The organism is Sphingomonas sp. CCH21-G11 (assembly GCF_001555965.1).
Classification (GTDB): domain Bacteria; phylum Pseudomonadota; class Alphaproteobacteria; order Sphingomonadales; family Sphingomonadaceae; genus Sphingomonas.
The window spans coordinates 57542-114857 of the sequence record NZ_LSHX01000024.1 but is presented as its reverse complement, the minus strand read 5'-3'; the positions used below and the strand labels follow the sequence as shown (position 1 = coordinate 114857).

Below are 57316 nucleotides of genomic sequence, written 5' to 3'. Positions count from 1 at the left end.
AATAGCGTCGCGCCCAGCCGCGAACGACCAATAGCGCCACGACGATCAGCGAAGCGATGCCGACCGCGATCAGGATCTGGAGCCAGTGGGATTCGAGCCAGGTGACACTGTCGACCACGAGGCGCTCGGCGCTGGTGCGTAGCCGTTCGGGATTGATGGGGGTGGAAGTCGTCGCGGCGGTGGCCGCGTTCGTCTGGGTCATGCGTTATCGGTCTTTCAGGCAGCCTTGGCGGAAAGCTGCGGATCGTCGGCCCTCAACAGCGCGATCAGGCCACGTTCCGCCCGCTCCAGATAGCGCGTTTGGCGCGGCAGGCGAAGCAGCGGCTCGGGCAGCGGCGCAACGCCGCGACACGCGTCGATCAGCCGGGGGTGGACATAGGATTTGCGCGCCACCGCCGGTGTGTTGCCCAGCGCAGCGACGACCGGCTCCAGCAGTGCCTTGAGCGGCAGCCGTCCGCCAGCCTGAACCAGCGCGTGAAAAGCGATGACGCTCGCCCCCCAGGTGCGGAAATGCTTGGCGCTGAACGCTTCGCCCATCGCCGCACGGATATAGTCGTTGACGTCGCTCGACGTAACCGGGCGCGCCTCGCCCGCCGCGTCGATCCAGCGGAACAGATGCTGGCCGGGCAGGTCCTGAACCCGCTTGACGAACCGGCTGAGCGATCGGTCGGTCAGCGTCACCACGCACAGCCGCCCCGACTTTGCCCGATATTGAAGCCGTAGCGTATGGCCTTTGAGTGCGGCGTGGCGCTTGCGCAGTGTCGTCGCGCCGTAACTCTTGTTGGTGCGCGCATAGCCTTCGTTGCCGATGCGCACCCGGCCCAGATCGAGCAGCCGGACGACCGCGGCGATGGCGCGTTCGCGGCTCAGCGCCCGGCCGTTCAAATCCGCTTCGACCCGCGCGCGCAGGCGGGGCAGCCGCTCGCCGAAACTTGCGCAGCGGTCGAACTTGGCGGCCTCCTGCGCCGCGCGGAAATCGGGGTGATAGCGATACTGCTTGCGGCCCTTTTCATCGAAGCCGGTGGCCTGGATATGACCGCGCGGATCGGGGCAGAACCATGCGCGCTGATAGGCGGGCGGCAGTGCGACCGCGTTCAGCCGGTCGATTTCATCACGGTCGGTGATGCGCGCGCCCCGCGCGTCCCAATAGCCCCATTTGCCGCGGACCAGGCGCCGAGTGATGCCCGGCGCGCCGTCGTCGACGAAAACGAGCCGATCGATCGCTACGGAGATGTCAGGTTCGTTGGCCACCGGTCGGAATAATGTCCCACCACGTCGTTCGTTCCGGAACACTGCGGCGCGGTGGCGGGTTCGCATTGCAGACACTGACCGACCTTTCAGTGCACAGGAGAATGAACGATGACCGACTTGTCCCATGTCCATGTCTTGATGCTCGCCACCAATGGCTTCGAGCAATCCGAACTGTTCGACCCGCGCCAGGCGCTGCTCGATGCCGGTGCCCGCGTCACGCTGGCCTCGATCGATACCGACCCGATCAAGGGGGTCGTGAACGATGACACGCCCGCGCGCGAAATCACCCCCGACCTGACCTTCGATCAGGTCGACATCGACGATTACGACGCACTCGTCCTGCCCGGCGGCGTCGCCAACCCCGACCGGCTGCGGATGGAAGATCGCGCGGTCGAAATCGTCGAGGCATTCTTCCAGGATGAAAAGCCGGTGGCCGCGATCTGCCATGCGCCCTGGCTGCTGGTCGAGGCCGATGTGGTCGAGGGGCGTCGCGTGACGAGCTGGCCGTCGCTGCGTACCGATCTCGCCAATGCCGGCGCAAATGTCGTCGACGCGGAAGTGGTGGTGGACGGCCAGCTGATCACCAGCCGGAAGCCCGACGACATTCCCGCGTTCAATCGCGCCATCATCGAGATGCTGGCCAAGGTGAGCGCGGAGCCGGCCTGACCGCGCGCAATCCGCCGGCGGCGGCGCTCAGGGCACGGTTGCGCTGCCCTGTCGCTGCTGCCGGCGCCATCTCACGCGGTTGATCGCGCGCTGCGCGGGCAGCTCGACGCAGCGATAAAGCAGGATCGACCCGGCGAGCAGCAGGACGAGGTAGAGGCCGATCTGCACGGGCGGGACATGGCTCGCATCGCGGACCAGCGCGAGCTTGAACGCGATCCAGATCAGGGCGTGGCCGAGATAGGTCGCGTAGCTGATCTCACCGAGAAAATGCAGTACCCGGCCCTCCAGGGGATGACCCGCACCACCGGCGCTCAGCGCGAGCGCCAGCAAGAGCGCGGCGAAGCCGAGCGGCACGCCGAGCGGCTCGGGCAGCGCGATCACCGCGGCGAAACCCAGCATGATCGCCGGCCAGAGCACATGTCGCGACGCGGCGTGCCAGCGGTGCCAAAGCGCGCCGACGAGGGTGCCGATCACGAACTCGACGAGGCAGCGCACCAGTCCGGTGTGTGCGATGTCCTGGCCCAGGGTCGGATGCCCCAGCGCCGCGAAAAAGCGCCACAGGCATATGCCGAGCAGGACGATCACGCCGAACAGCAGCCAGCTTGGCCACCGTCGCCAGTCCACCAAAAGGCAGAGCGGTACGAACAGCAGATAGGCGGCCGCCTCGGTGCTGATCGACCAGGAAGGCACATTCCAGCCAAGATCGGCGGTGAAGCCCCAATTATGCACCAGCACGACATGCAGCGGCAGTTCGGCGACGACGAATTCGCCGGGCAATGCGCGACCCGTCAGCGCGAGCAACGCCGCCAGCATCACCGCAAAGCCGAGCATGAACAGGTGCAGTGGCCAGATCCGCGCGACGCGGCGCTGAACGAACTCCCCGGCGACACGCCAGCCGCGTGCATGGAAGCGCTCGTGCCAGCTCAGCCAGATCACGAAGCCGGAGAGCAGGAAGAAGAAATCGACCGCCAGATAGCCCTTGGCCAGCCACGCGACGATCGTGGGTGGCAGGCCGGCGATCGACAGGCGCAGGTGATAGAGCACCACCAGCCAGGCGGCGATACCGCGCGCACTGGTCAGCGCGCGCAGGTCGACGCGCCCGGTCATGTCGCGGCGGCGGTGCGGCGCTGGATCATCGGACGAAATCCCGCCGCGCGCCGGATGCGGCCCAGATAGGTGTCGAGGCCTATCTGCGCGCCGACCAGCATCAGCATGAAGGGCTGGAACGCGATGCCGACGAACGACGCGCCGAGCAGGTAGATGAGCTGGCCGTGCTGGAGCGCGGTGGCGAGCGGGGCGATCCAGGCCTGTCCGGCCGGGGCATCGCGATAGCGCCGGCGCAGCACCTCCATGCGCCACAGCCCGCCCAGCTGGATCGTCAGCCACAGCGCCAGGCCGATGTAGCCCTGTTCGCCCAGCATCTCGAAATAGGCGCTGTGATAGGCGCGCGCCGCGTCGACCTCCAGATCGCGGGCGACCGCGACGTTGTTGCCCTCGCCCTCGACGCGCACCTTGTCATAGCGGATCCGGTTCTGGCGATAGGCCTCGAACCCGCCGCCCAGCGGGTGTTCGCGCGCATAGTCGATCGTCCACTGCCACACCGCGATGCGGGTCGAGGCGCTGGCGTCGGCCTGATAGGTGCCGATCGTCGAGACGCGCTGGGTGAAGGCGGCGGGGAGGAAGGGCACCGCGATCAGCCCCAGGACCATGACGCCCGCCAAATAGGCGGCGCGGCGACGTACATCGCGCAGCATCAGCGCGGCGAGCAGCGCGATGCACAGCACGCCGGTCCGGGTCGAGGTGCCGATCGGGATCAGCAGGCAGGCAAAGGTCAGCGCAAAGCTGAACCAGCGGGTGCGCCGGTCGGCGGGGATGATCGTGCCGAAGCGACCAAGCCACAGCACCAGTGGCACGATCGCGATCGCGACGGTCGAGATCGTCGATCCCTCGTACAACCCGGCATTGTTGGCGACCATCAGGTTGAGCGCGCCATAGCCCCCGCCCGACGCCAAGGTCTTGATGCCGCCGACGATGACGATCGACGACGCCGACAGGACCATGAACAGCAGCAGCGCCTCGATCCGCAACCGGGTGCGCAAGGTCAGCGGCAGGAAGATGGCGAAGGCCAGCGCCTTCCACACCCAGTCCCATTTGTCGGCCGCCTCGATCGGGAAATCGGCGTTGCGCGTCGTGTACCAGCAATAGGCGAGCAGCATCGCCATCACCAGCTGGCGCGGGGCGACACGCGTGTCGCGTTTGTCGTCGAACGCCGCCCATGCCGCGACCGCCAGCCCCGCCGCGATCAGCGAGATCGGGATCGAATTGAGCAACAGATAGGTCAGCCGCTGCGGCGCGACGATGTCGATATAGACATAGGCGAGCACGAACAGGAACGGTCGCCGGAACCCCGCGCCGAAGATCAACGCCAGGAACAGCAGGAAGAAATAGTCACGCATCGCGGACTTCCGCGCCGGTTTCCGGACCGGCTTCCGGGCGCGCGCGCCGGCGCCACCCGCCCGGTGCCGCGCGGGCACCGCGTCCGCCCGCGTCCTCGCGATCCAGGTCCGGCCGGCGCAGCAGCAGCCACGCCGCCAGCAACATCAGGCCGTGGCTGACCGCGAGCGAGAAATTGTCGATCATGGCCCCGTTTAGGCCGGGTCGAGTTATCGCGGCGTTAAACACTGGCATGGCAGGGAACCGGCCATGCGCATCCTGCACGTGCTCGACCACAGCCTGCCGCTGCACAGCGGCTATACCTTCCGCACCCGCGCGATCCTGAAGGCATCGCAGGGCCGCGGCTGGGATGTGGCGGGCGTTACCGGGCCGCGCCAGGGCGACATGCGGGTCAGCGAGGAAACGATCGACGGCCTGCGCTTCTTCCGCACGCCGGCGCCCAATCCCGCGCCGACGCCGCTCGGCGAATGGCGGGAGATCGACGGCTTTGCGCGCCGGATCGTCGATGTCGCGCGCGCGTGGCGAGCGGACGTGCTGCATGCGCATTCGCCGGTGCTGAACGCGCTCGCCGCGTTGCGCGCGGCACGGACGCTGCGCGTGCCGCTCGTCTACGAAATCCGGGCGTTCTGGGAGGACGCAGCCGTCGGCAACGGCACCGGGCGTGAGGGCTCGGCGCGGTATCGCCTGACCCGCTGGGCCGAAGGCTGGGCGGTGCGTCGGGCCGACGCCGTGGCCGTCATCTGCGAGGGGCTGAAGCGCGACCTCGTCGCGCGCGGCGTGGACGATCGCAAGATCATCGTTTCGCCTAACGGGGTCGACCTGCATCTGTTCGGCGCGCCGCCGCCGCCCGATGCCGCGCTGATGGCCGAGCTGGGTCTGGAGGGCGCGGAGACGATCGGCTTCATCGGCAGCTTCTATCCCTATGAGGGGCTCGACGATCTGATCGCGGCGATGCCCGCACTGGTCGCCCGCCGCCCCGGCGCGCGGCTGATCCTGGTCGGCGGCGGCCCGCAGGAGGCCGAGCTGCGCGCCCAGGCGGCGGCGTCGCCCGCGGCCGCGCACATTCATTTCATCGGTCGCGTGCCGCATGATCAGGTCGACCGCTATTACAGCGTCATCGATATCCTGGCCTATCCGCGCAAGCGGATGCGGCTGACCGACCTGGTGACCCCGCTCAAGCCGCTCGAAGCGATGGCGCAGTGCCGCCTGGTGGCGGCGTCCGATGTCGGCGGTCATCGCGAACTGATTCGCGACGGCGACACCGGGACGCTGTTCGCGCCGGACGATCCGATGGCCATCGCAACGGCGCTTGCCGATTTGCTGGCGGATCGGCCGTGCTGGGATGCGCGTCGCGTCCGCGCGCGCGCGTTCGTCGAGGGCGAGCGTAACTGGTCGTCAAATATTTCGCGTTATCAACCGGTCTATCAAGGGCTCGTCGAAGCCGCCGAAACGGGTGTGTCATGGTCGCGTTTACCGTTCCAGCCAGGTTGAATCAGTCCTTTGTCCCGATAATGGCCGTTGGCGCCGCGACGATCGCGGCGGCATGCGTCGCCAGCGTGCCGGCCGCGCGCGTGGAGGCGATGGTGGGTATGTCGGGACTGTCCGCGCTCGTCCCCGCCGCGGCGCCGCCGCTCGGGCTGATGGCGCGCATGGCATTGATGTTCGCAGCTGCATGGATCGCTGCCGGGCTCGTCTGGGCGCTTGTGCGCGGCTGGGCGTTGCTGCGTCCCCGGCACCGGGGACTGGCGGGACTGCTTGCCACGCCGCCCAAGCTGCTCGGTCGAGTCGATCCGCCCGCGCGCGAGCCGGTGTTGGCGACGCGCGACCTGGGGACGCCATTTCTGGAGGTGCGCGCGCCGGTGATCGCCACCCGGAAAATGCCGCTCGAACCGTTGCCCGACGACGCCAACCCGTTCGGCGACGATGAAATGCCGCTTCCCAGCGACCTCGAAACGCCGCTGATCGCCTATGCGAAGGGAACGCGACCGGCCAAACGGTCAGCGGATCGCGTCCGGATCGCGACTTTTGAACTGCCGCCTGCACCCGCTCCGGTCGCGCCCGAATATCGGGACGAGCCGCCGATCACGACGCCGGAAACCGAAGCGACCATTCACGCGCTACTCGCCCGGCTGGAACAGGGCGTGGCCCGGCGCGGCCGGCCGCCCTATCGCCCCGCGACCGCTCCGGCATCGTCGCGGCCGCGCGATCGCGGCAATCTTGAGGCAACGCTGGCGTCCTTGCGCCGGATGGCCGCCCAGCACTGATTGTCAGCGATCCTCGACGGTCAGCGCCTCGAGGTCGAAAATCACCTTCTCCGCGTCGCGCTTTGCCCCGGCGACGTGCAGGTCGGCGACCAGATGCTCGCGAATCGGCAGTTCGGCTTCCGCCAGCCCGGCCAGCCAGCCGTCGAGCCGCGCTGACGCAGCGGCGGTGAAGCCAAGCTCATGGCGCGCGCCGGTGAAGGTGGCGCTCGCCCAGCGCGTCCAGTCGTGGCGGGTGGGCTCGATCTGCACCCCGTTGCGTTCCGCGTTGGCCAGGATCGCGCGGGCCAGCGCCGTGCCGATATCCGGTCCCCGGCTCATTGCGGTGCCCCTTCGTCCTGCGCGGCCAGAAAGGCCTCGATCCGCCGGATCATCGCCGGTCCGGGCTCGCGCCCGCGCCGCATGTCGAGCACCAGCCTCGGGTCGCGGGCGACCAGCCGGCCAAATCGGGTCGGGGGTGTCGCGGTGCGGGTCAGATACCGCTCGATCCTGTGCAACATCTTGCGAAGCCTTTCCTCGTCGATTCGCTCAATGTTCTTGTCCTGTTCTGCCATTTCCAACTTGTCTAGGAAATTTCCTACGAGTATGGTGCCAATATGAACGCAGCCGATCCGCGTATGGCCCTCACCCGCCTCGCCGCCGAACGGGGTGAAAGCCTCGCCGCGCTGTCGCGGCTGATCGGACGTAATGCCGCCTATCTCCAGCAGTTCGTGCAGCGGGGCAGCCCGCGCCGGCTGGCGGAGGAGGATCGTCGCACGCTTTCGCGCTATCTGGGTGTCGCCGACGCCGTGCTCGGCGGGCGTGCCGCGCCCGAACTGGCGGCGGTGCCGCGCCTCGATGTCGCGGCATCGGCGGGTCCCGGCGAGGTCGTGGATGGCGAGGGCGCGACCGGGTCCATGCGCTTCGATGCTGCGTTCCTGCGGATGCTGGGCGTCCGGGCGGGGGCGGCGTCGGTCATCCGGGTGCATGGCGATTCGATGCTGCCGACGCTCGCCGACGGGGACGAGATTCTCGTCGATCGCGGGGATGTCCGGCTGATGCGGACGGCGCGGCTGATGGTCGTCCGGCTGGACGAGGGGCTGGCGGTCAAGCGGGTCCGGCGCACGCGATCGGGCGTCGAGATCGCCAGCGACAATCCCGCTTATCCGCCACGCGAACTCGATCCCGCGCTGGTCGATCCGGTCGGCCGGGTGGTCTGGCTGAGCCGCCGTCTTTGATGCCCCGCGGGCGTCCCGCGCGTCTCCGCCCGGGACGCCGGCGTGCCGTCGCGGGACGAAATGACCGGCCCATTTCGCGCCCTTTACCATCGTGATCCGCCATGCGCGCGGCGATCGACATTGTGGCACGAAGCGTGTAGCGGCGCGCGACGATGCGTGCTTACCCCTATCTCACCGATGCGAGCGAGGTCGCGCTCGCCAATGAACTCATTGCGCTCTACGGCGACGGTGCGTTCGAGGAAGCCACCCTGCGCGCGGATCGCAGCCGTGACATCGGCAATCACCTGCATTTCTGCCGCTGGCGCCAGATCGGTCGGCTGATCGATCTGATGGCGGACGAACGGGTCATCGGCCCGGTTCATTGATCGATCCGTCGCGGTGCGCACGGTGCCCCACGGTTAGCGATTGTCCCCGGCCGCCGCTTGCGGCTAGGACGCGTCATGTCGTGGCGCGCGTGGCCCAACATTCTGTGCCTGATCGTCGCCGGCGTCACCACCATCGTTCCGGTGGGATCCGTGCGCGCGCAGACATCCGCGCCGCCCGCCGATGCCGAGCCAGAGGGGCTGGACCCGACTTCGCCGATGGCGCCGCTGCCGGAACTCGGCGTCGATTGGCCCGATCTGACGCCGGGCGCGGAAGACGCCCAGGCTGACGCTTCGGCGGGCCAGTTCCGCGACATCCGCTATGATTACAAGCTCGCGGGGCTCGACGGGATCGCCGATCCGCTGTTCCTGCAGCGTTTCGAGGAAAGCTCGACGCTGCGTGCGGGACAAGACGCCCCCGCCAATGGCGCACAGCTCGACCGTCGCGCGCGCGAGGATGCCGAGCTGGTCGTCGAGCTGCTGCGCGCGAAGGGCTTCTACGCGGCACGCGTCGACACGGGCGTCGAACGCGCCGGCGACCGGCTCACCGTCACACTGACCGCCATGCCCGGGCCGGTGTTCCGGGTGAGCGAGGTCGACCTGGCCGGGATTGACCAGGCGGGGCCGCGCGCAGCCGAGCTGCGCCGCGCCTTTTCGGTTAATCCCGAAGATCCGCTCGATGCCGACAAGGTGGCGGCGGCAGAGGCGCGATTGCGCGCCGAGGCGGGGGAGCAGGGTTTTCCCTTTGCACGGATCGGCGACCCGGTCCTGACCGTCGATCACGCGACCAACACCGCGCGCGTCGAGCTTGACGTCGCCACGGGCAATGCGCGCCGCTTCGGCCGCATCCTCACGCCGCCCAACCGCGTCTTCGATGCCGATCATATCGCCGACATCGCACGCTTCGATACAGGCGACCTTTATGACGTGCGCGCGGTCGACGACCTGCAGCGCGCGATCGTCCAGACCGGGCTCGTGTCGTCGGTGCGGGTCACGCCGGTGCCGGGCGAACAACCCGACGTGGTCGACCTGTCGGTCGTGCTGGAGCGCGCGCCGCCGCGCACCATCGCGGGCGAGCTCGGCTATGGCACCGGCGAAGGCGCGCGCTCCGAAATCAGCTGGACCCACCGCAACCTGTTCCCCCCCGAAGGCGCGCTGTCGCTGCGCGCGGTGGCGGGCACGCAGGAACAGCTGGGCTCGGTCGTGTTCCGCCGCAACAATTTCCACGGGCGCGACCGCGTCCTGACCGCACAGCTCGTCGCCGCGCATCTCGAGCGCGATGCGTTCGAGGCGGACACCCTGCTCCTGTCGGCCTCGCTGGAACGACAGACCAACATCTTCTTCCAGAAGACCTGGGCCTGGTCGATCGGTGCCGAGCTGGCGGCATCGGACGAGCGCGACGTCATCCTCGCCACCGGCGAGCCGCGCCGCCGCGTCTTCTTCATCGCCGCCGCACCGACGACGCTGACCTATGACGGCTCGGACGACCTGCTCAACCCGACCCGCGGCTTTCGCATCGGTACGCGCGTCTCGCCCGAATTTTCACTGAGCGGAAAGGCGTTCGGCTATGCCCGCGTCCAGTTCGACGTGAGCGGCTATTACCCGGTGAGCGACGCGGTGGTGCTGGCCGGCCGGGTGCGACTGGGAACGATCGGGGGCGCGCCGCGCGACGCGATCGCACCGTCCCGGCGTTTCTATGCCGGCGGCGGTGCATCGGTGCGCGGCTACGGCTTTCAGGATATCGGTCCGCGCGACCTCAACAATGATCCGATCGGCGGCCGCAGCCTGACCGAATTCGCGCTCGAGGGCCGGATCAAGGCGTTCGGCAATTTCGGGATCGTGCCGTTTCTCGACGGTGGCAACATCTACACCTCGGCACTTCCCGGCTTCTCGCGCTTCCAATATGGTGCGGGGGTCGGCGCGCGATATTATTCGAGCTTCGGCCCGATCCGCGTCGACGTCGGCACGCCGATCAACCCGCAACCCGGCGATCCGCGGGTCGCGGTCTATGTCTCGCTGGGACAGGCATTTTGAGCGCGGGAACCGATGACGTCGGGGCCGGCGACGACATGGCGGCCCGGTCGGCGATCCGACCACGCCGTCGCGGGTGGCGGCTGATCGCGGGCCTGTTGCTTGCGATCGTGGCGATCGGCACGGCGGCGCTCCTGTTGCTCGACACCGCGCCGGGACATCGGCTGATCGCCGACCGCATCGCCGCCCTGCGTCCGGGCAACGGCATCACCTACCGGATCGGCCGGATCGACGGTTCGATCTATGGGCGCGCGCGCCTGATCGACGTGCGGATCTATGATCCCAAGGGGCTGGTGCTGCGCGTATCTCGGGCGGATCTCGACTGGAACCCCTTTGCCTGGACGCGCAACCGGCTCGAAATCCGTTCGCTCGTGGCGCCGCAGGCGCTGCTCGTCCGCCTGCCGGAACCGCGCGCGACGGGGCGACAGGGGCCGATCCTGCCCGGGTTCGACATCGGCATCGGGGTGCTGCGGATCGACCGATTGGTCTTCGGCCTACGGATCGGCGGGGTTCAGCGGACCGGCCGGCTGGCCGGGCGGGCGGACATCCGTTCGGGTCGCGCGCTGGTGCGCCTGGACCTTGACGTCGCGGGGAGCGATGTCGTGCGGCTGATGCTCGATGCCGAGCCGGACCGCGACCGGTTCGATCTCGACCTCGCCGCGCGCGGCGGCGCGCGCGGCGTGCTCGCGGGGCTGACCGGCATCTCGCGCCCGCTGATGCTGCGTATCGCCGGCGACGGACGCTGGCGGGGGTGGCAGGGGCGCGCGATCGCCCGCGCCGGCGACCTTTCGCTCGCCGACCTGCGCCTGACCAACCGCGCCGGCGACTATCGCCTGGTCGGCACCGCCAACCCGTCGCCCCTGCTGAAGGGCAAGCTGCAGCGGCTGACCGCACCGGCGCTGCGCATCGACGCCGGCGCGACACTCGCGCGCCGTCGCCTCGACGGGCGGCTTTCGGTGCGGAGCGGTGCGTTGCGCCTCGACGCGACCGGCATCGTCGATCTCGGACAGGCGGCATTCCGCAATCTCCGCCTGACGGCCACCCTGCTGCGCTCGCGGGCGCTGTTTCCCAACATGACCGGACGCGCCATCGAGCTGCGCACGGTGATCGACGGCCCGTTCCGCACCGCGAGTTTCGATTACCGCATCACCGCCGAACGCCTCGCCTTCGACCGCACCGGGTTCGAACGCGTGCGCGCGGGCGGGCGCGGGCGCTTCTCGCCCGCCCCGGTGACGGTGCCCCTGCGCTTTACCGCCGCGCGTGTGACCGGCGTCGGCAATGTCACCGGCGGCATCCTGCGCAACCTGAACGTCGAGGGCCCATTGCAGGTGACCGCGCGCAGCGTGACCGGCAGCCGGCTGCGTCTCCGCTCGGACAAGATCGACGGGCGGATCAACCTGATCCTCGATCTGCGCACCGGCGCGTATGAGGTCGGTATCGACGGCGCGATCAATCGCCTGTTGATCCCCGGGCTTGGCGTGGTCGAGGTCCAATCGCGGCTGACCGTCGTGCCCGCGCCCAACGACCGGCGCCGCGCGCGGCTGGTCGGCATGGGCACGGCGCGCGTAGTGCGGCTCGACAATGCGTTCTTCCGGTCGCTGACGCGCGGTCTGCCGGGTGTCGTTACCGGGCTGGAGCGCGGGCCCGACGGCATCCTGTACCTGCGCAACCTGCGGCTGACTTCGCCCGGCCTGACGCTCGCCGGCAACGGCTATCGTCGTCGCGACGGCAGCTTTCATATCGAGGCGACCGGCAATCAGGTTCAGTACGGCCCGGTGACGCTGCTGCTCGATGGCCGAATCGAGCGTCCGACGCTGCGCCTGCGCTTCGCCCGGCCCAATCAGGCGATGGGGCTGCGCGACGTGATCGCCGATCTCGACCCCACGCCCGAGGGCTATGTGTTCCAGGCGCGCGGGATCTCGCGCCTGGGCGCGTTTACCGGCAACGGCGCGATCCTTCTGCCGCGCGGCGGGACCGCGATGGTCGAGATCGCGCGGCTCGACGTCAGCGGCACGCGCGCGAGCGGACGGCTTGCGATCGTCCCGGGCGGTTTCGACGGCGCGATCGGCTTTGCCGGCGGCGGCTGGAGCGGCGACCTGCGGCTCGTGCCGGAGGACGGCATGCAGCGGATCGGCGGCGAGGTGCGCGCGGCCGATGCGCGGCTCGCCGATGTCGTCACCATCGGTCGCGGTGACGGCCGGTTCAGCCTGCTGCTCGATCCCGCAGGCGCACGCCTCGACGCGCGCTGGCGCGCCGCCGCGCTTCAACAGGGCGCACTGTCGCTCGCGAGCGTGAGCGGGACGGCGCAGCTGACCGGGGGCGTGGGCACCCTGAAAGCGACGCTGGCGGGCAGCCGCAACCGCAATTTCCGCATCGAGGTCGATGCCGATCTGTCGCCCGATCTCTATACCGTGCGCGCGCAGGGCATGGTCGATCGCCGTCGCATCGCGCTGACCGATCCGGCGGTGATCCGCCGCGATGGGGATGGCTGGCGGCTCGCGCCGACGACGCTCGCCTTTGCAAGCGGCGAGGCACGGCTGTCGGGACGGATCGGCGCGGGCGAAAATGCGATCGACGCCATGCTGCGCCGGATGCCGATGGCGGTGCTCGACCTCGCCTATCCGGGGCTGGGGCTGGGCGGCGAGGCGTCGGGCACGCTCAGCTATGTGCACCGCCCCGGCGGCGCGCCGAGCGGCCGGGCGGACCTGAAGGTGCGCGGGCTCAGCCGGTCGGGGCTCGTGCTCTCCTCACAGCCGGTCGATGTCGCTATTGCCGCGGCATTGACGCCGGGCAGTGCGGCGCTGCGCGCGATCGTCGCGAGCGGCGGGCGCACCGTCGGGCGCGCGCAGCTGCGTATCGCGCCGCTGGGTGACGGCACGCTTGCACGCCGCCTGCTCGACGCGCCGCTGTTCGCGCAGCTGCGCTATGACGGCCCGGCCGATACCTTGTGGCGGCTGACGCGGATCGAGCTGTTCGACCTGACCGGGCCGGTTGCGATCGGCGCGGACGTGAGCGGCCGGCTGTCCGATCCCATCATTCGCGGTTCGCTGCGCACCGAGGATGCGCGGATCGAAAGCAGCGTCACCGGCACCGCGGTGACCGACATCAAGGCGGCGGGCCGCTTCAACGGATCGCGCCTGGTGATCGACCGCTTCGCCGGCGGCGACGGGCGCGGCGGCACGCTGACCGGGCGCGGCAGCTTCGATCTGGCCGCGGTGCGCGGCTTTGGCATCGACCTGACCGTCGACGCGACGCGCGCGCGGCTGATCGACCGGGACGAGATCGCGGCGACGGCGACCGGCACGATCACCTTTCGCTCGGACGGGTCGGGCGGGGTGATCGGCGGCGATGTCCGGCTCGATTCGGCGCGCTATCGCCTCGGGCGCGCGGCGCTGGCCACCCCGTTGCCGCGCCTGAATGTGCGCGAGATCAACCTGCCCTTTGGCGAGGATGTCGAACGGACGCCGGTGCGTCCCTGGCAGTTCGACCTGCGCGCGCGCGCCGCCAGCGGGGTGACCGTCAACGGGCTGGGGCTCGACAGCGAATGGTCGGCGGATGTCCGCATCCAGGGCCAGCCGACCAATCCCGCGATCACCGGCCGCGCCGACCTCATCCGCGGGGACTACCAGTTTTCGGGGCGTCAGTTCGAGCTCGATCGCGGGATCATCCAGTTCGACGGCAGCGTCCCGGTCAACCCCGCGCTCGACATTTCCGCCATCGCCAACGCCCAGGGGCTGAACGCACAGATCCGGGTGCGCGGCAATGCGCTCAAGCCCCAGATCGGCTTTACCAGCACCCCCGCGCTGCCCGAGGACGAGCTGCTCTCGCGCCTGTTGTTCGGCACCTCGATCACCAACCTGTCGGCGCCCGAAGCCGTTCAGCTCGCCGCCGCCGTCGCGGCACTGCAAAGCGACAATGCCGGGCTCGATCCGATCAATGCGGTACGGCGCGCGACCGGGCTAGACCGGCTGCGCATCCTGCCCGCCGATCCCCAGACCGGGGCGGCGACGTCGGTCGCGGCGGGCAAATATCTGACGCGGCGGACCTATGTGGAGATCATCACCGACGGCCAGGGCTATTCCGCCACGCGCGCCGAGTTCCAGGTGACGCGCTGGCTATCGCTGCTTTCCTCCATCTCGACGATCGGCAGGCAGAGCGTCAACGTGCGGGTATCGCGGGATTATTGAGGGGACACCAAACATACGTCGCCCCGGCGCAGGCCGGGGCCTCAGGCCAGTGGCGCGCAACATTGGTGGGAGGCCCCGGCCTCCGCCGGGGCGACGTGTGGAACTCTGTCAGGCTCCCAACCGCTCATCCTGAGTAGCCATTGAGCTTGTCGAAATGGCGTATCGAAGGACGGAGAGCGTCTCACGCATAGGCGTTCATCACCGACTTCACTTCCATGAACTCGGCCAGGCCGTACTTGCCATGCTCGCGGCCGTTGCCCGACTGCTTGTAGCCGCCGAACGGCACGTTCGGGTCGGGCGCTCCGCCGTTGAGATAGACCATGCCCGCCTGCAGCCGCCCGGCCACCGCGCGTGCCTCCGCGGGTTCGCCGAACACCACCGCCGACAGGCCGTAGCTGGTGTCGTTGGCGATCTCGATCCCCTGTTCGACATCGTCATAGGGGATGATCGTGACGACGGGGCCGAAGATTTCCTCGCGCGCGATCGTCATGTCGTTGGTCACGTCGGCGAACAGCGTGGGGCGGATGTAGAAGCCCTGGTTGCCCCCTTCCGGCCGGCCGGGTCCGCCGACCACCAGCCGCGCGCCTTCATCGATGCCCTGCTGGATCAGCCGCTGGATCTTCTCATATTGCGCCTGGTTGACGACCGGGCCGATGTGCCGCCCCTCGACCATCGGATCGCCGGTCTCGGTCGCGCCGACGATCTGTGCGGCGAGTTCGACCGCGGCGTCCTGCTGGTCGCGCTGGACCAGCATCCGCGCCGGCGCGATGCAGCTTTGGCCCGAGTTCATCAGCACGCTCATCAGCCCGCCTTGTACCGCGCGGGGCAGGTCGGCGCTGGGCAGGATCAGGTTGGGCGACTTGCCGCCCAGTTCCTGGTGCACCCGCTTGACCGTATCGGCGGCGTTCTTGGCGACCATGATCCCGGCGCGGGTCGAGCCGGTGAAGCTCACCATGTCGATGCCGGGATGCTTCGACAATGCGGTGCCGACGCCGGGGCCGTCACCATTCACCAGGTTGAACACGCCCGCCGGTACGCCCGCCTTGTCGAGCACTTCGGCGAAGATCGCGGCGCAGGCGGGCGATTCTTCGGACGGCTTCAGGATCATCGTGCAACCGGCGGCGAGCGCGGGCGCGACCTTCGACACGATCTGGTTGAGCGGCCAGTTCCACGGCGTGATCATTGCGACGACGCCGATCGGCTCGCGCACGACCGCATGGGTGCCGATCCGCTCCTCGAACTCGAATTCGCGCAGCGCGCGGATCGCCGCCATGAAATGGCCGATGCCCGATCCCACCTGCGCGGTCCTGGCCATGCCGATCGGGCAGCCCATCTCCTCGCTGATCGCCACCGCCATGTCGGCGGCGCGCGCCTTGTATTCCACCAGGATGCGTTCGATCAGCGCAACCCGCTCATCGACGCTGGCCTGAGAGAAGCTGGAGAAGGCGCGGCGCGCGGCGGCGACCGCGCGATCGACATCGGCATTGGTGCCGAGCGTGATCGTCGTGCACGGCGCTTCGGTCGCCGGGTTGATCACATGGTGCGGCACGCCGCCGATGCTTTCGACCCAGGCCCCGTCGATATAGTGGTGAAGCAGTTCGCGCATCGCATCCTCGCTGGTCTGGCCATCGGGATTTTCAAATCCCGGGTATGGCGCCTAGATGAAGTCCGGGGCGTCCCGATGCAAGCAGGGAGAAGGCAGTGACGTTGAGCGCGGTGATCCACAGGACGGGCGGGCCGGAGGTGATCGAGTGGCGCGAACATGACCTGCCGCCGCCGGGCCCGGGCGAGGTGCGGATGCGCCATACCGCGATCGGGCTCAACTTCATCGACACCTATCACCGCACCGGCCTTTATCCGCTCGAACTTCCCAGCGGACTGGGCAGCGAAGCGGCCGGCGTGATCGAGGCGGTGGGCGAGGGCGTGACCGGCTGGCGGGTGGGCGAGCGGGTCGCGACCTTCGGCCCCGGCCTGGGCGCTTATGCGACCGAGCGCAATGTCGCGGCCGACACGCTGTTCCGCCTGCCCGACGCGATCAGCGACGAGCTGGCCGCCGCGGTGCTGCTCAAGGGCGCGACCGCCGAATGCCTGGCCGAACGCTGCTGCGCGCTGCTGGAGGACGACATCGTCCTGGTCCACGCCGCCGCGGGCGGGGTCGGGCATATCCTGGTGCAGTGGCTCAAATATCTCGACACGACCGTGATCGGCACGGCGGGTTCACCCGAAAAGGCGGAGCTCGCGCGCAATGCCGGCGCGGACTATGTCATCGAGTACAAACAGCACGACATCGCCCAGCGCGTGCGCGAATTCACGGTCGGCATGGGATGTGCCGTCGTGTTCGACGGGGTGGGGGCGGCGACGTGGCAGGCCTCGCTCGACTCGGTCGCGCGGCGCGGGCTGATCGTCAGCTATGGCAACGCCAGCGGCCCGGTGACCGGCGTCGCGCTCGGCACGCTGGCGGCCAAGGGGTCGCTGTTCGTCACCCGCCCGACCCTGTTCGACTATTACAAGGCCTCCGACGAGCGCGCCGACGGCATCGCGCGCGTGTTCGAGCTGGTGGCGGAGGGCGCGATCGAGGTGGAGATCGGTCAGCGTTATGCGCTGAAGGATGCGGCCGAGGCACACCGCGCGCTCCAGGCGGGCGAAACCATCGGGTCGACCCTGCTCATCCCCTGACGCACATCAGACCCTGACGCACATCAGGCACGGCGCACCCATTCCAGCGCCGCCGCCAGCGTGGGGTCGCGGCCGTGCACGATGTCGTCGGCGTTCGCCTGCACCTGCACGTCGGGCTGAATCCCTGCATCGGGCTGCGGCCGCTCGGGGAAATAGCCGACCAGCGGCAGGTCGAACTCGATCCCGCTGCCGGGAAGGCGCACGAAGAAGAAGCAGCCGCCGTTGATGCCGCGCCGGTTGCCGCCGCTTTCGCCGCCGAACAGGCGGACGAGGCCGGTCTGGCGGGCGCGACGTGCGAACTGGAACGTCGCCGAACTGTTGACCGGGCCGATCAGCGCCGCCACCGGAACGGTGATCCGCGGCGTCATCGCGGGGATCGCCTGGATTTCGTCGGCGGCCGGCCGGCGATACCAGCCGTCGCCGAGCGCCGTCGCCCCCTCGCCCAGGGTGCGGAAGCCGTCGTCCCAGGTGTCGAGATAGGGATCGAGCGCGGCCGGGGTCCGCCGAAACCGGATGCGCTGGTCGTCGCCGGGAAAGGTCAGGTCGCGCGTCGTCAGCCGCGCGAGGATGTCGTCGCCACAGTCCAGCCCGCCTTCATTATCGCGCAGGTCGACGACCAGACCCTTCGCATCCCCAAGGCTGGCAAGCCGGTCGCCGAGCCAGCCGCGCCAGTCCCACTTGCTGTTGTACAGCGCCCATCCCGGCATGGTCAGCACCGCCACCCCGTCGTCGCGCATCTGCCAGTCCCATTGCACGTCCTGGGGCCCGGGCGGGGGCGGCATGAAGCCGCGCCGCGCCGCCAGGTCGATCGCGGGCAGGTCCAGCGCCTGCACGCTGCCGCCGGGCATCCGTGCCTCGATATGGTGCACGCCGTCGCGCGGGGGCAGGATCAGGCCCTGGAACACGTCGAAATATTCGATGCTGTCGTCGCCGCGAACCTCGAGCAGACTGCGGCGCTTGCCGTCATTGCCGCCATCGGCGCGGGCATAGGGCATCAGCGTCGCCAGCAGCGTGCGCGCCGGCAGGCCGTTGACCCGGGTGATGACGGTGCCGCGCGCCAGTCGCCCGGTGCCGCTATGGTCGGCGGTGACGACCATGTCGCCGTCGATCCAGCGAAAGGCAAAGGGCAGGCGGGTGGGCCGGTCGAACAGCGCGTCGACGATCACGCGGCGCTGGTTGAAGAAGTTGCAATAGCTGTGCCCGCAACGGATGGTCGCGAGAAAGCGCGACAGCGCCAGGTAGCGCGCCGCAAGGTCGGGCGCGGCGAGATATTCGGCCTCCAGCGTCGTCAGGCCGGCCTCCGCCGCGCGCGGCGACAAATAGCGGTAAAGCCCCGGATGCAGGGCGAGCGCGCCGCGCAGGATGGCCATGTCCCCCTTCAGGTCGCCGACGCTGCCTTGCGCGGTCGCCGATGCCCCGCCCCGTCCGCCGAGCATCAGTGCGCCCGTCGTCGCCAACCCGTTCAGAAGTTCCCGTCGCCGCATCGTCGTCCCGTCCTGTTCCGCATCGAACGGGGCAGGCTCTGCCCCCCCGGTGCGGCGCGGTCGTCTCATAATCGTGCCGCCGCGCGATTATTCGCGTTTTGAGCCGTGGAGACGGCGATAGGCCGACGGTGCCATGCCGTGCTGGGCGAGGAAGGCACGATTGAAACTCGCCTTTGACCTGAAGCCCGCTTCGAACGCGAGGTCGAGCAGGTCGTCGGCACGCCCGGCGCGAATGGCGTCGGTTACCGCATCGCAGCGCAGCTTGTTGACGAAGGTCGAGAAATTGCAGCCCAATCCATCGTTCAGCGCGCGGGAGAGATGCCCGGTGTTCGTTCCCAGCCGCCGCGCCAGCATCGCCAGGCTCAGATCAGGATCGGCCTGCCACCCCTGCGCGCGCGTGATCGCCGCCCAGCGTTCGCCGTCAGCGCGCCAGTCGCGCGCGGGCGCTGCCGGTGCCGCCGGCCGGGGCGCGAGGCGCGGAAAGGGGCGGTCGGCATGCCGCCATCCCTCGATGCCGAGATAGAGCGCGACCGCGGCGATCACGACGTACAGCCCCATCAGCCCGCGATATCCGAGCGGCGAAACCCAGTTCCACAGATTATAGCCCGACCATATCGCCAACAGGACGAGCAGCCCGCCGATCGCGCGGCTCAACCATCGCCCGGCATAACGATGATCGTCGCTGCGCTCCTCGGTCAGGAACGCGCGATAACCGCGCAGCAGCCGCAGGGCGGCGCGCCCGTAAAGCCCCAGCCCGATCACGACGCCCAGGTCGGTCGCCACGCCGTAAACGCCACCCGAGGCGTCCGCCCAACGGTCCTTGGCCGCGATCGGCAACAGGAAGCTCCCGAACAGGAAGGCGAACTGTGCCCCGGCAGGAATGAAATGCCGCCAGCCGCGATCGGGCCAGCGCGCGAATACGAGCGCGTGGACATAGAAGTAGAGCAGCGGTGCCACCGCCAGCGTGATCTGGAACGGGGCGAAGGTCAGCCAGCGCCACTTGTCGTAGAACCCGGCAAAGCCGATCAGCCACGGCGTGACGGTGGCGGCGAGCACGACCAGCAGCGCGGCCAGCGTGCGGTTGGCGATGCGGTTCTCGAACGTGCCGGCCAGCGCGATCGCCAGGATCAACAGCTGGGCAACCGCAACGGTGAGCACCGCGCTGCGCCAGCCGAATGACAAGCCCTCCCACCACATCGCGACGACCATAGCCCCGGGACGTGCGATGCGGGAGGGGCTTCGCGTTCAGCCCGGATAAGGGGAATCGGCCAGCAATCGCGCGAGATGCGCGGCATTGCCCGCGACCATCTTCGCCGTCTTGGCGACCTTTTCGGGCGTTTCCGCCAAGTCCTTGAAATCGGTCGAACCCATCGCTTCGCCCACCCAGTAGCACGCGGCGACGGCGGGGATGGTAAAGCCGACATCGTTCAGCGCCTGAAAGAGCTGGGCTGAGGAGAAATGCGCGCCGTCCTCGTTGCCGACGATCGCGGCGACCGCAATCTTGCCATAGCTCGGCATCCGCCCGGCATCGTCGGTTTCGGAGATGAACGCGTCCATCCGTTCGAGCACGCGCTTGGCCACGCTGCTGATCTGGCCCATCCAGATCGGACCGCCCAGGATCAGGATATCCGCCTTCAGGATCTTGGCGCGGATGGCGGGCCAGTCGTCACCGTCGCCCTCGTCCGACGTGACGCCCGGCAGGACGTTGTGAGCCGCGACCCGGACGGTCTCGGTCAGGGTCACGTCGACATCCGACAGCGCCTTTTCGAGCAGCGCGATCATCCGGTCGGTCGACGAATCGACGGCCGGGTCGGCCTTGAGCGTGCAATTGAGCGCGAGGGCGGTGATCGCCATGATCGGGTTCTCCTTCGGGGGGCTGGCCGACCTACGCATCACCGGGTGCGGATGTTCCCCGCGTCGTCACCGCGATCGCGAAACCCAGCTACGCGCTCGCCAAGCGAGCATTGCTTGGCCCGGCCGGGCGGCGCGGCTATCACATCGGGCATGTCCGTGACGCCCAACACGCTCGCCCTGATCGGAAACACCCCGCTCGTCCGTCTGGCCGGCCCCAGCGCGGCCGCGGATGCGGAAATCTTCGCCAAATGCGAATTCGCCAATCCGGGCGCGTCGGTGAAGGACCGTGCCGCGCTCTACATCGTCGAGGATGCCGAGGCGCGGGGCGCGATCCGCCGCGGCGGCACGATCGTCGAGGGGACGGCGGGCAACACCGGCATCGGGCTGGCGCTGGTCGCCAATGCCAAGGGCTATCGCACGATCATCGTGATGCCGGAGACGCAGAGCCGGGAGAAAATGGATACGCTGCGTGCGCTGGGCGCCGAACTGGTGCTCGTCCCCGCCGCGCCCTATGCCAATCCCGGCCATTTCGTCCACACCAGCCGCCGCATCGCGGAGGAAACGCCCAATGCGGTGTGGGCCAACCAGTTCGACAATATCGCCAATCGCCGCGCGCATATCTGCGGCACGGCGGTCGAGATCTGGGAACAGATGGAGGGGCGGATCGACGGCTTCACCTGCGCGGTCGGCACCGGCGGCACGCTCGCGGGCGTCGGGCTGGGGCTGAAGGAGAAGGACGCCAATGTCCGCATCGCGCTCAGCGATCCGCATGGCGCGGCACTGTATGAATATTACGCGCATGGCGAGCTCAAGTCGGAGGGATCGTCGGTCGCGGAGGGCATCGGGCAGGGCCGGATCACCGCCAATCTGGAGGGCGCGCCGATTGATACCCAGTATCGCATCTCCGACGCCGAGGGGCTGGAATGGGTACGCCGGCTGCTGACCGAAGAGGGGCTGTGCCTGGGGCTGTCCTCCGGCATCAACGTCGCGGGCGCGGTCCGCCTCGCGCGCGAACTGGGCCCCGGCAGCCGGGTCGCGACGATCCTGTGCGACACCGGTTTTCGTTATCTCTCCACGCTTTACAACGCGGACTGGCTGGCCGCGAAGGGTCTGGCGGGGCCTGCCGGCGGGGCAATTGCCGACGGTTGACCGCAAGAGTCGACAGGCTCGGGCAAAGCTGTTACGCAAAAGACACAGTTATGCAGTCGCAGCCCGTTGAACCCAAACAATCGCTCCACCGGGTGCGCGTCGGCGTGACGGGGCTCGCGTCCGTTCTGATCCTCTTGCTGGCCGCCGGCGCCATCTACAACGCCGCGCGTGACGAGCCGCAATCGGCGGCGATCGGTGCGCCCAAGGCGGAAGTGGTCGCCAACATCGCCGCGCCGGTTGCCGAGCAGACGCCCGAGGGGGCGGAAACGGACGAGCCGCTTGCCGAGCTCGGTGTCGCGCCGAGTACCAAGGCACCGCCCGCCAGCGAGGCGGCACCCCTGCCCGATACCGATGCGAGTCCGGTCCCCGTCGAATAGGCCGCGCTGACCGCGCCGGTCCCGTCGTCCGCGCGCGGGCGGCGTGCGCATCATGCTGTCTTGCCCTCCGTCACCCGTCCCGCGCGCCACGGGCTCGTGCCGTCATCGGCTGCGCCGCATATCCCCGCGCGATTCCCCCGTCTCATGGGCAAAATCCCACTCTCACCCAATTCTGCCCATTGTTTTCCAACTGATCTATGGTATTTCCCATCGCCTAAGGGGGCACGCTCCTGACCGTGAGCGAGCGGTTGGCGGGGGACGCGGAGGCGCGTTTCCGGCGTGGGATGCGTGCGCCCGGGTGAGGGTGTGGTGGCGGAACGCGAGCTTTATCTGAGCTACGGATTGCAGGCGGTCGATGCGAAGGGTCGTGTCGCGGTGCCCGCCACCCTGCGCGCCGCGCTCGAGGCCAATTCGCCCAGCCGCAGCCTGTTCGTCGGGCGGCATGAATCGCACCAGTGCCTGTCCGGCTTCGACGCCGCATGGCCCGCCATCCTCCACAGCCGGCTCGACCCCCGCGAGCTGAGCCGCGAGGATTCGGGGGGTGTCGCCGACTACAACCTGACCGGCACGGCGTTCGGCGATCTGGAGGCCGCCGCCTATGATTCGGCGGGACGCTTCGTCATCCCGCCCTTTTTCCGCCGCATCGCCCGGATCGAGAAATGGGCGTTCTTTCATGGCCGCGGCAACACCTTCAACATCTGGAATCCGCACCACATGCTGGCCGACGACAGCATCGCGGATCAGACCCGCGAACTCGTGCGCTGGGCGCTCGAGGAAAAGGGGGCGCTGTGACCGCCGCCGCCGCCCTGCCGCCCGTGCCGCCGCCGCATGTGCCCGTGCTGCTCGCCGAAGTGCTCGATGCGCTGGCGATCGCGCCCGGCGAGCGCCATGTCGACGCCACGTTCGGGGCCGGCGGGTACACGCGCGCGATGCTCGATCGCGGGGCCGAGGTGGTCGCATTCGACCGTGATCCGGATGCGATCGACGGCGGTGCCGCGCTGGTTGCTGAAATGGCCGGTCGGCTGACTTTGGTCCAGGCACCGTTCTCCGCGATGGCGAGCGAGCTGGCGCGGCTGGGCAAGGTGCCGGTCGACGGCGTCGTCATGGACATCGGCGTGTCGTCGATGCAGCTCGACCAGGCCGATCGCGGCTTCTCGTTCCAGGCCGACGGACCGCTCGACATGCGCATGGCACAGGCGGGGCAGAGCGCGGCCGATTTCGTCAACGAGGCCGACGAAGCCGAAATCGCCGACGTGCTCGATCGCTATGGCGACGAGCCCCGCGCGCGCCGGGTCGCCCGCGCGATCGTCGCCGCGCGCCCGCTGACCCGCACCGGCGAGCTTGCCGATGTCGTCCGCCGGGCGCTCGGTCATCGCCCGCACGACAAGAAGGATCCGGCGACCCGCACCTTTCAGGCGATCCGGGTCCACATCAACCGCGAGCTCGACGAACTGGCCGAGGGATTGGCCGCCGCCGAACAGGTGCTGGCGCCGGGCGGGCGGCTGGCGGTCGTCACCTTTCATTCGGGGGAGGACCGCATGGTCAAGCGGTTCCTGCGCGAACGCAGCGGCAGCGAGCCGGCCGGATCGCGGCACCGGCCCGTCGCCGCGCCGCGGCACGCGCCGACATTTGCCGCGCCGGCGCGCGCGGTGCGGGCCGGCGATCGGGAAATCGAACGCAACCCGCGCGCCCGGTCGGCCACGCTGCGCGCGGCGCGGCGCACCACGACAACGGCCACCCAGGGCACAGGAGGACATGATGGCGGCCTATAGCTTGCGGGGACTCGGCTGGTTCCTGTCCGCGGTCATCGCGGCACCGGCCTGCTACATGGTGTCGTCCCAGGTCGCCGCGGAGCGGGCGAGAATGGAGGCGATCGATCGATCGATCGCCCAGGCGCGCAAGGACATCCGGATGCTGGAGACCGAGTTCAACACGCGCGCCAACCTGGCCCAGCTCGAACGCTGGAACGGCGAGGTGCTGGCGCTGACCGCGCCGGCCGCCAACCAGTTCGTGCCCGGTGAGGCTGCGCTCGGCGCGCTCAACGATCTCGCGGGCAGCGAGCGGCCGCAGCTGGCCAGCTATATCGTCCCGTCGGGCATCATCGACACGCGCGACGTCGCGACCGGCCCGGTTGCCAAGGTCGATCCGGCTGCGCGCCGTGCGCCGCCTCCGTCGATGCCGGCGATCGAGGTCCAGGCCGCCGCGCGCGACGAGGCGAAGGCCCGGCTCGTCCAGGTCCAGCTCGCCGCCGCCGGCCGTCCGGCCGCGCCGTCGCCCGCCGCGACCAAAGGTCCGGCGCGGGCGCAGGCGGTCGCGATGCTCGACCGCAAGCTGCTGCGCGACACGAGCTTCAACGAACTGATCGCGTCCACCGGCGAGGGAAGCCGCGCAAGGTGATCGTCCTCGTCGCGCCACCGATGACCGACCGCCGGGCCGAAACCGGCCGGGCGCCGATGGTCGCGGTGGCGCACATGCGCCTGATGATCCTGATGCTGGTGTTCACCGCCGCGGTGCTGCTGATCGTCATGCGTCTGGCGATGCTGGCGCTGTTCGCCGAGCCGCGCGACGGCCGTGATGCCGCCGCCGCGCTCGCGCCGCTGCGCGCCGATATCGTCGATCGCAACGGCGCGCCGCTCGCGCGCACGATCGACGCCTGGACGATCGGCGTGCGGCCCGGCCACGTCATCGGCGACCGGGCCGAACTGGCGCGCGGGCTCGCCGCGCTGCTCCCCGAACGCAGCGCGGCGGAGTATCTGCGCATCCTCAACTCGCGTTCCAATTTCGTGTATCTGCGCCGCCGCGCCGTGCCGCAGCTGGTGGCCGAAGTGAACGCGCTCGGCGAACCCGGCATCGCCTTTTCGCGCGAGCCCGAGCGGTTGTATCCGCAGTCGGGGCTGGCGGCGAGCGTGCTCGGCTACCTCAACATCGACGGCAAGGGCATGCTGGGGATGGAAAAGGCGCTCCAGCGCCAGCTGACCGATCCGCAGGCGCGCGGCGAGCCGGTGGCGCTGTCGATCGATTCACGCGTGCAGGCGGCATTCGAAAGCGAGCTGTCGCAGGCGATGATGAAGTTCAGCGCGATCGGGGCGGGCGGGCTGATCCTGGATGTCGACAGCGGCGAGGTGCTCGCCATGGTGTCGCTGCCCAGTTTCAATCCCAACGCGGTCTCCGGGCGCGAGAACGAGCTCAACCTAGTCACCCAGGGGGTCTATGAACTGGGTTCGACCTTCAAGCCGCTGACGATGGCGACGGCGATCGAAACCGGTCTCGTGACGTCGATGGCGACCCGCTACGACGCGACCGCGCCGCTTCAGGTCGGCCGGTTCCGCATCCGCGACGACCATGCGCAGAACCGCTATCTCAACGTGCCCGAGGCGCTGGTCCACTCGTCCAACATCGTCACCGCGCGCATTGCCGACGCGCTGGGGCAGGAGCGGATGGCCGCATCGTTCCGCGCGCTCGGCTTCGATACGCCGCCGCATATCGAGATCGAGAAGGCCAAGCCGCAATGGCCGGGCTTCTGGGCGCGCACCACCGTGATGACCAGTGGCTATGGCCACGGCATCGCGGTGACGCCGCTGCATCTCGCCAACGCCTATGCGACATTGGTCAATGGCGGCATCTGGCGCCCGACCACGTTGATGAAGATCGCGCCGGGCAAGGCGCCGAAGGGACGCCGGGTGTACGCGCAGGCAACGAGCGACCGGATGCGCCAGCTTCTGCGGCTGATCGCGCTTGAGGGCACTGGACGGCGCGGCGACGCCCCGGGCTACCGCGTCGGCGGCAAGACCGGGACCGCGGAGCGCGCCGGGGCGGGCGGATATTCGCGCAAGGTGAACGTGTCGACCTTCGCGGCGGCTTTCCCGATGGACGCGCCGCGCTATGTGGTGATCGCCATGCTCGATTCCCCAAAAGGTACCGCCGACACGTTCGGCTTCACCACCGCGGCGTGGACGGTCGCCCCCGTCGTCTCGCGCGTCATCCAGCGTTCGGGACCGATGCTGGGCGTCTATCCCGACATGCGGCGCGACATCGATGTCAGCGACCTGACGCCCTTGCTGTGGAAAGCGCCGGGCGATGCGTCGAAGGCGGCGGTCGAATGAGGCTGGGCCAGCTGACCGGCCGCGACGAACCCCAGACCGTGACCGGCTTCGCCATCGATCATCGCCGCGTCGCGCCAGGCAATGTCTTCGGCGCGTTCCAGGGCACGCAGGTGAATGGCGAGGACTTTATTCCCGCCGCCGTCGCTGCCGGCGCGATCGCCGTGGTGGCGCGTCCCGAAGCCGTGGTGACCGGCGCGGTCCACATCGCCGACGACACGCCGCGCGCTCGCTTCGCCCGCGTGGCGGCCGATTTTTACGCGCCGTTTCCCGAAACCGCTGTGGCGGTCACCGGCACCAACGGCAAGACCTCGACCGTCGAGATGACCCGCCAGCTGTGGCGGATGACCGGGCATCATGCCGCGTCGATCGGCACGCTGGGCGTCACGACGGCGCAGGACCAGCTGTCGACCGGGCTGACCACGCCCGACATCGTCACCTTCCTATCCAACGTCGCCGGGCTGGCGCGCGAGGGGGTGACGCACCTTGCCTTTGAGGCGTCGAGCCACGGTCTTTCGCAATATCGTACCGAAGGATTGCCGGTTCACGCCGCCGCCTTCACCAACCTCAGCCGCGACCATCTCGATTACCATGGCGACATGGCGGCCTATTTCACCGCCAAGATGCGGCTGTTTGCCGAAGTGCTCCAGCCCGACGGGACGTCGGTCGTCTGGGTCGACGATCCCTGGGCCGACCAGGTGATCGATCTGGCGCGGATGCGCGGCAACCGGCTGATGACGGTCGGCGAACATGGCGAGGCGATCCGCTTGGTCGCGCGCGAGCCCAGCCTGCTCGGCCAGGCGCTGACCATCGAATTTGATGGCGCCCAGCATCGCGTCAAACTGCCGCTGATCGGCCGCTACCAGGCCGCCAATGCGCTGATCGCGGCGGGGCTGGTCATCGCAACGGGGGGCGAGCCGACGGCGACCTTCGCCAATCTGGCGCGGCTGTCGCCCGTGCGCGGCCGGCTCGAGCGCGCGGTCATCACGCGTGCGGGTGCGCCCGTCTATGTCGACTATGCCCATACCCCCGATGCGATCGAGGCGGCCATCGCCGCGCTGAAACCGCATACGGAGGGGCGGCTGATCGTCGTGCTCGGCGCGGGCGGCGATCGCGATCCCGGCAAGCGCGAGCCGATGGGGCAGGTCGCCGCTGCGCACGCCGACCGGGTGATCGTCACCGACGACAATCCACGCAGCGAGGACCCGGCAGAGATCCGCCGCGCGATCCTGAAGGGCGCGCCCGACGCGACCGAAGTGCCCGACCGGCGCGAGGCGATCGCCCTCGCCGTGGCCGAAGCGGGGCCCAACGACATCGTGCTGCTGGCGGGCAAGGGGCACGAGCAGGGCCAGATCGTCAGGGACCTGGTGCTGCCGTTCGACGACGTCACCGTCGCGCGCGAGGTCGCGGCGTGATGGGGGTGAGAAGCTATTTGGCCTCAGCAACGCTCCGTTCGTTTCGAGCGAAGTCGAGAAACGGCCGCCGCGCGTGTGCATCACGTTTCTCGACTTCGCTCGAAACGAACGGTCGTCGTGCAAGCTCGTGTCGTCATGGTGGGGCTGTCGCATGACCCCGCTATGGACCTCCGCCGAGATCGCAGCCGCCACCGGCGGCACGGCCAATGCCGACTTTGTCGTTTCCGGCGTCACGTTCGATTCGCGTGAGGTCGGGCCGGGCGACCTGTTCGTCGCGCTCCGGGGTGCGACGACCGACGGGCACCGTTTCCTCGATCAGTCGCGCGCGCAGGGCGCGGCGGGCGCACTGGTCGGCGCGGACTGGGACGGGCCGCAGGTGCGCGTCGCCGACACCATGGCGGCGCTGGAGGCGTTGGCGCAGGCGTCGCGCGCGCGCATGGCGGGGCGCGTGATCGGCGTCACCGGATCGGTCGGCAAGACCGGCACGAAGGAGGCGCTGTTCGCCGCGCTCGATCGCAGCGCGCCGGGCGAGGTGCACCGGTCGGTCAAAAGCTACAACAACCATACCGGCGTGCCGCTCAGCCTTGCGCGCATGCCGCGCGCGATGCGCTTCGGCGTGTTCGAAATGGGCATGAACCACGCCGGCGAACTGTCGGCGCTGACCCGGATCGTTCGCCCGCACTGCGCGCTGATCACCGCAATCGCGCCCGCGCACATCGAATTCTTCAAGGACGAAAGCGGTATCGCCGACGCCAAGGCGGAGATTTTCGAGGGGCTGGAGCCGGGCGGCACCGCGATCGTCCCGTTCGACAGCGTGCATTATCCCCGGTTGCGCGCCGCCGCCGAGCGTCATGCCGGGCGGGTCGTCAGCTTCGGCAGCGGCGCGGGTGCCGACGTTCGCGCGCTCGAATCGATGCGCACCCGCTCGGGCGGCACCTATCTGAGCGCGCGCGTCGGTGCGCATGAGGTCAACCTGACGCTGGCACAGCCGGGCGGGCACTGGGTGTCGAACGCGCTGTGCGTGCTTGCCGCGGTCGATGCGGTCGGCGGCGATCTTGGGCTGGCGGCGCTGGCGCTGGGCGAGCTGGGCGGCCTTGCCGGACGGGGCGAGCGCACCCGCATCGACCTCGGCGCTGGTGATCCCGTGCTGCTGATCGACGAAAGCTACAACGCCAACCCGGCTTCGATGCGCGCGACGCTGGCGGTCCTGGGCGAAGAGGCGGCGGCGCGGCGCATCGTCGTCCTGGGGGACATGCGTGAACTGGGCGCGGACAGTCCCGGCTATCACGCCGCGCTGGCCGAGCCGATCGTCGCCGCCGGCGTCGATTTCGCGCTGCTCGTCGGGCCCGAGATGGCCGCGCTCGCATCCGCGCTTGAGGGGCGCGTCGATTTCGTCCATGTCGTCGATGCCGCCAGCGCGCGCGAACGGGCCGTCGCGCTCGTCCGACCCGGCGATGCGGTGCTCGTCAAGGGATCCAACGGAATCGGACTGGCGGCGGTGGTCACCGCGCTGAAGGCAAGGACGTAATGCTGTACTGGCTGGCCGAGATGCTGGGCTTTCCCGGCGTGCTCAACCTGATCCGCTATCTCAGCTTCCGCACCGGCGGCGCGGTGGCGACCGCGCTGCTGATCGGGCTGGTGATCGGTCCGCGCTTCATCGGCTGGCTGCGCGTGCGCCAGGGCAAGGGCCAGCCCATCCGCACCGACGGCCCGCAATCGCATCTGTCGAAGCGCGGCACCCCGACCATGGGCGGGCTGATGATCCTGACCGCGATGAGCCTGGCCATCCTGCTGTGGATGGACATGTCCAACCCCTATGTCTGGGCGTGCCTTTTCGTGACGTTGGGCTTTGGCGCGATCGGTTTCCTCGACGACTATGACAAGGTGCGCAAGGCGAGCACCGCGGGCGTCTCGGGCCGGGTCCGGCTGCTCGCGGAGTTCGCGATCGCGGGTCTTGCCGCCTTCATCATCACGCGGCTGAACGGCACCCAGCTTTACGTGCCCTTCTTTTCCAACGTCGCGATCGACCTGGGCTATTTCTACATCGTCTTCGCCGCCTTCACGATCGTGGCGTTCGGCAACGCGGTCAACCTGACCGACGGGCTCGACGGCCTGGCGACGATGCCGGTGATCATCGCCTGCGTGGCGTTCATGATCTTTGCCTATCTGGCGGGCAATGCGCGCTTTGCCGAATATCTCGGCATCCCGCACGTCCCCGGCGCGGGTGACCTGGCGATCTTCTGCGGCGCGATCGTCGGCGCGGGGCTTGCCTTCCTGTGGTTCAACGCGCCGCCGGCGGCGGTGTTCATGGGCGATACCGGCAGCTTGGCGCTCGGCGGCGCGATCGGCACGATCGCGGTCGTCGCGCACCATGAAATCGTGCTCGGCATCGTCGGCGGCTTGTTCGTGGTCGAGGCGCTGAGCGTCATCATCCAGGTCTTTTTCTACAAGCGCACCGGCAAGCGCGTGTTCAAGATGGCGCCGATCCACCATCATTTCGAGCAACTGGGCTGGAGCGAGCCGACGGTCGTGATCCGCTTCTGGATCATCGCGATCGTGCTGGCGCTGGCTGGCCTCAGCACGTTGAAGCTCAGGTGATCGTCGCGTCCACCTGGCGCGGCAAACGCTATGCGGTGCTGGGGCTGGCGCGCTCCGGCGCAGCGACGGTCGCCGCGCTGCTCGCGGCGGGTGCGGAGGTGCTGGCGTGGGATGCGGATGAGGGGCGGCGCGATGAGATCCTCCCCGAGCTTGCTCGGGGAGGGGGACCGCGCCCGCAGGGCGTGGTGGAGGGGTCTGGCCCCGAAATTGCCCCTCCACCATCGCTGCGTGATGGTCCCCCTCCCCGAGACAAGCTCGGGGAGGACCTGACGCTCGTCGATCCGCTGACGGTCGATCTGACCGGCTATGCGGCGGTTGTCGTCTCGCCGGGCGTGCCGCTCAATCGGCACCCGATCGCGGCCCATGCCGCGCAATTCGGCATCCCCATCATCGGCGACATCGAACTGTTCGCGCAGGCCCGTGCCGGGCTGCCGGCGCACCGGGTCGTCGGCATCACCGGCACCAACGGCAAATCGACCACGACTGCGCTCATCCACCACATCGTCGCGACGGCGGGCTGGCCGGCACGGATGGGCGGCAATATCGGCCTGCCGATCCTGGCGCAGGATGCGCTGCCCGAGGGCGGGGTGTATGTGCTCGAACTGTCGAGCTATCAGATCGACCTGACTCGCACCCTCGATTGCGACGTCGCGGTGCTGCTCAACATCACCCCCGATCATCTCGATCGTTACCGGGACTTCGACGCCTATGCCGCCGCCAAGGCGCGGCTGTTCGCGATGCAGTCGCCTGGCCACGCCGCGATCATCGGCATCGCCGACGCACCATCGGCGGCGATCGCGCGCCAGGTGGCACTGAGCGGGCGGGGCGAACAGCTGACGAAGATCGCGCCGGGCGTGTGCATGGACCAGTCACGCTGGCCGGCGCTGCAGGGGCCGCACAATGCCCAGAATGCGCTCGCCGCGATCAGCGCGTGCGAGGCGCTGGGCGTGCCGCAGGCGGCGATCACGCGCGGGCTTGAGACCTTCGGCGGTTTGCCCCACCGCATGGAACGGGTGAGTGAGGTCGGCGGCGTTCAGTTCGTCAATGACAGCAAGGCGACCAACCCCGATTCTGCCGCGCCAGCGCTTCAGGCCTATGACCGCATCCACTGGATCGTCGGCGGCCAGGCCAAGAGCGACGACCTGGAGGCGTGCCGGCCCGGTTTCGGCCATGTCGCGCGCGCCTACACGATCGGGGACGCGGCGGCACGCTTCGCCGAGCTGCTGGCGGGCGAAATGCCGGTCGAACGCTGCGACACGCTCGACCGCGCGGTCGCCGCCGCGGCCGCCAATGCCCGGCCGGGCGAGACGGTGCTGCTGTCGCCGGCCTGCGCATCGTTCGACCAGTTCCGCGATTATGAAGCCCGCGGTGACGCCTTCCGCACGCTGGTGGAGGGGCTGAAATGACCGACGCGGCGCGTGAGACCGGGCCGGGCGGACTGCGTGGCCGCGTCGCGCGCGAGCTGGGGCGCGGCACCCGGTCGCCGATCGGCATGTGGTTCTGGGAAATCGACCGGCTGCTCCTGTTGCTCATCCTGTTGATGATCGCGCTCGGGCTGGTCGCGGTTGCCGCCGGGTCGCCGGCTTCGGCCCATCGCTATTCGGATGCCGACACCAGTTTCCCGCCGATGTATTATCTGTGGCGGCAGTTCGGCTGGGCGGCGATCTCGCTGCCCGTCCTGATCGCGACGTCGATGCTGCCGGTACAGTTCGCCAAGCGCGCGGCGATCGTCGGCACGCTGGTGCTGCTGCTCTGTCTCGTTGCGGTCCCCTTCATCGGGCACGAGGTGAACGGCGCGCGGCGCTGGATCGGCGTCGGCATCTCGCAGTTTCAGCCGTCCGAATTCCTCAAGCCGTGTTTTGCGATCACGGTCGCGTGGATGCTGTCGCTGCGCGCGCACGACCCGCAGCTGCCCGTCATTCCCCTGACCGGCCTGCTGACCGCAGTCATCGCCGCGCTGCTGATGATGCAGCCCGACCTGGGCCAGACCGTCCTGTTCTGCTCGATCTGGCTCGCGCTCCTGATGATCGCGGGCATTTCCCCGCGCGCCGTCGCCGCGCTGGGCGCGGCCGGGCTGGCCGGGGTGGTCGCCGCCTATCTGTTCTACGGGAATGCGCGCGCGCGCATCGACGCGTTCCTGTTCCCCGATCAGGAAACGCTCGCCGCCGACACCTATCAATCCGACATGGCGCACGCGACGCTGACCGCGGGCGGGCTGACCGGCACGGGGCCGGGCGGCGGGCGCGTCAAGTTCCGCCTGCCGGAGGCGCATACCGACTACATCTTCTCGGTGATCGGCGAGGAGTTCGGACTGATCGCCTGCGCGGTCATCGCGCTCCTGTTCCTCGCGCTGATCGTGCGGGTGTTTGTCCGATTGCTGGACGAAACCGACGCCTTCCGCCTGATGGCGGCGGCTGGCCTGGCGGTGCAGTTCACCGTCCAGGGGATCATCAACATGGCGGTGAACACGGGGCTTGCGCCGTCCAAGGGCATGACCCTGCCGTTCATCAGCTATGGCGGATCGTCGATGATCGCGCTGTCGGCGGGCATGGGCTTGCTGCTCGCATTCACGCGCCGCAACCCGTATCTGTTGCGCTCCCCCTATTCGGTGGGCTGGAGCGGCAGATAGGATGACGACCAAGCGGCATTACATCATGGCGGCGGGCGGCACGGGCGGACACATGGTGCCCGCCGCCGCGCTCGCGGCCGAGCTGATCCGGCGCGGCCATCGCGTTTCGCTGGTCAGCGACGCGCGCGGCGTGCGCTTTCCCGGATTGTTCGACGGCATCGATACGCATGTCCTGCCCGCAGGAAGGCTGGGCGGCGGTCCGATCGGCTATGCGCGTGCGGCGTCGCAGATGCTGAAGGGCCGCGCCCAGGCGATCCGCCTCTATCGCGAGGTCGAACCCTCCGCCGTGGTCGGTTTCGGCGGCTACCCGGCCTTCCCGGCATTGCTCGCCGCGTTCAATCGCGGCATCCCGACCGTCATCCACGAACAGAACGCCGTGCTCGGCCGCGTCAATCGGCTGGTCGCCGGGCGTGTCGATGCGATCGCGACGTCCTATCCCGACACCGAGCGGCTGAAGCCCGCGCATCTCGACAAGGTGCGCCTGGTCGGCAATCCGGTGCGCGAAGCGGTGGCGGCGCTGCGGATGCGCCCCTTTCCGCACCTGGACGAGGAAGGGATTTTCCGCGTGCTGGTGACCGGCGGCAGCCAGGGCGCGTCGATCCTGAGCGAAGTCGTCGCCGATGGGCTGGCGATGCTGCCCATCCATTTCCGCCGCCGGATGCAGGTAACGCACCAGGTGCGGATCGAGGATATCGACAAGGTGCGCGCCAAATATGCCGAGCACGCGATCCCGGCCGAAGTCGCGACCTATCTGCCCGACCTGCCCGACCGGCTCGCCTGGGCACACATCGTCATTGCGCGCGCGGGTGCGTCGACGATCGCCGAGCTGACCGCGGCCGGGCGTCCGGCGATCCTGGTGCCGCTGCCGAGTGCCACCGACGATCACCAGACCGCGAATGCGCGCGAGATCACCGAAGCCGGCGGCGCGCGTACCATTCCGCAACGGCTGTTCACCGCGCGCGAGCTCGCCAAGCAGATGCAGCGCCTCGGCCTCGATCCCAAGGGGCTGGAGAATGCTGCGGCGCGCGCCCGCAGCGTCGGGCGGCCCGATGCGACCCGCGACCTCGCCGACCTGGTCGAGCGCGTCCATGCGCCGCTCGCCCCGATCGGGCCAGCGCCGTCGGCCAACCGCAGCCGGGAAGCCTACGCATGAGGGGAGTCGCGACCGACATCGGCACGATCCACTTCGTCGGCATCGGCGGCATCGGCATGTCGGGCATTGCCGAAGTGATGAAGAATCTCGGCTATCAGGTGCAGGGGTCGGACGTGGCCGAGGGCTATGTCGTCCAGGGGCTGCGCGACCGCGGCATCCCGGTGACGATCGGCCACCATGCCGACAATCTGGGCGACGCCGCGGTGGTCGTCACCTCGACCGCGATCCAGCGCGGCAATCCGGAAGTGGAGGCCGCGCTCAACCGCCGCATTCCGGTGGTGCGCCGCGCCGAGATGCTGGCGGAGCTGATGCGGCTCAAATCCACCGTCGCGGTCGCGGGCACGCACGGCAAGACGACGACGACCAGCATGATCGCCGCGCTGCTGGATGCGGGCGGGGTCGATCCGACCGTCATCAATGGCGGCATCATCAACAGCTATGGCAGCAACGCCCGACTTGGCGCGAGCGACTGGATGGTGGTCGAAGCGGACGAGAGCGACGGCAGCTTCCTGCGCCTCGATGGCACGATCGCGGTCGTGACCAACATCGATCCCGAGCATCTCGACCATTACGGCTCGTTCGAGGCGGTGAAGGACGCCTATGTCGAGTTTGTCGAGAACGTGCCCTTTTACGGCGCGGCGCTGCTGTGCCTCGACCATCCCGAGGTGCAGGCGATCATCCCCAAGGTGCGCGACCGCCGCATCGTCACCTATGGCTTCTCCGCGCAATCGGACGTGCGCGGCGTCAACGTCACACCTTATCCGGGCGGCAACCGGTTCGAAGCGATCATCCGCCACCGTGACGGCACCACCCGCTCGATCGAGGGCATCGACCTGCCGATGCCGGGCCGCCACAACGTCCAGAACGCGCTGGCGGCGGTCGGCGTCGCGCTGGAGCTGGGCGTCGACGATGCGACGATCCAGCGTGGCTTCGCCAATTTCGGTGGCGTCAAGCGGCGCTTCACCAAAGTGGGCGAAGTGGCGTTCGGCGCGGGTCAACCGCCGGCGCTGGTGGTCGACGATTACGGCCACCACCCGGTCGAGATCCGCGCGGTCCTGTCCGCGGCGCGCGAAAGCGCAGTCGCGCGCGTGATCGCGGTGTGCCAGCCGCACCGCTATTCGCGGCTCGGCAATCTGATGGAGGAGTTCGCGCAGGCGTTCAACGACGCCGACCGCGTGCTGGTGACGCCGGTCTATGCCGCCGGCGAAGCGCCGGTCGAGGGCGTCAGCGCCGAAGCGTTGGTCGAGGCGGTGCAGCGGCGCGGGCACCACGCGGTCGCGGCGGTCGCGGATGCCGATGCACTCGCGGCGGAGCTGGCGCGCGTGGTCGAGCCGGGTGACCTGATCGTCTGCCTGGGCGCGGGCGACATTACGAAGTGGGCGGCCGGGCTGGCCCATGCGATTGAGGCGGCGCGGGGATGACTATCCGCACCTCTTCCCCAGAAACCCCGTTCGTTTCGAGCGAAGTCGAGAAACGTGCGCCCGGACCGCGTTTCTCGACTTCGCTCGAAACGAACGGTGAGTCTTTACAAGCGGCAGAGGCTCCTTCCCCCCTTCCGCGAGCGGGAGGGTTCGGGGGAGGGCCTGATCCGGACGGACGAATTCCCACACCCCAACCCCCTCCCGCGGGCGGGAGTATATCCGCCGTGCGCGGCAAGCTGACCGCGCAGGCGCCGCTGGCACCCCTCGTCTGGTTCAAATCGGGCGGGGCGGCGCGGTGGTTGTATGAGCCCGCAGATGCCGATGACCTCGTGCGGTTCCTGGCTGATCTCGATCCGGCCATCCCGGTCCTGGCGCTTGGCCTCGGTTCCAACCTGATCATCCGTGATGGCGGCTGGCCGGGCGTCGTGATCCGGCTGGGCAAGCCGTTCGCCACCGTCGAGCGGCTGGATGCGACGACGCTGCGCTGCGGCGCCGGGGCGTCGGGCATCCTGGTGTCGTCCACCGCGCGCGACGCGGGGATTGCCGGACTTGAGTTCCTGCGCTCGATCCCCGGCACGGTCGGCGGCTTCGTGCGGATGAACGGTGGCGCCTATGGTCGCGAGACCGCCGACATCCTGGTCGAGTGCGACATCGTGCTGCGCTCCGGCGAGCGGCGCACGCTCGATCGCGCCGCGCTTGGCTACACTTATCGCCACAGCGAATTGCCCGATGGCGCGGTGGTGGTCGGGGCCACTTTTCGCGGCGAACTCGGCGATCCGGCGGCGATCCAGGCAGAGATGGACCGCATCGCCGCCGCGCGTGAGGCGTCGCAGCCACTGCGCAGCAAGACCGGCGGATCGACCTTCAAGAACCCTGACGGGCACAAGGCCTGGGCATTGGTCGATGCGGCGGGCTGTCGCGGCCTGACCATCGGCGGCGCGCAAGTGAGCGAGAAGCACACCAATTTCCTGATCAACAGCGGCACCGCCACCAGCGCCGACATCGAGGCGCTGGGCGAGGAAGTGCGCGCGCGGGTGAAAGCGCAGTCGGGCGTCGAGCTGGAATGGGAGATTCAGCGGGTGGGGGTGGCGAAGTGACCGCGTGGGCTCAGCTCTTCCCCGTACCGGGGAGGATCAAGTGACCGCTCCCCTTCATATCGCCGTCCTGATGGGCGGCTGGTCGGCGGAGCGTGAGGTGTCGCTGATGTCGGGCGCAGGCATTGCCGAGGCGCTGGAGCAGCTGGGCCATCGCGTCACCCGCATCGACATGGATCGCCACGTCGCGCTGCGCCTGAGCGAGGCAAGGCCCGATCTCGTCTTCAACGCGCTGCACGGCACGCCGGGCGAGGACGGATCGGTGCAGGGAATGCTCGACCTGATGGGGTTGCGCTACACCCATTCGGGCATGGTCACGTCGGTCATCGCGATCGACAAGGTGCTGACCAAGCAGGCGCTGGTGCCGTTCGGCATCCCGATGCCGGGTGGGCGCATCGTCAAGTCTGCTGAGCTTTACGAGCGCGACCCGCTGCCGCGGCCCTATGTGCTCAAACCCGTCAATGAAGGCTCATCGGTCGGCGTCGCGATCGTGACCGATGAAGGCAATTTCGGCAATCCGATCAGCCGCGACGCCGCCGGCCCGTGGCAGGAATTCGACGAACTGCTTGCCGAGCCGTTCATTCGCGGGCGCGAACTGACCACCGCGGTGCTGGGCGACGCGGCGCTGGGGGTGACCGAGCTCAAGCCCAAGAGCGGCTTCTACGATTATGACGCCAAATATACCGACGGGCTGACCGAGCACGTCTTTCCCGCCGAAATTCCCGACGAGATCACCGCGGCGTGCCGCGCGATCGCGATCGAGGCGCACAAGCGGCTCGGCTGTCGCGGCGCGTCGCGTTCCGATTTCCGCTGGGACGACCAGCGCGGCGTCGAGGGGCTGTTCCTGCTCGAGGTCAACACCCAGCCCGGCATGACGCCCTTGAGCCTGGTGCCCGAACAGGCGCGACATATGGGGATCAGTTATCCCGAACTGGTTCAGCGCATCGTCGACGCGGCGATGGCCGACCCCGAAATGGAGCCCGCATGACCCGCACCGCGACGCGCCGCGCGAGCCCCAAGCGCACCCAGCAGCTGAAGCGCAAGCCCCAGGCGAAGCGGCCGCGCCGTGCCGGCGTGCTCGACCACGCGGTCGCGGTGCTGCCCGGCGGCGAACACACCGCGCGCCGGCTGGCGGCGTGGTCGATCACCGGCGGCGTGTGCGCGCTGTTGCTGGCCGCGGCGAGCTGGGCCGGCATTCCCGGCGCGATCGGCGTGGCGATGGCCGAGGGGATCGGCGAGGCCGGATTCCGGGTCAAGGAAATCGACATCATCGGCTTGAAGCGGATGGACCGCAATTCGGTCTATGCGGCCGCGCTCGACCAGCAATCGCGCGCGATGCCGCTCGTCGATCTCAACCAGGTGCGCGACCGGCTGCTCGAATATGGCTGGATCGAGGAAGCGCGCGTGTCGCGCCGCCTGCCCGACCGTATCGTGATCGAGATCGTCGAGCGCAAGCCGGCGGCGGTGTGGCAGCATGACGGCCAGCTGATGCTGATCGACATGGCGGGCGTGCTGCTCGAACCGGTGCTGCCGTCGGCGATGCCCGAGCTGCCTCTGGTGATCGGCGAGGGTGCCAACGCCAAGGCCCCGGCCTATGAGGCACTGATCGACGCGACGCCGGCGCTCAAGCCGCTGGTCAAGGCCGCGACGTGGGTCGGGGACCGGCGCTGGAACCTGACCTTTGAAAGCGGCGAGGAACTGGTGCTGCCCGAAGGTGAGGAGTCTGCGCGCGCCGCGCTGATCAAGTTCGCGGAGATCGACGGGACGCAGGGGTTGCTCGGTCGCGGCTATCGCCGCTTCGACATGCGTGATCCAAAGAAGCTGGTCGTGCGCCTGTCGGGCGGCAATCTGGCGCAGACGATCGACGGGGAGGGGCTGTGACGGCGCGCCGCGTCGTCGGTCCGTGTAGACAAGGGGTGGAGTAAATGGCGAAGGCGCAACCGGACGGGCTGATCACCGCGCTCGATATCGGATCGTCCAAGATCTCGGCACTGATCGCGCAGAAGCTGGATGGCGGCGAGCTGCTGGTGCTCGGCACCGGCCAGCGCGAGAGCCGCGGCGTCAAGCGCGGCTATATCGCCGACATGCGCGCGACCGAGACTGCGGTGCGCGAGGCGGTCGAACAGGCCGAACGCATTGCCGGCACCAATATCGAACATGTCTGGGTCAGCTTTTCGGCGGGCAACCTGGTTTCCGACATCGTGCGGCTGGAAAGCGACCTGGGCGGGCACCGGGTCGAACAGGGCGATATCGACGCGCTGCTGAAGGCCGGGCGCAACGCGGTCGACCCCGGCCAGCGCATGGTGCTGCACGCGCATCCGATGCGCTACACGCTCGACGGGCTGACCGGTGTGCCCGATCCGCTGGGGCTGCACGCCGACCGGCTGGGGGTCGAGATCCACGTCGTCGCCACCGAGGGATCGCCGGTCCGCAACCTCGACCTGTGCGTGCGCTCGGCACATCTGAACGTGAAGTCGATCGTCGCGGCGCCCGTTGCCACTGGGCTTGCCTGTATCAGCCAAGAGGAGCGCGAACTCGGCGTGGCGCTCGTCGAAATCGGTGCCGGCATCACCAACGTCTCGGTCTTCTCGCACGGGGTGCTGACCGGGCTCGCCTCGATCCCGCTGGGTGCCGCCGATATCACGGACGACATCGCGTCCGCCTTTGGCACCAACCGCGCCCAGGCCGAGCGCCTGAAATGCTTCTACGGCTCAGCCAATGCCAGCCCGCGCGATAATCACGACATGCTCGACGTCGCGCCGATCGCGTCGGACGACGAAGCCGAAGGCACCCGGATCACGCGCGCGCAGCTGATCGCGGTGATCCGCCAGCGGCTCGACCGGCTGATGGTCGAAATCCGCAAGGAGCTAAAGCGGCTGGGGTTCGAGGATCCGGTCGGCCGCCAGATCGTGCTGACCGGCGGCGGCGCCGAACTGAAGGGCATTGCCGATTATGCGCAGCAGGCGCTCGGCAGCGCGGTCCGCGTCGGACGGCCGCGCGGATTGACCGCCCTGCCCGAAGCGCATGGCGGCCCCGGCTTCGCGACGTTAGCGGGTCTGGCGATGTTCGCGGCGGCCGACCCCATCGATCTGCGCGCGATCGAGCCGGCACAGCAGCTGGTGACGCGCCCGACCACCAAGGCATTGATCGGAAGGCTGATTACCGCGTTCCGAACAAATTATTAAACAAATGCGTCAGGGCCGCGCATTCGGGCTAGAGTCGCTGGTTTAGATGGTGCACAACGACGGTCGAGTTGGGATTTTCGCGCTCTGGGGAAGCCGCGGGGAGAATTGAAATGGGAATCGAGTTTCTGATGGACGATGTCGGTGAATTGACCCCGCGTATCTCGGTGATCGGGGTCGGCGGTGCCGGTGGCAACGCGATCGCCAACATGATCCGGTCGGACGTGCAGGGCGTCGATTTCCTGGTCGCCAACACCGATGCGCAGGCGCTGAAGCAGTCGGTCGCGCAGCAGCGCATCCAGCTGGGCGCGAAGATCACCCAGGGCCTGGGCGCAGGTTCGCGGCCCGAAATCGGGCGCGCGGCCGCCGAGGAGACGATCGAGCAGGTCCAGAAGGCGCTGGAGGGTAGCCATATGTGCTTCCTCGCCGCCGGCATGGGCGGCGGCACCGGCACGGGAGCGGCGCCGGTCATTGCCAAGGCCGCGCGCGACATGGGCATTCTGACCGTCGGTGTTGTGACCAAGCCCTTTGCCTTTGAGGGCAAGCGCCGCTCCAAGTCGGCCGAGGCCGGCATCGAAGAGCTTCAGAAGTACGTCGACACGCTGATCGTCATTCCCAACCAGAACCTGTTCCTGATCGCCAACGCCAACACGACCTTCAAGCAGGCGTTCGAGATGGCGGACGAAGTGCTGCAGCAGGGCGTGCGCGGCATCACCGACCTGATGGTCATGCCCGGCCTCATCAACCTCGACTTCGCCGACGTTCGTTCGGTGATGCAGGAAATGGGCAAGGCGATGATGGGCACCGGCGAGGCCGAGGGCGACAATCGCGCCATCGAAGCCGCGCAGAAGGCGATCGCCAACCCGCTGCTCGACGGCGTGTCGCTGAACGGTGCCAAGGGCGTGATCGTCTCGATCACCGGCGGCGAGGACATGCGCCTGCTCGAAGTCGACGAAGCCGCCAACCACATCCGCGAGCTGGTCGACGAGGATGCGAACATCATCTGGGGTTCGGCGTTCAATCCGGAGCTCGAGGGCAAGATCCGCGTCTCGGTGGTCGCCACCGGCATCGAGGCGGAGGCGCGCCAGCCGGTCGCGCCGGTCGTCGAGCCGACGCGCGTCTTCTCCTTCGCCACCCAGCGTCGCCCCGGGCTGGTTCCGATGACCGAGGAGGCGCCGGCGCCCGTCGCCCAGACGCCCGAAGTCGAGGACGAGCCGCTCGAACTGTCCGCGCCGGTCATGTCCAATGATGAGCCATCCGGCGACGAGCCGGAGGCCACCGTCGATGCGACGGCCGAGCCGATCCGGTTCGAGGATGATGCGGTCGCCGGGATGGACACTCCCGATGACGAGCTCGTGCTCGGTTCCGAGACCGAGGTCGATGACGGGACCCCGGCACCGCGCCCGATGTCGACCCGGCGCTGGCTGACCGATGGCGAGGAAGCGGCGGCGCCGCTCCCCTCCGCATCGGCGGAAGCGCCGCGCAAATCGGGCGGCACGCTGTTCGAGCGGATGGCGAATGCCGGCCGCAGTGCGGCGCGCAGCAGCGATGAGGGCAATGACTCGCTCGACATCCCGCGCTTCCTGCACCGCCAGAACAATCAATAGGCACCAGCGGATCGGCCGGCCGCATCCGTCGCGGTGACGGGGCGGCCGGTCGCCGGCCTCGTCCTGATCGGCGCATGGTCAGCGCGGGTTCAGGCGTGGGGCGGCAGTCCCGTTTCCTGCCCATGACCTTCCCCGTAGCGCCCCGGTTGTCGATCCTGTTGCTCGCCATGCTGGTCGCTGCGCCGGTATCGGTACCGGGCGCGCTTGCACAGCTTGCCCCGCGTGCGACGCCCAATGCCGATCGGCTGGCCGACCAGATGCGCGTGCTCGCCCGCAATCCCGACGATCTCGATGCGCTGGCGGAGGCCGGCGAATTGAGCGTGTTGCTCGGCGATCCGGCCGCGGCGCTCGGCTTCTTCAGCCGCGGCGATGCGATCGCACCGGGTAATGCGCGGCTGATCGCGGGACGCGCGGCGGCGCTGACCGCGCTCGAACGACCCGGTGAGGCGCTGCGGCTGTTCCAGGCGGCGGAGCGCGCGGGATACCCGTTGGCGCGCATGGCCGCGCAACGCGGGCTCGCCTATGACCTGTTGGGCTATCCCGCGCTGGCGCAGCGCGATTATCGCCTGGCATTGCGCGAGCGCGCCGATCCGGAGGTCACGCGCCGCCTGGCGCTGTCGCTGGGGATCAGCGGGGACGTGGCGGAATCCGCGCGCCTGCTCGATCCCCTGCTGCGCCAGAACGATCGCGCCGCATGGCGGGCGCGTGCGTTCGTGCTCGCCATCAACGGTGACGTTGCCCAGGCCGAGCGGATCGCCGCCGGGTTGCTGCCCGGTTTCGGCCCCAGCATGTCACCCTTCTTTGGCAGGCTGGCGTCGCTCGACGCGAGCGGGCGCGCGTTCGCGGTGCATTTCGGCGAGCTGACCGCGTCACCGGCACGGCTGGCCGATGCGGCGATGGCGCCGCCCATTCCCGGCATCGAGCCTGCCGATACACGACGCGCCGCGCGCGAAACCGGAACCGAAGTGGCGGAGGCGCGCAGCCGGCGGCCGCGCGCTGTCGATCCGCGCCGCACCCGGCGCGATGCGGGTGCCGTGCCCGAGGAGGCGGCGCCGGAGCTGCCCACCCGGCCGCGGGCATCCTCGGCGCTGACTGCCGCCGCGCCGTCGGCCAAGGGCTCGATTGCGGGGACGCTGCAGCGGCGTGGCAGCGCGACCGTCGCGCGTGCGCCCGTGCCTGCGCGGGTGGCCCCGCCCTTTACCGTGCGCGTCGGCACCCCTGCGCCGAATGAGGCGACTTCCGTGCCGGCTGCCGCGCCGGCGCAGGTCGCCGTGGCCCAGGTCGCCACGGATGTGCCGCCTGCACCCGCAGCTGTGCTTGCACCGGTCGAGATCGCATCGCGCCCGCTTGCGGCGGTTGCGGCACCGGTGCCGGCGGCGCGCGACGCCGCGCCACCGCCACCGCCACCGCCACCGCCTGCGACGGCTGCGGGTGCGGCGGCCATTTCGGCGGACAACCGCGCAATTCTGGGTGCGATCGTCCAGCGCCTGACCGACGGTGCGGCAACCGCGACGACGGTCGCTGATCCATCACCCGCAGCCCCAAAGGCATCGGGTCCCACGGCCGCGTCGCGTCCCGCCATCGCGCGACCCCGAACCCCGCCGGTCAAACCCGCGCCGGCAAAGCCGGATCCCGCCAAGCTGGAACCGGCGCGTCATTGGGTCCAGGTTGCGGGCGGCGCGAACAAGAGCGACCTGCCCAAGGTGTGGGAGAAGCTGGCGAAAACGGCGCCCGATCTGTTCAAGGGCAAGCAGGGCTGGACAACGCCGCTGCGCGCGACCAATCGGTTGCTGGCGGGGCCGTTCCGCACCGCGAGCGAGGCGCAGGCATTCGTGAACCAGTTGGGCAAATCCGGCCTGTCGGCCTTTGCGTGGCAAAGCGAGGCGGGGCAGAAGATCGAGCGCCTGCGCGCGCGATGAGCGTATGCGCGCCCTGGGCATCGGACCCGGCGCGCAGCAGAGGACGGCTCCACCCGGAACAAAAGGGGGGCGAGCGCGGACCGCGCGACGATTTCCAGCGCGATCGCGATCGGATCATCCATTCGATCAGCTTCCGCCGCCTGCGCCACAAGACCCAGGTGTTCATGGCGCCCGATGGCGATCATTTCCGCGTGCGGCTGACCCACAGCCTGGAAGTGGCGCAGATCGGGCGGACCATCGCCCGCGCGCTCGGCCTCAACGAGGACCTCACCGAAGCCCTTTGCCTCGCGCACGACATCGGCCACCCGCCGTTCGGCCATGCCGGAGAGGATGCACTGCGCGAGGCACTGGCCGCGCATGGCGGGTTCGATCACAACGGCCAGACGCTGCGCGCGCTGACGCATATCGACAGCCCCTATCCGCGCTGGCGCGGGCTCAACCTCAGCTGGGAGACGCTGGAGGGGCTGGCCAAGCACAACGGGCCGGTGGCCGATCCGCAATGGGCGCTGCGCGCAGCCGACGCCGCGTTTCCCCTTGATCTCGACCACTGGCCGTCGCTGGAGGCGCAGGTCGCCGCGATCGCTGACGACATCGCCTATGACAATCACGACATCGACGATGGCCTGCGCGCCGGGCTGCTGGGGTTCGACCAGATCCTGGCCGTCCCGGTCATCGCGCGCGGCTGGGACCGGGTCCGCGCGCAGTTCCGCGACTATCCGTCCGCGCTGCTCGTCGGCGAGCTGATCCGCAGCCAGATCGGTGCGATGGTCAACGACGTGATCGCCGAAACCAGGGCGCGCGTCGCCGCCGCGGGCGTGGCGGGCGTCGAGGATGTCCGCGCGGCGGGCGGCTGCCTCGCCGGATTTTCAGACGCGATGCGCCAGGACGAGCGCGAGCTCAAACGCTTCATGTACGCCAATCTCTATCATCATCCGGCCCAGCTCGACGCAGCAGCGGCGGCGCGGCGCATCATCGCCGGGCTGTTCGCGGCCTATGATGCCAACCCCGCACGCATGGCGCCGGGCTGGGCCGATCGGTTGCCGGCGGAGGAACCGCAGCGCAGCCGCCACATCGCCGATTTCATCAGCGGCATGACCGATCGCTACGCCGTCGCGCGCTATCGCGAACTGGTCGGCCCGGTCGATCTGCCCGACGGGTTCTGAGCCGCAAAGGTCCGCGACAAATCCGGCGCGGCGCTGACACAGTTTTGCGACAGCTGTGCCTTAGCTTGCCCCCGATCGGCAGCGAATGGAGAAACGGCACGTGACCGAGGCAGCAGTCGCACTCAACCGTTTCGGGCTGGGTGGCACCGCGGGACAGGCCGCGCCGGCGCGCCCGCGCGCGTGGCTGATCGAGCAATTCGCCCGTTATGCGCCGCGTCCCGCGCCGATCGCGGCGTTGCCCGCGACCACCGAAATCGCGACCGACATCGCCGATTATCTGGCCGAGCTGCGCGGGCTGCGCCGCGAGATGCGCGCGGGCGGCAGCGAAGCGGGTGCGCCGATGATGCCGGACCCCGCACGGCCCGGTGCGGCATTGGCCGAGCGCCCCAACGCGCTGCGAGCGATCCAGCAATTCGGCCAGCGCCAGCGCCGCGAGTTCTACGCAGGTGCCGCCACCGCGCGCATGACGGTCGCGGTTGAGAGCCAGACGCCCTTTGTCGAGCGGCTGGTGCATTTCTGGGCCAATCACTTTGCCGTGTCCGCCGACAAGCAGGTGGTGGTGGGGCTGGCCGGGCAGCTCGAATTCGACGCGATCCGTCCGCATGTGCTGGGCAAGTTCGCCGATATGCTGAACGCGGTTGAGCGGCATCCGGCGATGCTGCTTTATCTCGACCAGGCCCAGTCGATCGGGCCGGACAGCCCGCTGGGCAGCCGGATCCGCGCGCGGGCCAATCGTCCGGTCGGGCTGAACGAGAATCTGGCGCGCGAAATCCTCGAGCTGCATACGCTCGGCGTCGATGGCGGCTATGACCAGCGGGACGTGACCGAGTTCGCCCGCGCTTTGACCGGCTGGACGGTGGCAGGGCTGGCGCGCGGCGCGGCGGCGGCGCGCTTCCTCCGCCAAGCGGGTCCGCCGGGAAGTTTTCAGTACGTTGACACCATCCATCAGCCGGGCGACCGCACCATCCTGGGCCGGCGCTATGCGGCGGGGGGAGAGGGTCAGGCGGCAGCCGTGCTGCGCGACCTTGCCACCCATCCGCGCACCGCACGTCATATCGCCACCAAGCTCGCCCGCCACTTTTGCGCCGACGATCCGCCGCCCGCTCTGGTCGCGCGGCTGGAACGGGCATTCCTGGAGTCGGGCGGCGACCTGCCGAGCGTCTACCGCGCGCTCGTCGAAGCACCCGAGCCCTGGGTACCAAGCGCGACGAAGTTCCGCACGCCATGGGACTGGTCGGTGGCCGCCGCGCGCGCGATCGGCGGGCACCCGCCAATCCGCTCGCCACCGCCAACCTGCTGAACCAGCTTGGCCAGCCGATCTGGCGACCGGGCTCGCCGGCCGGGTTCGACGATGTCGCGGCGAGCTGGGCGGGGCCGGACGCGCTGATGCGTCGGGTGGAGGCCGCGCAGGCGTTCGCCGCCCGGATGCGCGGCGAGGGCGATGCCCGCGCGCTCGCGGCCGCGCTGTTTCCCGGCAGCCTGAGCGCGTCGACCGGAAGCGCCATCGCGCGCGCCGAAAGCCCCGCCCAGGCGATCGCGTTGCTGCTGGTTTCGCCCGAGTTCCTGAGGAGATAGCGTGATGATCGATCGTCGTTCCATGATGCTGGCCGGGGGCATGGCCGCCGGCGCGGTGATCGTTGCGCCGCGCATGGCGCTCGCCGCCGCGGCGACCGACCGCCGCTTCGTCTTCATCATCCAGCGCGGGGCGGCGGATGGCCTGCACATCGCCGCACCGGTCGGCGATCCGGCCTTCGCCAGCGCACGCGGCGTGCTGGCCGAGGATTTTGCGAGCGCGCCGAAGCTGGACGGCATGTTCCGGCTGCATCCGGCGCTGTCCGGCCTGCACGCGCTCTATACGGGCGGCGAGGCACTGGTCGCGCACGCGGTCGCCTCGCCGTATCGCGATCGGTCGCATTTCGATGGCCAGAACATCCTCGAAACCGGCGGCACCGCTGCCTATGCGCGCAAGGACGGCTGGATGAACCGGCTCCTGACGCTCTTACCCGACGGCCAGCGCCAGGCGATCGCGATTGCCGCGACCGTGCCGATGGCGCTGCGCGGACCGGCGGAAGTCGCGAGCTATGCGCCGTCGCAATTGCCCGATGCGTCGGATGATCTGCTGGCGCGCGTCGCGATGCTCTATGCCAATGACGCGCAGCTGCACGGCCTGTGGGAACAGGCGACCGCCACGCGGGCGATCACCGGCGACATGGCCGCGGACAATGGCCGCAACGCTGCCGCGACCGGCGCGCTGGCCGCCAAGCTGCTCGCCGCCGACAATGGCGCGCGGATCGCGATGATCGAAACCGGCGGCTGGGACACGCATGCCCAGCAGCGCGGGCGGATGGCGGCGCAGCTGCGCGGGCTGGACGCCATGATCGGCGCATTGAAAGACGGGCTGGGGGCGCATTGGGCGAACACGCTGGTCCTCGTCGCGACCGAGTTCGGCCGCACTGTTGCGCTCAACGGCACCCAGGGCACCGACCATGGCACCGCGTCGGCTGCCTTGCTGGCCGGCGGTGCGGTGAAAGGTGGCCGCGTCATCACCGATTGGCCGGGGCTTGGCGCGCCCGCACTGCTCGACGGGCGCGACCTGCGCCCGACACTGGCGCTCGACGCGCTGATTGCCGGGGCGGTGAGCGCGCATTTTGCGATCGACCCCGCCCGCTCGCTGGCGACGATGTTCCCGGATTCGCGCGGTGTCCGGCCGGTAGAGGGTCTGATCCGCGCCTGACGCAGCTATTGTTGTTGCGGCGCAACGCAAGTTGCTTTGACGCTCGTCGGGCCGTCCGATAGGTGCGGTGCCACCATGGCCCAGGTTCCGACTCTCGACCCCGCCGCGCCGGCGGTCCGCCGCACGGGCCTGGTCCAGGCCATCTCGGCCTATCTGCTGTGGGGCTTTCTGCCGCTTTATTTCCTGCTTCTCAAGGCAGTGGGACCGGGCGAGATCGTCGCGCATCGCATCCTGTTTTCGGTCGTCGCGCTGCTGATGGTCGTCGCAATTGCCCGGCGCTGGCGGCAGCTGCGCGCCGCGATCGTCAATCCGCGCGTGATGGGCCTGCTCACGCTCAGCGCCGCCTTCATCTCGATCAACTGGCTGACCTATATCTGGTCGGTCCAGAACGGGCACGTGCTGGCCAGCAGCCTGGGCTATTATCTCAATCCGCTGGTCAATGTCGTGCTGGGCATGATCGCGTTCGGCGAGCGGCTGAACCGCGCGCAGACGATTGCGGTCGTGCTGGCGACGGCCGGCGTCGCCATCCTGGCGGCCGGTGCCGGCACCGCACTGTGGATCAGCCTGACGCTCGCACTGGCGTTCGGCTTCTACGGCATGGTGCGCAAGATTGCGCCGGTCGATGCGCTGGAAGGCCTGTTGGTGGAAACGCTGATCCTGGCGCCGATCGCGCTCGGCTATCTGATCTGGCTGGCCCAGTCGGGTGCGCTGGCGATCGGGCGGGACGCGGGTGAAAGCGCACTGATGATCGGATCGGGCATCGTCACGGCGGTGCCGCTGCTGCTGTTCGCCGCCGCGACCAAGCGGCTGCCCTATTCGACGGTCGGGCTGCTGCAGTATATCGGCCCGACGATCCAGTTCGTGCTGGCCGTCACCTTGCTGGGCGAAACGCTGACCGCCGACTATATCCTGTGCTTCGCGCTGATCTGGACCGGGCTGTTCGTCTATGCCGGCAGCGGGGTCATGGGGTCGCTGCGCCTGCGACGCGAGCGCGCGGCCGCCGCGCGCGCCTGAACCCCGCTCCGACCGCGAACGGGCTTCAACCCGGCGCGCCGATCCGGTAAGCGGACCCACTTCCCGAACATGGAACCACCGATGACGCTCTATACCCGCTTTGCCGCGCATCTTGACGCGGCGCTCGACGCCCTGGTTGCCGCCGGTCAGCTGCCCGCCGGGCTCGACCGCCGCAACGTGACGGTCGAGCCGCCGCGCGACGCCACGCATGGCGATCTCGCGACCAATGCCGCGATGGTGCTGGCGAAGCCCGCCGGCACCAATCCGCGTGCGCTGGCCGAGCTGATCGTCGCGCGGCTGGCGGTGCTGGACGAAGTCGCGAGCGTGTCGATCGCCGGCCCCGGCTTCATCAACCTGACGCTGACCGACGATACCTGGCGGGGCGAACTGGCCGCGATCCACGCGGCGGGCGGCGACTATGGCCGCTCGACGATGGGTGCGGGCACGACGGTCAACATCGAATATGTCTCCGCCAACCCGACCGGCCCGATGCACATGGGGCATTGCCGGGGGGCGGTGGTCGGCGACGCGCTCGCCAGCCTGCTCGAATTTGCCGGGCACAGGGTGATCCGGGAATATTATGTCAACGATGCGGGCGGTCAGGTCGACGTGCTCGCCCGCTCGGCGCATCTGCGCTACCGCGAGGCGCTGGGCGAGGATATCGGCACCATTCCCGAGGGGCTGTACCCCGGCGACTATCTGAAGCCGGTCGGCGCGCATCTGGCGGCCGAGCATGGCACCGCCTTTGTCGACCGGCCCGAGCGCGAATGGCTGGCGCTGTTCCGCAAGGAAGCGGTCGCGGCGATGCTGGAGATGATCCGTGCCGACCTGGCGCTGCTCGGTATCCATCACGACCTGTTCGCGTCGGAAGCCGAGGTGCAGGCGGCCGGCAAGCCCGAAGCGGCGGAAGCATGGTTGCGCGAACGCGACCTCGTCTATGACGGTGTCCTGGAAGCCCCCAAGGGCGAGACGCCCGAGGACTGGGAGCCGGTCGAGCTGCCGCTGTTCCGGTCGACCCGGTTCGGCGACGATCAGGACCGGCCGATCCGCAAGTCGAACGGGCAGTGGACCTATTTCGGTGCCGACCTCGCCTATCATTTCCAGAAGAGCCAGTCGGCGGATCAGTTGATCGACATCTGGGGTGCGGACCATGCCGGCACGGTCAAGCGTATCCAGGCCGCCGTCGCCGCGCTGACCGAGGGCAAGACGCGCTTCGACGTCAAGCTGGTGCAGATGGTCCGGCTGCTGCGCGGCGGCGAGCCGGTCAAGATGTCGAAGCGCGCCGGCAATTTCGTCACGCTGGCCGATGTCGTGAACGAGGTCGGCAAGGACGTGGTGCGCTTCACGATGCTGACCCGCAAGTCGGACGCCCAGATGGACTTCGACTTCGCCAAGGTGGTCGAGGCGTCGAAGGACAATCCGGTCTTCTACGTCCAGTACGCGCACGCCCGCGTCCATTCGCTGCACCGGCGTGCGGCGGAGGCGGGGATCGCGTGCGGTGACGCCGACCTGTCCCGGCTTGATACGGACGAGCTCGGGCTGGTGAAGCGCGCCGCGCAGTTCCCGCGCGTGGTGGAAGGCGCGGCGCTGGCCCGCGAGCCCCACCGGATCGCCTTCTATCTCTACGATCTGGCGGCCGAGTTCCATGCGCTGTGGAACCGCGGCAACGACGATCCCGATCGGCGCTTTCTGATCCAAAATGACGCAGTGATGACGTGCGCGCGGCTTTTCCTGGCCGACGCGATCGGGCAAGTCATCAAGAACGGCCTTGCCATCATGGGGGTGAAGGCGGTCGAGGAGATGAGTGGATGACCGACCAGACGATCGAGGAGGCCGAGGACAGACTGCCCTGGCTCGAATCGGTCGAGGAAGGTGAGCCGCCGCGCGCGCCCGTCTGGCGGCTGGCGCTGATCATCGTCGCGATCGCCGCGTTGGTCGCCGCGATCGTCTATGCCGGCATGGCGCTGCAGCGCCAGCGCACCACCGACGGCGGCGGCGCGCTGATCCAGGCGGAAAAGGGCGATTACAAGGTCAAGCCCGACGATCCGGGCGGCATGAAGGTCGACGGCGACGGCGACACGGTGTTCGCAACCAGCGCGGGCGATGCCGCCAATGGGTCGGTCAATCTGGGCGCGGTCCCCGAAGCCCCGGTCGCGGGTCGCCCCGCGCCCAAGGCAGGCCCGACCCCCGGTGCCACCCCGACGGCGCGTGTCGTGACTGAGGTGCCGCGGACCGCCGGAAGCCTGTCCCCCAAGTCGTTGCCGGCGCCGGCGCTGCGCAGCGTGCCGATGTCGGGCGGCGGGTCGGTCGTCCAGCTCGGCTCCTTCCCCAGCGAGGCGACCGCCAACGCGGCGTGGCAATCCCTGTCGGCGCGCTTCGGCTATCTCGCGCCGCTCGGCAAGTCGGTGCAGCAGGCCGAGGTGAAGGGGCGCACCGTCTATCGCCTGCGCGTCAACGCAGGCAGCGCCACGCAGGCGGGCGAGATCTGCGCCAAGCTCAAGGTTGCTGGCGAACCCTGCTTCATTCCGGGCTGAGCAATCCCGACCGCCCCGTCACGCGATGCGTGATCCCAGTGTCAGACCGGTCGGTCGTCACAGGCGGTGTGCGGGTCAGGAGCGTCGCGCATGGATGCCGGATCAAGTCCGGCATGACGGGCGGCGGGAATAATGCGCTGCGTCCTTGGTCACCTAGAGCATGATGACGTTAGATTGACGCGCGCTCCAACGACTTTCCCGTCACCCCCGACTTGATCCAGGGTCCGGACGCGCCGGCGCATGGCGGAGTGCTGTGCTGCGGGCGGATCGGTGCCCGTGGAGCCTGGACGGCAAAACCTTACCCGCCGACCTCGTCATCGCCGCGATAGCGGATCTGCAGATAGCGTTCGCGCGTCGCGAGCTGGTCGAGCTGGCCTTCGGCGAGCTGTGCGGTCATCTGGGCGATCTCGGTATCGATCAGCCTGAGCCCCTCGACCAGCTGATCATTGGGGGTGCGGCCGTGGCGTTCGACGGTGCGCAGCGGCTGCGGAACCTGGGCATAGCCCTTGATCAGCTCGGGCAGCTGCTCGCCGACCAGCTTGCGCACCTCCGCTGCCGCCGGGGTGGCCTCGTCGAGCGTGACAAGCTGGGGGGCCAGCGTTTCCAACTTCAGCCCGATCTGATCGATCAGCGGCACCGCAGGGGCGGGCAGGGCGAGCCGCTGGGTCTCCAGCCATTGCTCGGTCTGCAGCGGCAGTGCCTTCAACGGCACCTGCGCCAGCTTCTCGGGCGAGGGCGGGACGACGACCGGGAAGATCGCGAAGAACAAAGTCACGGCGATCAGCAGCGCCATCACCGCCAGCGCACCGCCCAGCCCGAGCGGCACGAACCAGCCGACCGCGACGGCCGCGATCAGGATCGCGATATCGGCCGCCGCGATCCGGCCCAGCCGGCGCAGGATCTCGCCCTCGCGGCGTCGCCGCGCGCGGCCGCGGGCGTCGCGATACCGGCCGCGGGTACGGTCGAGATACTCGCTCGATCGGGCAATCTGGCGGTCGACGTCGGTCATGTCGGGGTTCATCTCCGGATCAAACCGCCTCGAGCTTGAAGGTTTCGCCGCCGCTGCCCGAATTCTGCGCCGCGCCCTCGGCGCGGGCGATATAGCCCTTCGACTTTTCGACTTCGTTCGACAGCGTGTTGACCGTGGTCTTCATGCTGTCGAGCGCCTTCAGCTTGAAGGTGTCGATCGCGTCCATCGTGTCATAGATGTTCTGGAACGCGCGCTGCAGCGTTTCGACCGGCAGGGTCGATGCGGCGGCTTGTTCATGGATCGTCGCGGTCTGGCTTTTCAGCAGCTTGCCGGTCGAATCGATGATGTTGGCGGTGGTGGTGTTGAGCTGGGTGATCTGTTCGAGCACCAGCTTCTGGTTGGTCATCGCCTGTGCGACCGTGACGGCGGTGCGCAGGGCCGCGACCGTCGTCGTGCTGGCGCGGTCGACGCCCTTGACCAGTTCGACATTGTTCTTCTTGACCAGATCGAGCGCCAGATAGCCCTGCACCGTCACCGCCATCTGGGTCAGCAGGTCCTGGGTCCGCTGGCGGACATAGAAGAGCGCCGTTTCGCGGACCGCCTTGGCCTTGGCTGGATCGCTGTGATCCAGTTCGTTGGCGCGATCCTCCAGCTTCTGGTCCATCGTCTTGGAGATGTGGATCATCTGCTCGAGGCGACCCATTGCCGCCCACAGATTCTGCCGCTCGACGTCGATCGCGGCATTGTCCATCAGCAGCTCGTCCTTGCCCGACTGGAGCGATTTCAGGATCGAGGCGATGTGCGTCTGGGCGGATTTGTAGCTGTCGAAATAATTGCGCAGCTTGTTGCCGAACGGGATGATGCCGAACAATCGCTGCGGCGCGGTCAGGTCGCCCTTGCGGCCGGGGTCCAGGTCTTCGATCGTCCGGCGCAGCTCGGCGAGGTCGGATCCGACGCCGGTTTCCTGGTCCATGGCGCGGACCGGGCGGTCGAGGAAGCGGTTGGACTGGCCGGCGGCGTCGCGGATTTCCTTTTGCCCCATCGCCGCGATCGCATCGACGCGCTTGCCGAATTCGGGCGAGTTGACGTCCTGGGCCAGCAGGTCGTCGATGAAGCTGTCCACGCGGGTTTCCAGCTCGGACTTCTTGGCTTCGTCGACCGGCACCAGCCCCGCGGCCTTTTCCGGCGCGACCGTGGGCACCGGGGCGGGCGGGGTCAGCGTCAATGTCGCTTCCTCGGTCGCGGTCTGCGTGGCCATTCGTCCCTCCAAAACCCTGTGTCGCGTGGACATTGACCGGGATTTGGTGGCGCTTCAAGTGTATTGCAAGACTAATACGCCATGACGTGCGACCGCTCCCCTTTCGCTGTCGCACAAAATCCGCTAAGCGCGCGCACGCACCACCTCCGCACATCGGGAACTGAAATGAATCTCCGCAACGTGGCGATCATCGCCCACGTCGATCATGGCAAGACCACGCTCGTCGACCAGCTTTTCCGCCAGTCCGGCACCTTCCGCGACAATCAGCGGGTCGAGGAGCGGGCGATGGACTCGAACGACCTCGAAAAGGAACGCGGGATCACGATCCTGGCCAAGTGCACCTCGGTCGATTGGCAGGGCACGCGGATCAACATCGTCGACACCCCCGGCCACGCCGATTTCGGCGGCGAGGTGGAACGCATCCTGAGCATGGTCGACGGCGTCATCCTGCTGGTCGATTCATCCGAAGGCGCGATGCCGCAGACCAAGTTCGTGACCGGCAAGGCGCTGGCGCTGGGGCTCAGGCCCATCGTCGTCGTGAACAAGGTCGACCGTCCCGACGAGCGGATCCAGGAAGTGCTGGACGAAGTGTTCGACCTGTTCGTCAGCCTGGAGGCAAGCGACGAGCAGCTCGATTTCCCGGTGCTCTACGCGTCGGGCCGCAACGGCTATGCCAACGAGGACCCGAGCCTGCGCGAGGGCACGCTGGCGCCGCTGTTCAACAAGATCGTCGATCACGTCCCGCCGCCGTCGGCCGACCCCGACGGCCCGTTCAAGTTCCTGGTGACGTTGCTCGACCGCGACAATTTCCTCGGCCGCATCCTGACCGGCCTCGTCTTTTCGGGCTCGATCAAGACCAACATGCCGATCCACGCGCTCGATGCCGACGGCAACGTGGTCGAGACCGGCCGCGCGTCGAAGCTGATGACCTTTCGCGGGCTGGAGCGCGTGCCGACCGACGAGGCGCAGGCCGGCGACATCATCAGCCTGGCCGGGCTGACCACCGCGACGGTCGCCAACACCATCTGTGACCCCAGCGTCACCGAACCGCTGCAGGCGCAGCCGATCGATCCGCCGACGCTGTCGATGCGCTTCGCGGTCAACGATTCGCCGATGGCGGGGCGCGAGGGCACCAAGGTCACCTCGCGCATGATCCGCGACCGCCTGTTTCGCGAGGCCGAATCCAACGTGGCGATCAAGGTGACCGAGTCGGCCGACCGCGACAGCTTCGAAGTCGCCGGGCGCGGCGAGCTCCAGCTCGGCGTGCTGATCGAGACGATGCGCCGCGAAGGCTTCGAGCTCGGCATCAGCCGCCCGCGCGTGCTGTTCGGCACCGACGAGGCCGGCAACCGGACCGAACCCTATGAAACCGTCGTCATCGACGTGGACGAGGAATATTCGGGCACGGTCGTCGAGAAGATGAACCTGCGCAAGGCCGAGATGACCGACATGCGCCCGTCGGGCGGCGGCAAGATCCGCATCACCTTCTCCGCGCCCAGCCGCGGCCTGATCGGCTATCATGGCGAGTTCCTGTCCGACACGCGCGGCACCGGCATCATGAACCGGCTGTTCGAGAAATACGGGCCGCACAAGGGCAATATCGAAGGCCGCAAGAACGGCGTGCTCATCTCCAACGGCGCGGGCGAGGCCCAGGCCTATGCGCTAGGGCCCCTGGAAGAGCGCGGCATCCTGTTCGTCGGGCATGGCGAGGCGCTGTACGAGGGCATGATCATCGGCGAGAACGCCAAGACGGATGACCTGGAGGTCAACCCGATGAAGGCGAAGCAGCTGACCAACTTCCGCGCGAGCGGCGGCAAGGACGATGCGATCCGGCTGACCCCGCCCAAGAAGATGACGCTCGAACAGGCGATCGCCTATATCGACGACGACGAGCTGGTCGAAGTGACGCCCAAGTCGATCCGGCTGCGCAAGCTCCACCTCGATCCGCACGAGCGCAAGCGCGCCAGCCGCGCCAAGGCGGCCTGACGGCGCTCAGGCGAAGGCGCGGGCGAGCGCCGCGTTCAGGGTCACGATCAGCTGATCGACATCGCGCTGCGCGTCGAGCGTCGCCCTGTCGAGCAGCAGGCGGAGCGTGCCGGCGCGCCTGAGGAAGACGGCGGGCAATGCGGCGTCGATCGCCGGCCAGTCGCGACGAAAGCCGTCGCGGTGATAGAAGCGGGCGGGACAGGGCAGGGTGCGCAGATACGCGCGCCAGGCCGGGCGCATCGTGAACGCGCCATAGGTCACCGCGCATAGCGAGCAGGGATAGGTGCTGGGCGACACGATCTTGTGGATCATGTCGCCCAGCGCCGCGATTACGCCGTCGGGCGCGTTGTAGACAAAGACCAGTTCGACCGCCTCGACGCGGCTCGGACCCCTGGGCACAGGGGCGTCACCGGTCATCGGCATCGGCGCGATCAGCGCACCCCGATGATATCGGGGATGCCATCGGGATCGTTGGTGACCCGGCCGCCGTTGCGCACCGAGCCGATCAGGAGCAGCCCGGACAGATGCGGTGCCGCCATCGACGTGCCCGAAAGCGTGGCGTAACCGCCGTTCAGATATGTCGATGGGATCGACACCCCCGGCTCCGCCACGTCGATCGGCGGATTGCCGAAATTGGAGAAGGTCGCGAACCGGCCGTTGCGGTCGAACGCCGATACGGTGAAGACGTTGGGCCCATTGGCGCGGGCGGGGCTGGTCGTCGCCGCGTTGACCGCCGAGTTGCCCGCCGCGAGGACGAAGCGCACGCCCGTCGACGCCGCGTTGATGACCGCGGCGTCGAGCGCACTCGACGCGCCGCCGCCCAGGCTCATATTGGCGATGTCGCCGGGCCGGCCATTGGCAGCCACATAGTCGATGCCGGCGATGATGCCGGAATTGGACCCCCGGCCGCTGCTGTCGAGGACACGCACCGCCACCACCCGGGTGCAGGGCGCGACACCCACCACGCCAATGCCGTTGTTGCATGCCGCGATCGTGCCCGCGACATGGGTACCGTGGCCGTTCCCGTCATTGGGCGACGGATCGCCGACGAAGCTGGCGCTGCGCGTCACGTCGACGTTCAGGTCGGGGTGATCGAGGTCGATGCCGGAATCGAGCACCCATGCGGTTGCGCCCGAGGTGATCGCGCCGCCGCCGACGCGCGTGATGCCCCACGGCACGGTCTGGGTGGCTTGGATGGTGCTGCCGCCGGGCTGCGCCGTTGCCTGGGCCTCGTCCTCCGGGATGGTGACGACGCGGTCCTGCTCGCAATAGGCGATCGTGCGGTCGAACGCCTTCATCCGCTCCACCGCCTGGGCGGGCAGGTTCACCGTGAAGCCCTGCATCGCGGAGAAATAGACATGTTTCAGCTTGCCGCCCTGCGCCTTCACGGCGCGGCTCGCTTCCTTCGCGACATTCGACTTGGCCACCGACTTGTCGAAGACGCAGATATACTGGTCTTCGATCGGTTCGCCGCGTTTCGCCAGCGCAGGCGTGGCGAGCATGGTGCATCCGATAATCGACGCAACGAGGAGTGTTTGACCTTGCATGTGACGCGACCCCATTTTTTGTTGGACCCGGACGAATGCTCCGCCTGTTCATGACGCGCGTCAAGCTGGGCTTGGTGTAAATTGCTGTTTATACAACACTTTTGGATGTATCACTGGTGTCGAGCGCCATGATCAGCGCCCATTGCGCGGGCGTGACGGGGGACACCGAAAGCCGCGACTGGCGCAGCATCGCCATGTCGGCCAACCCCGCCGCCGCCTTCATCCGTGCCAGCGTGACTGGCGGGGTGACCGGGCGGATCGGGCGCACCATCACCGCGACCCAATCCGCGTCGGCGGGGTCCGGATGCGGCCCGCCGCTCACCTCCATGATGCCGACCACCGCCTTGTCCCCGCCGGAGTGGTAGAAGAACGCCTGGTCTCCCGGCTGCATCGCGCGCAGGTGCAGCCGCGCGGCATTGTTGCGCACCCCGTCCCAGCGGGTTTCGCCGTCACGGACCAGGTCGTCCCAGCCATAGGTGTCGGGTTCGGACTTCATCAGCCAATAGGCCATTGGCGCGCGCTCCTTTCGTCGTTTCTGAACAACGGGTTCGGCCAGGGTTCAGCTTTGCCCGATGATACTGCCGGCAATGGGTGGCCGATGCCATCCCTGGCCATGAGGAGGTGGAGATGAACGCGCTTTTGACCAAGCTCGGCCTCGGCACCGCATTGGCGGCGACGACGCTTGCCGTCGCGGCGCCGGCGGAGGCCCGGCGCTATTATCGCGACCGTGACGATGCCGCCGCCGCGGCGGCGATTGCAGGGATCGCCGGTATCGCCATCGGCGCGGCGATCGCGAGCGACCGCGACCGCTATTATGACGACGATTATTACTATTACGATCGCCCGGGCCCCCGCTTTTATGGCCCGCGCTATGTCTATCCGCGCCGCGGTTACTGGGGTCCGCCGCGCCGCTACTATGACGATTGCAGGGTTCGACGCGTCTATGATCCCTATCTCGGCCGGCGCGTGCGTGTGCGCTATTGCTGACAACTGACCGTGGCGTTGCCGACGCGCGCGCCACGG

General features: G+C 68.8%; 50 protein-coding genes and 1 pseudogene (1 of these 51 only partly in view). 35 read left to right on the top strand and 16 right to left on the bottom strand.

The genetic code is table 11. The annotated features are described in order from the left end of the window. Both AX676_RS05605 and AX676_RS05600 read right to left on the bottom strand, forming a co-directional pair. Window positions 1-202: the 5' end (the start) of a mechanosensitive ion channel family protein gene (locus tag AX676_RS05605; RefSeq protein ID WP_066480350.1), read on the bottom strand. 986 nt of this gene lie to the left of the window's left edge; only the first 202 of its 1188 coding nucleotides appear in the window; its start codon is at window positions 200-202; the stop codon falls past the left edge of the window. Window positions 203-216: 14 nt separating this feature from the next. Then, complete coding sequence (locus AX676_RS05600; RefSeq protein ID WP_231726018.1) at window positions 217-1251, bottom strand: DNA topoisomerase IB; 1035 nt, start codon at window positions 1249-1251, stop codon at window positions 217-219. A 108-nt stretch (window positions 1252-1359) separates the two neighbouring features. Between AX676_RS05600 and AX676_RS05595 the strand changes: the two genes are divergently transcribed. Then, on the top strand, window positions 1360-1917 hold the full coding sequence (locus AX676_RS05595; RefSeq protein ID WP_066480352.1) for a type 1 glutamine amidotransferase domain-containing protein: 558 nt from the start codon (window positions 1360-1362) through the stop codon (window positions 1915-1917). 27 nt (window positions 1918-1944) lie between these two features. Here AX676_RS05595 and AX676_RS05590 read toward each other — a convergent pair whose 3' ends face one another. Genes AX676_RS05590 through AX676_RS05580 form a run of 3 tightly spaced genes read right to left on the bottom strand, consistent with a single transcriptional unit; the run spans window position 1945 to window position 4557 of the window. Next, window positions 1945-3024 (bottom strand): acyltransferase family protein, encoded by a 1080-nt coding sequence (locus tag AX676_RS05590; RefSeq protein WP_066480354.1) that lies wholly within the window; start codon window positions 3022-3024, stop codon window positions 1945-1947. Beyond that, window positions 3021-4373, bottom strand: coding sequence for a DUF5935 domain-containing protein (locus tag AX676_RS05585; RefSeq protein WP_066480356.1), 1353 nt, complete (start codon window positions 4371-4373; stop codon window positions 3021-3023). Before AX676_RS05585 ends, AX676_RS05590 begins: the two co-directional genes overlap by 4 nt. Next, the gene (locus tag AX676_RS05580; protein WP_066480358.1) at window positions 4366-4557 is read right to left on the bottom strand and encodes a hypothetical protein; all 192 of its coding nucleotides are present in this window, start codon (window positions 4555-4557) and stop codon (window positions 4366-4368) included. Before AX676_RS05580 ends, AX676_RS05585 begins: the two co-directional genes overlap by 8 nt. Window positions 4558-4620: 63 nt before the next feature. On the opposite strand from AX676_RS05580, the gene AX676_RS05575 reads away from it, so the two are divergent. Beyond that, window positions 4621-5862, top strand: coding sequence for a TIGR04063 family PEP-CTERM/XrtA system glycosyltransferase (locus AX676_RS05575; RefSeq protein WP_066480360.1), 1242 nt, complete (start codon window positions 4621-4623; stop codon window positions 5860-5862). A gap of 20 nt (window positions 5863-5882) precedes the next feature. Continuing rightward, complete coding sequence (locus AX676_RS05570) at window positions 5883-6635, top strand: hypothetical protein (protein WP_066480361.1); 753 nt, start codon at window positions 5883-5885, stop codon at window positions 6633-6635. 3 nt (window positions 6636-6638) lie between these two features. Here AX676_RS05570 and AX676_RS05565 read toward each other — a convergent pair whose 3' ends face one another. Together AX676_RS05565 and AX676_RS05560 are read right to left on the bottom strand one after the other, a co-directional pair. After that, window positions 6639-6953: a hypothetical protein gene (locus AX676_RS05565; protein WP_066480362.1), complete on the bottom strand. Its 315-nt coding sequence runs from the start codon at window positions 6951-6953 to the stop codon at window positions 6639-6641. Further along, window positions 6950-7132: a hypothetical protein gene (locus AX676_RS05560; protein WP_066480589.1), complete on the bottom strand. Its 183-nt coding sequence runs from the start codon at window positions 7130-7132 to the stop codon at window positions 6950-6952. Before AX676_RS05560 ends, AX676_RS05565 begins: the two co-directional genes overlap by 4 nt. A gap of 96 nt (window positions 7133-7228) precedes the next feature. On the opposite strand from AX676_RS05560, the gene AX676_RS05555 reads away from it, so the two are divergent. The 4 genes from AX676_RS05555 to AX676_RS05540 all read left to right on the top strand — a co-directional run bounded on the left by AX676_RS05555 (window position 7229) and on the right by AX676_RS05540 (window position 14429). Then, window positions 7229-7849: a S24 family peptidase gene (locus AX676_RS05555; protein ID WP_066480364.1), complete on the top strand. Its 621-nt coding sequence runs from the start codon at window positions 7229-7231 to the stop codon at window positions 7847-7849. 152 nt (window positions 7850-8001) lie between these two features. After that, on the top strand, window positions 8002-8214 hold the full coding sequence (locus tag AX676_RS05550) for a hypothetical protein (protein WP_066480365.1): 213 nt from the start codon (window positions 8002-8004) through the stop codon (window positions 8212-8214). A gap of 75 nt (window positions 8215-8289) precedes the next feature. Then, complete coding sequence (locus tag AX676_RS05545; RefSeq protein WP_082730958.1) at window positions 8290-10245, top strand: autotransporter assembly complex protein TamA; 1956 nt, start codon at window positions 8290-8292, stop codon at window positions 10243-10245. Beyond that, complete coding sequence (locus AX676_RS05540; protein ID WP_331709221.1) at window positions 10242-14429, top strand: translocation/assembly module TamB domain-containing protein; 4188 nt, start codon at window positions 10242-10244, stop codon at window positions 14427-14429. Before AX676_RS05545 ends, AX676_RS05540 begins: the two co-directional genes overlap by 4 nt. A 181-nt stretch (window positions 14430-14610) precedes the next feature. Here AX676_RS05540 and AX676_RS05535 read toward each other — a convergent pair whose 3' ends face one another. Beyond that, complete coding sequence (locus tag AX676_RS05535; RefSeq protein WP_066480366.1) at window positions 14611-16035, bottom strand: aldehyde dehydrogenase family protein; 1425 nt, start codon at window positions 16033-16035, stop codon at window positions 14611-14613. Window positions 16036-16130: 95 nt separating this feature from the next. Between AX676_RS05535 and AX676_RS05530 the strand changes: the two genes are divergently transcribed. After that, window positions 16131-17105: a quinone oxidoreductase family protein gene (locus AX676_RS05530; RefSeq protein ID WP_156437749.1), complete on the top strand. Its 975-nt coding sequence runs from the start codon at window positions 16131-16133 to the stop codon at window positions 17103-17105. 23 nt (window positions 17106-17128) lie between these two features. Here the strand turns inward: AX676_RS05530 and AX676_RS05525 are convergent, their stop codons facing one another. From AX676_RS05525 to AX676_RS05515, 3 genes are all read right to left on the bottom strand, one after another. After that, window positions 17129-18589: a S41 family peptidase gene (locus AX676_RS05525; RefSeq protein WP_066480367.1), complete on the bottom strand. Its 1461-nt coding sequence runs from the start codon at window positions 18587-18589 to the stop codon at window positions 17129-17131. Between the two features lie 87 nt (window positions 18590-18676). Beyond that, window positions 18677-19771, bottom strand: a complete 1095-nt coding sequence (locus AX676_RS05520; protein ID WP_231726017.1) for an AraC family transcriptional regulator — start codon at window positions 19769-19771, stop codon at window positions 18677-18679. Between the two features lie 63 nt (window positions 19772-19834). Beyond that, window positions 19835-20443 (bottom strand): flavodoxin family protein, encoded by a 609-nt coding sequence (locus AX676_RS05515; protein ID WP_066480368.1) that lies wholly within the window; start codon window positions 20441-20443, stop codon window positions 19835-19837. A gap of 150 nt (window positions 20444-20593) precedes the next feature. Here AX676_RS05515 and AX676_RS05510 point away from each other — a divergent pair, with 150 nt between their 5' ends. The 25 genes and pseudogenes from AX676_RS05510 (at window position 20594) to AX676_RS05390 (ending at window position 50532) form a co-directional block, all read left to right on the top strand. Next, window positions 20594-21592, top strand: a complete 999-nt coding sequence (locus tag AX676_RS05510) for a cysteine synthase A (RefSeq protein ID WP_066480370.1) — start codon at window positions 20594-20596, stop codon at window positions 21590-21592. A 50-nt stretch (window positions 21593-21642) separates the two neighbouring features. After that, window positions 21643-21969 (top strand): hypothetical protein, encoded by a 327-nt coding sequence (locus AX676_RS05505; RefSeq protein WP_066480371.1) that lies wholly within the window; start codon window positions 21643-21645, stop codon window positions 21967-21969. A gap of 309 nt (window positions 21970-22278) precedes the next feature. After that, window positions 22279-22761, top strand: coding sequence for a division/cell wall cluster transcriptional repressor MraZ (locus AX676_RS18225; protein ID WP_231726016.1), 483 nt, complete (start codon window positions 22279-22281; stop codon window positions 22759-22761). Further along, the gene (gene rsmH, locus AX676_RS05495) at window positions 22758-23741 is read left to right on the top strand and encodes a 16S rRNA (cytosine(1402)-N(4))-methyltransferase RsmH (RefSeq protein WP_443025966.1); all 984 of its coding nucleotides are present in this window, start codon (window positions 22758-22760) and stop codon (window positions 23739-23741) included. Before AX676_RS18225 ends, rsmH begins: the two co-directional genes overlap by 4 nt. Continuing rightward, window positions 23728-24366, top strand: a complete 639-nt coding sequence (locus AX676_RS05490) for a hypothetical protein (RefSeq protein ID WP_066480375.1) — start codon at window positions 23728-23730, stop codon at window positions 24364-24366. Before rsmH ends, AX676_RS05490 begins: the two co-directional genes overlap by 14 nt. Next, on the top strand, window positions 24363-26072 hold the full coding sequence (locus tag AX676_RS05485; protein WP_443025967.1) for a peptidoglycan D,D-transpeptidase FtsI family protein: 1710 nt from the start codon (window positions 24363-24365) through the stop codon (window positions 26070-26072). The genes AX676_RS05490 and AX676_RS05485 overlap by 4 nt, the downstream gene beginning before the upstream one ends. Next, complete coding sequence (locus AX676_RS05480) at window positions 26069-27484, top strand: UDP-N-acetylmuramoyl-L-alanyl-D-glutamate--2,6-diaminopimelate ligase (protein WP_066480598.1); 1416 nt, start codon at window positions 26069-26071, stop codon at window positions 27482-27484. Before AX676_RS05485 ends, AX676_RS05480 begins: the two co-directional genes overlap by 4 nt. Before the next feature lie 151 nt (window positions 27485-27635). Continuing rightward, entirely contained in the window at window positions 27636-29012 is a 1377-nt protein-coding gene (locus tag AX676_RS05475) for a UDP-N-acetylmuramoyl-tripeptide--D-alanyl-D-alanine ligase (protein WP_066480376.1), read from the top strand. Further along, window positions 29012-30082 (top strand): phospho-N-acetylmuramoyl-pentapeptide-transferase, encoded by a 1071-nt coding sequence (gene mraY, locus AX676_RS05470; RefSeq protein ID WP_066480377.1) that lies wholly within the window; start codon window positions 29012-29014, stop codon window positions 30080-30082. Before AX676_RS05475 ends, mraY begins: the two co-directional genes overlap by 1 nt. Further along, complete coding sequence (murD, locus tag AX676_RS05465) at window positions 30079-31488, top strand: UDP-N-acetylmuramoyl-L-alanine--D-glutamate ligase (RefSeq protein WP_066480379.1); 1410 nt, start codon at window positions 30079-30081, stop codon at window positions 31486-31488. The genes mraY and murD overlap by 4 nt, the downstream gene beginning before the upstream one ends. Then, entirely contained in the window at window positions 31485-32711 is a 1227-nt protein-coding gene (locus AX676_RS05460) for a peptidoglycan glycosyltransferase FtsW (protein ID WP_066480381.1), read from the top strand. The genes murD and AX676_RS05460 overlap by 4 nt, the downstream gene beginning before the upstream one ends. Window position 32712: 1 nt before the next feature. Next, complete coding sequence (gene murG, locus AX676_RS05455; RefSeq protein WP_066480382.1) at window positions 32713-33864, top strand: undecaprenyldiphospho-muramoylpentapeptide beta-N-acetylglucosaminyltransferase; 1152 nt, start codon at window positions 32713-32715, stop codon at window positions 33862-33864. After that, window positions 33861-35285: a UDP-N-acetylmuramate--L-alanine ligase gene (murC, locus tag AX676_RS05450; RefSeq protein ID WP_066480383.1), complete on the top strand. Its 1425-nt coding sequence runs from the start codon at window positions 33861-33863 to the stop codon at window positions 35283-35285. Before murG ends, murC begins: the two co-directional genes overlap by 4 nt. A 215-nt stretch (window positions 35286-35500) precedes the next feature. Continuing rightward, on the top strand, window positions 35501-36382 hold the full coding sequence (murB, locus tag AX676_RS05445) for a UDP-N-acetylmuramate dehydrogenase (protein ID WP_231726469.1): 882 nt from the start codon (window positions 35501-35503) through the stop codon (window positions 36380-36382). A gap of 40 nt (window positions 36383-36422) precedes the next feature. Then, on the top strand, window positions 36423-37367 hold the full coding sequence (locus AX676_RS05440) for a D-alanine--D-alanine ligase (protein ID WP_082730956.1): 945 nt from the start codon (window positions 36423-36425) through the stop codon (window positions 37365-37367). Continuing rightward, on the top strand, window positions 37364-38260 hold the full coding sequence (locus AX676_RS05435; RefSeq protein ID WP_066480387.1) for a cell division protein FtsQ/DivIB: 897 nt from the start codon (window positions 37364-37366) through the stop codon (window positions 38258-38260). Before AX676_RS05440 ends, AX676_RS05435 begins: the two co-directional genes overlap by 4 nt. A gap of 44 nt (window positions 38261-38304) precedes the next feature. Beyond that, window positions 38305-39564, top strand: a complete 1260-nt coding sequence (ftsA, locus tag AX676_RS05430) for a cell division protein FtsA (RefSeq protein ID WP_066480389.1) — start codon at window positions 38305-38307, stop codon at window positions 39562-39564. A 110-nt stretch (window positions 39565-39674) separates the two neighbouring features. Continuing rightward, entirely contained in the window at window positions 39675-41168 is a 1494-nt protein-coding gene (ftsZ, locus tag AX676_RS05425; protein ID WP_066480390.1) for a cell division protein FtsZ, read from the top strand. Between the two features lie 146 nt (window positions 41169-41314). Further along, window positions 41315-43087, top strand: a complete 1773-nt coding sequence (locus tag AX676_RS05420; RefSeq protein ID WP_066544167.1) for an SPOR domain-containing protein — start codon at window positions 41315-41317, stop codon at window positions 43085-43087. Next, entirely contained in the window at window positions 43084-44250 is a 1167-nt protein-coding gene (locus tag AX676_RS05415) for a deoxyguanosinetriphosphate triphosphohydrolase (protein ID WP_066480392.1), read from the top strand. Before AX676_RS05420 ends, AX676_RS05415 begins: the two co-directional genes overlap by 4 nt. A gap of 85 nt (window positions 44251-44335) precedes the next feature. Next, window positions 44336-45825, top strand: a pseudogene (locus tag AX676_RS05410) (DUF1800 domain-containing protein). 4 nt (window positions 45826-45829) lie between these two features. Beyond that, on the top strand, window positions 45830-46984 hold the full coding sequence (locus tag AX676_RS05405) for a DUF1501 domain-containing protein (protein ID WP_066480394.1): 1155 nt from the start codon (window positions 45830-45832) through the stop codon (window positions 46982-46984). A gap of 75 nt (window positions 46985-47059) precedes the next feature. Next, complete coding sequence (rarD, locus tag AX676_RS05400) at window positions 47060-47998, top strand: EamA family transporter RarD (RefSeq protein ID WP_066480395.1); 939 nt, start codon at window positions 47060-47062, stop codon at window positions 47996-47998. An 81-nt stretch (window positions 47999-48079) separates the two neighbouring features. After that, window positions 48080-49810, top strand: a complete 1731-nt coding sequence (argS, locus tag AX676_RS05395) for an arginine--tRNA ligase (RefSeq protein WP_066480603.1) — start codon at window positions 48080-48082, stop codon at window positions 49808-49810. Next, window positions 49807-50532 (top strand): SPOR domain-containing protein, encoded by a 726-nt coding sequence (locus AX676_RS05390; protein ID WP_066480397.1) that lies wholly within the window; start codon window positions 49807-49809, stop codon window positions 50530-50532. Before argS ends, AX676_RS05390 begins: the two co-directional genes overlap by 4 nt. Window positions 50533-50830: 298 nt before the next feature. Here AX676_RS05390 and AX676_RS05385 read toward each other — a convergent pair whose 3' ends face one another. Continuing rightward, complete coding sequence (locus AX676_RS05385; protein WP_066480605.1) at window positions 50831-51541, bottom strand: hypothetical protein; 711 nt, start codon at window positions 51539-51541, stop codon at window positions 50831-50833. A 19-nt stretch (window positions 51542-51560) separates the two neighbouring features. After that, window positions 51561-52760 (bottom strand): toxic anion resistance protein, encoded by a 1200-nt coding sequence (locus tag AX676_RS05380; protein ID WP_066480398.1) that lies wholly within the window; start codon window positions 52758-52760, stop codon window positions 51561-51563. Between the two features lie 165 nt (window positions 52761-52925). Here AX676_RS05380 and typA point away from each other — a divergent pair, with 165 nt between their 5' ends. Next, window positions 52926-54746, top strand: coding sequence for a translational GTPase TypA (gene typA / locus AX676_RS05375; protein ID WP_066480399.1), 1821 nt, complete (start codon window positions 52926-52928; stop codon window positions 54744-54746). Window positions 54747-54752: 6 nt separating this feature from the next. Here typA and AX676_RS05370 read toward each other — a convergent pair whose 3' ends face one another. The 3 genes from AX676_RS05370 to AX676_RS05360 all read right to left on the bottom strand — a co-directional run bounded on the left by AX676_RS05370 (window position 54753) and on the right by AX676_RS05360 (window position 56804). Then, a complete protein-coding gene (locus tag AX676_RS05370; protein ID WP_066480400.1) occupies window positions 54753-55169 on the bottom strand; it encodes a hypothetical protein in 417 nt (138 codons plus the stop codon). An 8-nt stretch (window positions 55170-55177) separates the two neighbouring features. Further along, the gene (locus AX676_RS05365; protein WP_066480402.1) at window positions 55178-56248 is read right to left on the bottom strand and encodes a S8 family peptidase; all 1071 of its coding nucleotides are present in this window, start codon (window positions 56246-56248) and stop codon (window positions 55178-55180) included. Between the two features lie 133 nt (window positions 56249-56381). Further along, on the bottom strand, window positions 56382-56804 hold the full coding sequence (locus AX676_RS05360; protein ID WP_066480404.1) for an EVE domain-containing protein: 423 nt from the start codon (window positions 56802-56804) through the stop codon (window positions 56382-56384). A 116-nt stretch (window positions 56805-56920) separates the two neighbouring features. On the opposite strand from AX676_RS05360, the gene AX676_RS05355 reads away from it, so the two are divergent. After that, the gene (locus tag AX676_RS05355) at window positions 56921-57280 is read left to right on the top strand and encodes a hypothetical protein (protein ID WP_066480406.1); all 360 of its coding nucleotides are present in this window, start codon (window positions 56921-56923) and stop codon (window positions 57278-57280) included. Window positions 57281-57316: the final 36 nt, after the last annotated feature.

What these genes read in the sequence shown, in the direction of transcription:
- AX676_RS05595 (WP_066480352.1), top strand. Translation starts at nt 1,360, where the DNA reads ATGACCGACTTGTCCCATGTCCATGTCTTGATGCTCGCCACCAATGGC.
- AX676_RS05590 (WP_066480354.1), bottom strand. Translation starts at nt 3,024, where the DNA reads ATGACCGGGCGCGTCGACCTGCGCGCGCTGACCAGTGCGCGCGGTATC.
- AX676_RS05585 (WP_066480356.1), bottom strand. Translation starts at nt 4,373, where the DNA reads ATGCGTGACTATTTCTTCCTGCTGTTCCTGGCGTTGATCTTCGGCGCG.
- AX676_RS05580 (WP_066480358.1), bottom strand. Translation starts at nt 4,557, where the DNA reads ATGATCGACAATTTCTCGCTCGCGGTCAGCCACGGCCTGATGTTGCTG.
- AX676_RS05575 (WP_066480360.1), top strand. Translation starts at nt 4,621, where the DNA reads ATGCGCATCCTGCACGTGCTCGACCACAGCCTGCCGCTGCACAGCGGC.
- AX676_RS05570 (WP_066480361.1), top strand. Translation starts at nt 5,883, where the DNA reads ATGGCCGTTGGCGCCGCGACGATCGCGGCGGCATGCGTCGCCAGCGTG.
- AX676_RS05565 (WP_066480362.1), bottom strand. Translation starts at nt 6,953, where the DNA reads ATGAGCCGGGGACCGGATATCGGCACGGCGCTGGCCCGCGCGATCCTG.
- AX676_RS05560 (WP_066480589.1), bottom strand. Translation starts at nt 7,132, where the DNA reads ATGTTGCACAGGATCGAGCGGTATCTGACCCGCACCGCGACACCCCCG.
- AX676_RS05555 (WP_066480364.1), top strand. Translation starts at nt 7,229, where the DNA reads ATGAACGCAGCCGATCCGCGTATGGCCCTCACCCGCCTCGCCGCCGAA.
- AX676_RS05550 (WP_066480365.1), top strand. Translation starts at nt 8,002, where the DNA reads ATGCGTGCTTACCCCTATCTCACCGATGCGAGCGAGGTCGCGCTCGCC.
- AX676_RS05545 (WP_082730958.1), top strand. Translation starts at nt 8,290, where the DNA reads ATGTCGTGGCGCGCGTGGCCCAACATTCTGTGCCTGATCGTCGCCGGC.
- AX676_RS05535 (WP_066480366.1), bottom strand. Translation starts at nt 16,035, where the DNA reads ATGCGCGAACTGCTTCACCACTATATCGACGGGGCCTGGGTCGAAAGC.
- AX676_RS05525 (WP_066480367.1), bottom strand. Translation starts at nt 18,589, where the DNA reads ATGCGGCGACGGGAACTTCTGAACGGGTTGGCGACGACGGGCGCACTG.
- AX676_RS05515 (WP_066480368.1), bottom strand. Translation starts at nt 20,443, where the DNA reads ATGGCGATCACCGCCCTCGCGCTCAATTGCACGCTCAAGGCCGACCCG.
- AX676_RS05510 (WP_066480370.1), top strand. Translation starts at nt 20,594, where the DNA reads ATGTCCGTGACGCCCAACACGCTCGCCCTGATCGGAAACACCCCGCTC.
- AX676_RS05505 (WP_066480371.1), top strand. Translation starts at nt 21,643, where the DNA reads ATGCAGTCGCAGCCCGTTGAACCCAAACAATCGCTCCACCGGGTGCGC.
- AX676_RS05490 (WP_066480375.1), top strand. Translation starts at nt 23,728, where the DNA reads ATGGCGGCCTATAGCTTGCGGGGACTCGGCTGGTTCCTGTCCGCGGTC.
- AX676_RS05480 (WP_066480598.1), top strand. Translation starts at nt 26,069, where the DNA reads ATGAGGCTGGGCCAGCTGACCGGCCGCGACGAACCCCAGACCGTGACC.
- AX676_RS05475 (WP_066480376.1), top strand. Translation starts at nt 27,636, where the DNA reads ATGACCCCGCTATGGACCTCCGCCGAGATCGCAGCCGCCACCGGCGGC.
- mraY (WP_066480377.1), top strand. Translation starts at nt 29,012, where the DNA reads ATGCTGTACTGGCTGGCCGAGATGCTGGGCTTTCCCGGCGTGCTCAAC.
- AX676_RS05460 (WP_066480381.1), top strand. Translation starts at nt 31,485, where the DNA reads ATGACCGACGCGGCGCGTGAGACCGGGCCGGGCGGACTGCGTGGCCGC.
- murG (WP_066480382.1), top strand. Translation starts at nt 32,713, where the DNA reads ATGACGACCAAGCGGCATTACATCATGGCGGCGGGCGGCACGGGCGGA.
- murC (WP_066480383.1), top strand. Translation starts at nt 33,861, where the DNA reads ATGAGGGGAGTCGCGACCGACATCGGCACGATCCACTTCGTCGGCATC.
- AX676_RS05435 (WP_066480387.1), top strand. Translation starts at nt 37,364, where the DNA reads ATGACCCGCACCGCGACGCGCCGCGCGAGCCCCAAGCGCACCCAGCAG.
- ftsA (WP_066480389.1), top strand. Translation starts at nt 38,305, where the DNA reads ATGGCGAAGGCGCAACCGGACGGGCTGATCACCGCGCTCGATATCGGA.
- ftsZ (WP_066480390.1), top strand. Translation starts at nt 39,675, where the DNA reads ATGGGAATCGAGTTTCTGATGGACGATGTCGGTGAATTGACCCCGCGT.
- AX676_RS05415 (WP_066480392.1), top strand. Translation starts at nt 43,084, where the DNA reads ATGAGCGTATGCGCGCCCTGGGCATCGGACCCGGCGCGCAGCAGAGGA.
- AX676_RS05405 (WP_066480394.1), top strand. Translation starts at nt 45,830, where the DNA reads ATGATCGATCGTCGTTCCATGATGCTGGCCGGGGGCATGGCCGCCGGC.
- rarD (WP_066480395.1), top strand. Translation starts at nt 47,060, where the DNA reads ATGGCCCAGGTTCCGACTCTCGACCCCGCCGCGCCGGCGGTCCGCCGC.
- argS (WP_066480603.1), top strand. Translation starts at nt 48,080, where the DNA reads ATGACGCTCTATACCCGCTTTGCCGCGCATCTTGACGCGGCGCTCGAC.
- AX676_RS05390 (WP_066480397.1), top strand. Translation starts at nt 49,807, where the DNA reads ATGACCGACCAGACGATCGAGGAGGCCGAGGACAGACTGCCCTGGCTC.
- AX676_RS05385 (WP_066480605.1), bottom strand. Translation starts at nt 51,541, where the DNA reads ATGACCGACGTCGACCGCCAGATTGCCCGATCGAGCGAGTATCTCGAC.
- AX676_RS05380 (WP_066480398.1), bottom strand. Translation starts at nt 52,760, where the DNA reads ATGGCCACGCAGACCGCGACCGAGGAAGCGACATTGACGCTGACCCCG.
- typA (WP_066480399.1), top strand. Translation starts at nt 52,926, where the DNA reads ATGAATCTCCGCAACGTGGCGATCATCGCCCACGTCGATCATGGCAAG.
- AX676_RS05370 (WP_066480400.1), bottom strand. Translation starts at nt 55,169, where the DNA reads ATGCCGATGACCGGTGACGCCCCTGTGCCCAGGGGTCCGAGCCGCGTC.
- AX676_RS05365 (WP_066480402.1), bottom strand. Translation starts at nt 56,248, where the DNA reads ATGCTCGCCACGCCTGCGCTGGCGAAACGCGGCGAACCGATCGAAGAC.
- AX676_RS05360 (WP_066480404.1), bottom strand. Translation starts at nt 56,804, where the DNA reads ATGGCCTATTGGCTGATGAAGTCCGAACCCGACACCTATGGCTGGGAC.
- AX676_RS05355 (WP_066480406.1), top strand. Translation starts at nt 56,921, where the DNA reads ATGAACGCGCTTTTGACCAAGCTCGGCCTCGGCACCGCATTGGCGGCG.